The organism is Mesorhizobium sp. ES1-4, from assembly GCF_020164745.1.
In the GTDB taxonomy this organism is placed as follows: Bacteria; Pseudomonadota; Alphaproteobacteria; order Rhizobiales; family Rhizobiaceae; genus Mesorhizobium.
Genome location: NZ_JAIUGV010000008.1, coordinates 170,467 through 228,137, shown reverse-complemented (window position 1 = coordinate 228,137; position 57,671 = coordinate 170,467). Strand labels below are relative to the sequence as shown.

At 62.9% G+C, this 57,671-nt stretch carries 52 protein-coding genes, 1 pseudogene and 1 riboswitch (2 of these 54 only partly in view); of the genes and pseudogenes, 36 read left to right on the top strand and 17 right to left on the bottom strand.

Annotated elements, in window-relative coordinates; translation table 11 throughout:
* The 3 genes in view from LB556_RS17415 to LB556_RS17405 are tightly spaced (each overlapping or abutting the next) and all read left to right on the top strand, a layout consistent with a single transcriptional unit that may run on beyond the window.
* Positions 1-531 carry the 3' portion of an ABC transporter permease gene (locus tag LB556_RS17415; protein ID WP_224569089.1) on the top strand. The gene continues 423 nt to the left of window position 1, outside the view, so the window shows 531 of its 954 coding nt (coding positions 424-954); its start codon lies beyond the left edge, outside the window; its stop codon occupies positions 529-531.
* Positions 528-1,406, top strand: coding sequence for an ABC transporter permease (locus tag LB556_RS17410; RefSeq protein WP_224568962.1), 879 nt, complete (start codon positions 528-530; stop codon positions 1,404-1,406). The genes LB556_RS17415 and LB556_RS17410 overlap by 4 nt, the downstream gene beginning before the upstream one ends.
* A complete protein-coding gene (locus LB556_RS17405) occupies positions 1,399-3,447 on the top strand; it encodes an ABC transporter ATP-binding protein (protein WP_224568961.1) in 2,049 nt (682 codons plus the stop codon). Before LB556_RS17410 ends, LB556_RS17405 begins: the two co-directional genes overlap by 8 nt.
* Positions 3,448-3,460: 13 nt before the next feature.
* Here the strand turns inward: LB556_RS17405 and LB556_RS17400 are convergent, their stop codons facing one another.
* Positions 3,461-3,616 (bottom strand): hypothetical protein, encoded by a 156-nt coding sequence (locus LB556_RS17400; protein ID WP_224568960.1) that lies wholly within the window; start codon positions 3,614-3,616, stop codon positions 3,461-3,463.
* A gap of 250 nt (positions 3,617-3,866) precedes the next feature.
* On the opposite strand from LB556_RS17400, the gene LB556_RS17395 reads away from it, so the two are divergent.
* From LB556_RS17395 to LB556_RS17380, 4 genes are all read left to right on the top strand, one after another.
* Positions 3,867-4,022: a hypothetical protein gene (locus tag LB556_RS17395; protein ID WP_224568959.1), complete on the top strand. Its 156-nt coding sequence runs from the start codon at positions 3,867-3,869 to the stop codon at positions 4,020-4,022.
* A gap of 28 nt (positions 4,023-4,050) precedes the next feature.
* The gene (locus LB556_RS17390; RefSeq protein WP_224568958.1) at positions 4,051-5,025 is read left to right on the top strand and encodes an ABC transporter substrate-binding protein; all 975 of its coding nucleotides are present in this window, start codon (positions 4,051-4,053) and stop codon (positions 5,023-5,025) included.
* Between the two features lie 76 nt (positions 5,026-5,101).
* On the top strand, positions 5,102-6,175 hold the full coding sequence (locus LB556_RS17385) for a glycine betaine/L-proline ABC transporter ATP-binding protein (RefSeq protein ID WP_224568957.1): 1,074 nt from the start codon (positions 5,102-5,104) through the stop codon (positions 6,173-6,175).
* Positions 6,172-8,151 carry an ABC transporter permease gene (locus tag LB556_RS17380; RefSeq protein WP_224568956.1) on the top strand — a complete coding sequence of 660 codons (1,980 nt, stop codon included), beginning with the start codon at positions 6,172-6,174 and terminating at the stop codon, positions 8,149-8,151. The genes LB556_RS17385 and LB556_RS17380 overlap by 4 nt, the downstream gene beginning before the upstream one ends.
* Positions 8,152-8,161: 10 nt before the next feature.
* On the opposite strand, the gene LB556_RS17375 is transcribed toward LB556_RS17380, so the two are convergent.
* Positions 8,162-9,520, bottom strand: a complete 1,359-nt coding sequence (locus tag LB556_RS17375; protein WP_224568955.1) for an NAD(P)-binding domain-containing protein — start codon at positions 9,518-9,520, stop codon at positions 8,162-8,164.
* Between the two features lie 259 nt (positions 9,521-9,779).
* Between LB556_RS17375 and LB556_RS17370 the strand changes: the two genes are divergently transcribed.
* Positions 9,780-10,499, top strand: a complete 720-nt coding sequence (locus tag LB556_RS17370) for a helix-turn-helix domain-containing protein (protein ID WP_224568954.1) — start codon at positions 9,780-9,782, stop codon at positions 10,497-10,499.
* Positions 10,500-10,600: 101 nt separating this feature from the next.
* On the opposite strand, the gene LB556_RS17365 is transcribed toward LB556_RS17370, so the two are convergent.
* Genes LB556_RS17365 through LB556_RS17350 form a run of 4 tightly spaced genes read right to left on the bottom strand, consistent with a single transcriptional unit; the run spans position 10,601 to position 14,385 of the window.
* Positions 10,601-11,641: a heme-dependent oxidative N-demethylase family protein gene (locus LB556_RS17365; RefSeq protein ID WP_224568953.1), complete on the bottom strand. Its 1,041-nt coding sequence runs from the start codon at positions 11,639-11,641 to the stop codon at positions 10,601-10,603.
* A 9-nt stretch (positions 11,642-11,650) separates the two neighbouring features.
* Positions 11,651-12,616: a PDR/VanB family oxidoreductase gene (locus LB556_RS17360; protein WP_224568952.1), complete on the bottom strand. Its 966-nt coding sequence runs from the start codon at positions 12,614-12,616 to the stop codon at positions 11,651-11,653.
* Entirely contained in the window at positions 12,613-13,209 is a 597-nt protein-coding gene (locus LB556_RS17355; protein ID WP_224568951.1) for a dimethylamine monooxygenase subunit DmmA family protein, read from the bottom strand. The genes LB556_RS17360 and LB556_RS17355 overlap by 4 nt, the downstream gene beginning before the upstream one ends.
* A gap of 42 nt (positions 13,210-13,251) precedes the next feature.
* Positions 13,252-14,385, bottom strand: a complete 1,134-nt coding sequence (locus LB556_RS17350) for an aminomethyltransferase family protein (RefSeq protein ID WP_224568950.1) — start codon at positions 14,383-14,385, stop codon at positions 13,252-13,254.
* Positions 14,386-14,671: 286 nt separating this feature from the next.
* Between LB556_RS17350 and LB556_RS17345 the strand changes: the two genes are divergently transcribed.
* The 16 genes from LB556_RS17345 to LB556_RS17270 all read left to right on the top strand — a co-directional run bounded on the left by LB556_RS17345 (position 14,672) and on the right by LB556_RS17270 (position 32,285).
* A complete protein-coding gene (locus LB556_RS17345) occupies positions 14,672-14,959 on the top strand; it encodes a hypothetical protein (protein WP_224568949.1) in 288 nt (95 codons plus the stop codon).
* An 11-nt stretch (positions 14,960-14,970) separates the two neighbouring features.
* Positions 14,971-15,348: a hypothetical protein gene (locus LB556_RS17340; RefSeq protein ID WP_224568948.1), complete on the top strand. Its 378-nt coding sequence runs from the start codon at positions 14,971-14,973 to the stop codon at positions 15,346-15,348.
* 32 nt (positions 15,349-15,380) lie between these two features.
* On the top strand, positions 15,381-15,542 hold the full coding sequence (locus tag LB556_RS17335) for a hypothetical protein (RefSeq protein ID WP_224568947.1): 162 nt from the start codon (positions 15,381-15,383) through the stop codon (positions 15,540-15,542).
* 14 nt (positions 15,543-15,556) lie between these two features.
* Positions 15,557-16,951, top strand: coding sequence for an APC family permease (locus LB556_RS17330; protein ID WP_224568946.1), 1,395 nt, complete (start codon positions 15,557-15,559; stop codon positions 16,949-16,951).
* A 45-nt stretch (positions 16,952-16,996) separates the two neighbouring features.
* On the top strand, positions 16,997-17,686 hold the full coding sequence (locus LB556_RS17325) for a hypothetical protein (RefSeq protein ID WP_224568945.1): 690 nt from the start codon (positions 16,997-16,999) through the stop codon (positions 17,684-17,686).
* A complete protein-coding gene (locus LB556_RS17320) occupies positions 17,683-18,012 on the top strand; it encodes a hypothetical protein (protein ID WP_224568944.1) in 330 nt (109 codons plus the stop codon). Before LB556_RS17325 ends, LB556_RS17320 begins: the two co-directional genes overlap by 4 nt.
* Before the next feature lie 84 nt (positions 18,013-18,096).
* The gene (locus tag LB556_RS17315; protein ID WP_224568943.1) at positions 18,097-18,993 is read left to right on the top strand and encodes a class II glutamine amidotransferase; all 897 of its coding nucleotides are present in this window, start codon (positions 18,097-18,099) and stop codon (positions 18,991-18,993) included.
* Positions 18,994-18,997: 4 nt separating this feature from the next.
* Complete coding sequence (locus LB556_RS17310) at positions 18,998-19,726, top strand: GXGXG domain-containing protein (protein ID WP_224568942.1); 729 nt, start codon at positions 18,998-19,000, stop codon at positions 19,724-19,726.
* A gap of 6 nt (positions 19,727-19,732) precedes the next feature.
* Positions 19,733-21,061: an FMN-binding glutamate synthase family protein gene (locus LB556_RS17305; RefSeq protein WP_224568941.1), complete on the top strand. Its 1,329-nt coding sequence runs from the start codon at positions 19,733-19,735 to the stop codon at positions 21,059-21,061.
* A 39-nt stretch (positions 21,062-21,100) separates the two neighbouring features.
* Positions 21,101-22,408 carry a type III glutamate--ammonia ligase gene (gene glnT, locus LB556_RS17300; protein WP_224568940.1) on the top strand — a complete coding sequence of 436 codons (1,308 nt, stop codon included), beginning with the start codon at positions 21,101-21,103 and terminating at the stop codon, positions 22,406-22,408.
* Positions 22,409-22,443: 35 nt separating this feature from the next.
* Positions 22,444-23,697 (top strand): sarcosine oxidase subunit beta family protein, encoded by a 1,254-nt coding sequence (locus tag LB556_RS17295; RefSeq protein WP_224568939.1) that lies wholly within the window; start codon positions 22,444-22,446, stop codon positions 23,695-23,697.
* Positions 23,698-23,711: 14 nt separating this feature from the next.
* Positions 23,712-23,987, top strand: coding sequence for a sarcosine oxidase subunit delta (locus tag LB556_RS17290; RefSeq protein WP_224568938.1), 276 nt, complete (start codon positions 23,712-23,714; stop codon positions 23,985-23,987).
* A gap of 226 nt (positions 23,988-24,213) precedes the next feature.
* On the top strand, positions 24,214-27,195 hold the full coding sequence (locus LB556_RS17285) for a sarcosine oxidase subunit alpha (protein WP_224568937.1): 2,982 nt from the start codon (positions 24,214-24,216) through the stop codon (positions 27,193-27,195).
* On the top strand, positions 27,188-27,814 hold the full coding sequence (locus tag LB556_RS17280; protein WP_224568936.1) for a sarcosine oxidase subunit gamma: 627 nt from the start codon (positions 27,188-27,190) through the stop codon (positions 27,812-27,814). The genes LB556_RS17285 and LB556_RS17280 overlap by 8 nt, the downstream gene beginning before the upstream one ends.
* Before the next feature lie 138 nt (positions 27,815-27,952).
* Positions 27,953-30,322, top strand: a complete 2,370-nt coding sequence (locus tag LB556_RS17275) for a DUF1989 domain-containing protein (protein ID WP_224568935.1) — start codon at positions 27,953-27,955, stop codon at positions 30,320-30,322.
* 253 nt (positions 30,323-30,575) lie between these two features.
* Positions 30,576-32,285 carry an APC family permease gene (locus LB556_RS17270; protein ID WP_224568934.1) on the top strand — a complete coding sequence of 570 codons (1,710 nt, stop codon included), beginning with the start codon at positions 30,576-30,578 and terminating at the stop codon, positions 32,283-32,285.
* Between the two features lie 75 nt (positions 32,286-32,360).
* Here the strand turns inward: LB556_RS17270 and LB556_RS17265 are convergent, their stop codons facing one another.
* The 4 genes from LB556_RS17265 to LB556_RS17250 all read right to left on the bottom strand — a co-directional run bounded on the left by LB556_RS17265 (position 32,361) and on the right by LB556_RS17250 (position 39,374).
* A complete protein-coding gene (locus LB556_RS17265; protein ID WP_224568933.1) occupies positions 32,361-35,501 on the bottom strand; it encodes an efflux RND transporter permease subunit in 3,141 nt (1,046 codons plus the stop codon).
* 250 nt (positions 35,502-35,751) lie between these two features.
* Positions 35,752-36,888, bottom strand: a complete 1,137-nt coding sequence (locus LB556_RS17260) for an efflux RND transporter periplasmic adaptor subunit (protein ID WP_224568932.1) — start codon at positions 36,886-36,888, stop codon at positions 35,752-35,754.
* A 54-nt stretch (positions 36,889-36,942) separates the two neighbouring features.
* Entirely contained in the window at positions 36,943-37,548 is a 606-nt protein-coding gene (locus LB556_RS17255; RefSeq protein WP_224568931.1) for a TetR family transcriptional regulator, read from the bottom strand.
* Between the two features lie 185 nt (positions 37,549-37,733).
* On the bottom strand, positions 37,734-39,374 hold the full coding sequence (locus LB556_RS17250; RefSeq protein ID WP_224568930.1) for an acyl-CoA synthetase: 1,641 nt from the start codon (positions 39,372-39,374) through the stop codon (positions 37,734-37,736).
* A gap of 204 nt (positions 39,375-39,578) precedes the next feature.
* On the opposite strand from LB556_RS17250, the gene LB556_RS17245 reads away from it, so the two are divergent.
* Both LB556_RS17245 and LB556_RS17240 read left to right on the top strand, forming a co-directional pair.
* Positions 39,579-40,544 carry a sugar-binding transcriptional regulator gene (locus LB556_RS17245; protein WP_224568929.1) on the top strand — a complete coding sequence of 322 codons (966 nt, stop codon included), beginning with the start codon at positions 39,579-39,581 and terminating at the stop codon, positions 40,542-40,544.
* A gap of 82 nt (positions 40,545-40,626) precedes the next feature.
* Positions 40,627-42,681 carry a bifunctional aldolase/short-chain dehydrogenase gene (locus LB556_RS17240; protein ID WP_224568928.1) on the top strand — a complete coding sequence of 685 codons (2,055 nt, stop codon included), beginning with the start codon at positions 40,627-40,629 and terminating at the stop codon, positions 42,679-42,681.
* A gap of 67 nt (positions 42,682-42,748) precedes the next feature.
* Here LB556_RS17240 and LB556_RS17235 read toward each other — a convergent pair whose 3' ends face one another.
* The 3 genes from LB556_RS17235 to LB556_RS17225 all read right to left on the bottom strand — a co-directional run bounded on the left by LB556_RS17235 (position 42,749) and on the right by LB556_RS17225 (position 46,438).
* Positions 42,749-43,801 carry a substrate-binding domain-containing protein gene (locus tag LB556_RS17235; protein ID WP_224568927.1) on the bottom strand — a complete coding sequence of 351 codons (1,053 nt, stop codon included), beginning with the start codon at positions 43,799-43,801 and terminating at the stop codon, positions 42,749-42,751.
* Positions 43,802-43,849: 48 nt separating this feature from the next.
* On the bottom strand, positions 43,850-44,845 hold the full coding sequence (locus tag LB556_RS17230; protein WP_224568926.1) for an ABC transporter permease: 996 nt from the start codon (positions 44,843-44,845) through the stop codon (positions 43,850-43,852).
* A gap of 81 nt (positions 44,846-44,926) precedes the next feature.
* A complete protein-coding gene (locus LB556_RS17225; RefSeq protein ID WP_224569088.1) occupies positions 44,927-46,438 on the bottom strand; it encodes a sugar ABC transporter ATP-binding protein in 1,512 nt (503 codons plus the stop codon).
* 137 nt (positions 46,439-46,575) lie between these two features.
* Here LB556_RS17225 and mtnK point away from each other — a divergent pair, with 137 nt between their 5' ends.
* Both mtnK and mtnA read left to right on the top strand, forming a co-directional pair.
* Entirely contained in the window at positions 46,576-47,847 is a 1,272-nt protein-coding gene (gene mtnK / locus LB556_RS17220) for an S-methyl-5-thioribose kinase (RefSeq protein WP_224568925.1), read from the top strand.
* Positions 47,844-48,938, top strand: a complete 1,095-nt coding sequence (gene mtnA, locus LB556_RS17215) for an S-methyl-5-thioribose-1-phosphate isomerase (protein ID WP_224568924.1) — start codon at positions 47,844-47,846, stop codon at positions 48,936-48,938. The genes mtnK and mtnA overlap by 4 nt, the downstream gene beginning before the upstream one ends.
* Before the next feature lie 28 nt (positions 48,939-48,966).
* Here mtnA and LB556_RS17210 read toward each other — a convergent pair whose 3' ends face one another.
* Positions 48,967-49,506, bottom strand: a complete 540-nt coding sequence (locus LB556_RS17210; RefSeq protein WP_224568923.1) for an Lrp/AsnC family transcriptional regulator — start codon at positions 49,504-49,506, stop codon at positions 48,967-48,969.
* Positions 49,507-49,554: 48 nt separating this feature from the next.
* Between LB556_RS17210 and LB556_RS17205 the strand changes: the two genes are divergently transcribed.
* Positions 49,555-50,730: an MFS transporter gene (locus LB556_RS17205; RefSeq protein WP_224568922.1), complete on the top strand. Its 1,176-nt coding sequence runs from the start codon at positions 49,555-49,557 to the stop codon at positions 50,728-50,730.
* A riboswitch (FMN riboswitch) is annotated at positions 50,722-50,865 on the top strand. (Overlaps the previous gene by 9 nt.)
* Positions 50,866-50,941: 76 nt before the next feature.
* On the top strand, positions 50,942-51,415 hold the full coding sequence (locus LB556_RS17200) for a 6,7-dimethyl-8-ribityllumazine synthase (RefSeq protein WP_224568921.1): 474 nt from the start codon (positions 50,942-50,944) through the stop codon (positions 51,413-51,415).
* Positions 51,416-51,469: 54 nt separating this feature from the next.
* Here the strand turns inward: LB556_RS17200 and LB556_RS17195 are convergent, their stop codons facing one another.
* Entirely contained in the window at positions 51,470-52,471 is a 1,002-nt protein-coding gene (locus tag LB556_RS17195) for a hypothetical protein (protein ID WP_224568920.1), read from the bottom strand.
* A gap of 159 nt (positions 52,472-52,630) precedes the next feature.
* On the opposite strand from LB556_RS17195, the gene LB556_RS17190 reads away from it, so the two are divergent.
* Positions 52,631-53,317 carry a hypothetical protein gene (locus tag LB556_RS17190; RefSeq protein ID WP_224568919.1) on the top strand — a complete coding sequence of 229 codons (687 nt, stop codon included), beginning with the start codon at positions 52,631-52,633 and terminating at the stop codon, positions 53,315-53,317.
* On the opposite strand, the gene LB556_RS17185 is transcribed toward LB556_RS17190, so the two are convergent.
* Entirely contained in the window at positions 53,306-53,542 is a 237-nt protein-coding gene (locus LB556_RS17185; protein ID WP_224568918.1) for a DUF6471 domain-containing protein, read from the bottom strand. The two genes, LB556_RS17190 and LB556_RS17185, sit on opposite strands and share 12 nt — an antisense overlap.
* A 103-nt stretch (positions 53,543-53,645) precedes the next feature.
* Here LB556_RS17185 and LB556_RS17180 point away from each other — a divergent pair.
* From LB556_RS17180 to LB556_RS17170, 3 genes and pseudogenes are all read left to right on the top strand, one after another.
* Positions 53,646-54,609: pseudogene (locus LB556_RS17180) on the top strand (IS1595 family transposase).
* Between the two features lie 129 nt (positions 54,610-54,738).
* Complete coding sequence (locus LB556_RS17175; RefSeq protein ID WP_224569087.1) at positions 54,739-55,128, top strand: type II toxin-antitoxin system RelE/ParE family toxin; 390 nt, start codon at positions 54,739-54,741, stop codon at positions 55,126-55,128.
* Positions 55,109-55,459, top strand: coding sequence for a helix-turn-helix domain-containing protein (locus tag LB556_RS17170; protein ID WP_224568917.1), 351 nt, complete (start codon positions 55,109-55,111; stop codon positions 55,457-55,459). The genes LB556_RS17175 and LB556_RS17170 overlap by 20 nt, the downstream gene beginning before the upstream one ends.
* Here LB556_RS17170 and LB556_RS17165 read toward each other — a convergent pair.
* Positions 55,456-55,848, bottom strand: coding sequence for a hypothetical protein (locus tag LB556_RS17165; RefSeq protein ID WP_224568916.1), 393 nt, complete (start codon positions 55,846-55,848; stop codon positions 55,456-55,458). The two genes, LB556_RS17170 and LB556_RS17165, sit on opposite strands and share 4 nt — an antisense overlap.
* A gap of 337 nt (positions 55,849-56,185) precedes the next feature.
* Here LB556_RS17165 and fba point away from each other — a divergent pair, with 337 nt between their 5' ends.
* Complete coding sequence (gene fba / locus LB556_RS17160) at positions 56,186-57,250, top strand: class II fructose-bisphosphate aldolase (RefSeq protein ID WP_224568915.1); 1,065 nt, start codon at positions 56,186-56,188, stop codon at positions 57,248-57,250.
* A 273-nt stretch (positions 57,251-57,523) separates the two neighbouring features.
* A protein-coding gene (locus LB556_RS17155) for an MgtC/SapB family protein (protein ID WP_318011293.1) crosses the window boundary here: on the top strand, positions 57,524-57,671 show its start. The gene runs 845 nt beyond the window's last position; 148 of the gene's 993 nt are visible here — the first part of the coding sequence; it begins with the start codon at positions 57,524-57,526; the stop codon falls past the right edge of the window.

Sequence of the window (57,671 nt, the reverse complement as noted above, 5' to 3'; positions counted from 1 at the left end):
CTGCCCGAGTTCGTCACCGGCATCATCCTGATCCTGATCTTCGGCGTATGGCTGCGCTGGCTGCCGATCTCGGCGGCATGGCCCAAGGACGCCGGCTTCTTCACCCAGCTCTATTACCTGATACTGCCGGCACTGCCGCTGTTCCTGGTGCTGTTCGGCTACATCGCGCGCATGGCGCGCTCGGGCATGATCGAGGCGCTCGATTCCGATTACACGCGGACCGCCGTGCTGAAAGGGCTGCCTTGGCGCACGGTGATCTGGCGCCACGTACTGCGCAATGCGCTCTTGCCGACCATCACCGTCATTGCCACCCAGACCGGTTATCTCATCGGCGGCCTGGTCGTGATCGAGACGCTGTTCCGCTACCAGGGCATCGGCTCGCTGATCTTCACCGCCGCGCGCGGCAAGGATTTTCCGATGCTGGAATCCGGCATCCTCACCATCGGCATCGTCTATGCCGTGGCGACATTGATCGCGGATTTCCTCTATTCCGCGCTCAATCCGCGCATCCGCCTGGGGTCAGACCAATGAGCGTCGTCCAGACCACCTCTCCGCCACAGGACGATACGCGCCGGCGTGGCCCGCTGGCCGAAGTCTTTTTCTCCCTGATGCGCTCGCGAACGTTCCTTGTCGGCATCGCCATCGTGCTGTTCTGGGTAGTCTGCGCGCTGTTTGGCGAGCACTTCGTCCCCTACGATCCACTCGCCGACGACATCATCAACGCGCTGGCGCCACCTTCGCGTGATCACTGGTTCGGCACCGACCAGATCGGCCGCGACGTGTTCTCGCGCGTCATCGTCGGCTCGCGCGATATCCTGACGGTCGCCCCACTGGCGACCTTGCTGGCGACGGTCGCCGGGACCGCGCTCGGCCTGCTCACCGGCTATTTCCGAGGCATCGTCGACGACGTCGTCAGCCGCATCCTGGAAGCCTTCATGGCCATCCCGGTGGTCATCGTGGCATTGCTCGCCATCGTCGCGCTCGGCACCTCAAAGACCACAGTCATCATCGTCATCGGCCTGAGCTTCGCGCCGATCATCGCGCGCACCGTGCGCTCGGCGGTGCTGGCCGAGCGTGAACTCGATTACGTCGCGGCGGCACAGCTCAGGCATGAGAGCGCGCTCTACACGATGTTCGTCGAGATCCTGCCGAACATCATCCCGCCGATTCTGGTCGAGACCACGGTGCGGCTGGGCTACGCGATCTTCGCCGTGGCCACGCTCTCCTTCATGGGCTTTGGCATCCAGCCGCCGTCACCCGACTGGGGGCTCTCGATCTCCAGCAATTACGGCATGATCGGCGGTGGCTTCTGGTGGACCGTGCTGTTCGACGCGCTTGCCATCGCCTCGCTGGTGATTGGCGTCAACCTGGCCGCCGACGGTGTGCATGGGGCCTTCAATGACTGAGGACGCGAAAGCAAAAAACGCGCTTGAGATCAAGGACCTGTCGGTCGCCTACCGGGTCGCCGGCCGCAATCGCGCGGTGCTGCGCAACCTCAGCCTCACCATCGGCCAGGGTGAGGCATACGGCCTGGTCGGAGAATCCGGCTGCGGCAAGTCGACCGTGGCGCTCACCGTGGTTCGCTATCTCCCGCGCAACGGTTCGATAACGGGTGGCGCGATCTCGCTCGACGGCAAGGATGTGATGAAGCTCGACGCCGAGGCGCTCAGGCGTGCGCGCGCCGAAAGCGTCTCCATGGTCTATCAGGATCCGGGCAAGGCGCTGAACCCGTCGATCCGCATCGGTCGGCAATTGACCGAGATTTTCGAACTTGCCGGCGTTTCCGGACAGGCAGCCACCGATCGCGCCATCGCCATGCTGAACCGGGTGCGCATCTCCGATCCGCCAAGCGTCATGCAACGCTATCCGCACCAGCTCTCCGGCGGCATGCAGCAGCGCGTCGCGATCGCCATGGCACTGGCCAACGATCCCTCGATGCTGATCCTCGACGAGCCGACCACCGGGCTCGACGCGACGGTCGAGGCCGAGGTGCTCGACCTGATCGCGCAGCTCCGGCAGGAATTGTCGGCCTCGATCCTGTTCATCAGCCACAACCTCGCCGTCGTCTCCAACATGTGCGACCGGGTCGGCGTGCTCTATGCCGGCATGCTGGTCGAGGAAGGACCGACGGAGGTCGTCTTCAACGATCCGCGCCATCCCTATACGGTGGCGCTGCTGCGCTGCCTGCCGCGCGGCGGCCAGCGCAAGGACCAGGGCCGGCTCGACACTATACCGGGTTTCTTGCCCGGCATCGGCGCCATCGTCAAAGGCTGCGCCTTCGCCGACCGCTGCGCGCTCGCCGACGATCGCTGCCGCACCGAATTGCCGCCGCTTTATGATCTGGGCGACGAGCGAGGCAGGCGCCTGTCGCGTTGCTTCCATCACGACAAGGCGCAGGCCCTGCCGCGCGCGACGCCCGCCGACGTGGCGCCCGCGCCGAAGCCGGCAGCGGCACCGGTGCTGCGCGTCGCCGGGCTGAACAAGACCTATGCCAGCCATGGCCATGCCTTGCGCGCCGTCAAGGACGTGTCGCTCGATCTAAGGCCCGGTGAAACGCTCGGCCTGGTCGGCGAATCCGGCTCGGGCAAAACCACCTTCGCCAGGCTGCTGCTCGGGCTCGTGCCACCCGATGAGGGCGGCACCATCGAACTCGAGGGCAAGGCGCTGGCGCCGAAGCTGGAGAACCGCGGCGACGACCAGGTCAAGGCGATGCAGATCGTCTTCCAGAACCCGGACTCCGCACTGAACCGCTCGCATTCGATCCGCCACCTGATCGGTCGCGCGCTGAAGCGGCTGGCGGGCTTGAGGGGCGCCGCACTGGAGGCGCGCCTCAACGATCTCGTCCGCTCCGTGCGGCTGACCGATCGGCATCTGGCCGTCAAGCCGCGCCAGCTCTCGGGCGGATTGAAGCAGCGCGTCGCCATCGCACGCGCCTTCGCTGGCGATCCGCGCATCGTGGTCTGCGACGAGCCGACCTCCGCGCTCGACGTCTCCGTCCAGGCGGCGATCCTCAATCTGCTCGCCGACCTGCAGGCCAAGGAAGACGTCAGCTACATCTTCATCTCGCACGATCTCGGCGTGGTGCGTTACCTCTCGGACAAGATCGCCGTGCTCTATCTCGGCCGCATCATGGAACTCGGGCCATCGGAAGACGTCTTCTCCGGCCCGCATCACCCCTACACCGAAGCACTGCTGTCGGCCGTGCCAAAGCTCGACCAGACCGAGACGGCGCGCATTCGGCTCGACGGCGAAATCCCCAGCGCCACCAACCCACCCTCGGGCTGCGTCTTCCACACGCGCTGCCCGCGCAAGATCGGCCCCATCTGCGAGCAGCAGGAGCCGCCATTGGCCGAGGCGCAGCCAGGACACTCGATCCGCTGCCACATCCCCTATGCGGAACTGAGGCGATTGCAAAAACCGGCGGCGGTCGCAGCCGTGCCGGCGTAGCGGCCCGTATCCATCACGCCTGGCCGGCCATGCCGAAGGAATGGTCGCCTTCGGCAAACCCCCGATCACCGGTCCATTCCCTTGCCAGGGTCCGCAAGCCCGTCAATGCGACGTCGAGCGTGTCGGATGAGGCCGGATTGCTGGGATAGGCGAGATAAGAAACGGACATGCGAACCATGTCCCGCCGGCGTGGCCCAGCTTTGCCTGCGGCCTGAAATTAGGGGGCGAATGTAGCGTTAGTCGTTGCGCGGGATGAATGTTGGTATATATAATTTCATCCTATGAAAATGTCGCTGGCGAGATGGGGCTTGCCAGGGCCATAGCCGAGATCATGGGACCTTGATGGCTCGCACCTTGCAGGGCGCCGCAGGACTGGCAATTGATCGGTGGATGATCGCCATCGTGGCGGTTGCTCGGCCATGAGACTGGCCGCCTCGGCAGCGTGCGTCATCATCGAATTCGAGCATCAGCACGCCTGCGTCGGCCTTGCCCACGACATGGCGAAAACGGCCTTGCGCAACAGCCTGCCTTTCCAACACAATCAAGAAAAGCCGCAAGAAGGGAACGACCAGTAACCGTCACACCTTGAAGGAGAACCAAGCAATGCCATTTCGCAGTGTGATTTCGAAATTCTCGATGGGAGCTTTTGCACTTGCCGCGGCAAGTGTCCTGACGCCAACAGCGCAGGCAGCGGCACCGGAATCCAACGACCCGATCAAGATCGCGCTGTTCGACTGGACGAGCGTCAACCTGAACGCCAAGATCCTCGGCGGCATCCTGGAAAAGCTCGGCTACACCGTCGAATACCCGACCGCCGATTATCTCTCCAGCCTGACCACCGGCCTCACCAACGGCGACCTCGATGTCGGCCTGGAGTTCTGGGACACCACGGCCGGCGAAGCCATGAAGGCCTCCGACGCCACTGGCCAGACCGAAAGGCTCGGCAAGCTCGGCCCGAAAGCCAAGGAAGAATGGTGGTTTCCCGAATATATGAAGGAAAAGTGCCCGACCTTGCCGGACTGGCATGCCTTGCTTGACGCCACCTGCGCGGCATCGTTCTCGACCGCCGAGACGGCGCCGAAGGGGCGTTATCTCGGCGGACCGGTGACCTGGGAAGGGTTTGACGACGAACGCGTAGCGGCGCTTAAACTGCCCTTCACGGTCATCCATGCCGGCACCGACGCGGCGATGTTCGCCGAACTCGATTCAGCCTATCAGCGCAAGGCGCCGATCATGCTGTGGATCTACTCGCCGCATTGGGCGCCTGCGAAATACAAGGGCGAATGGGTGCAGTTCCCGGAATACACGCCTGAGTGCTACAACGACCCGAAATGGGGCGTGAACCCGGACGCCAAATACGACTGCGGCAAGCCGCATGGCGAGATCTGGAAATACTCCTGGAATGGCATGAAGGACAAATGGCCGATCGCCTACAAGGTGGCCAAGGCCTATACGATCGACACCGACGAATTGAACAAGATGAGCGGCGAGATCGACCTCGACGGCAAGACACCGGAGGATGTCGCCGCTGCCTGGATCGCCGCCCACGAAGCCGACTGGAAAGCCTGGGCGCAGTGATTGCTCCGACTGGAAAAGGGAGGCCCGGCTGGTGCCAGCCGGGTCTCACTTCCTAGTGTTCCAGAAGGACGACTGAATGACGGAAGCTATCGAACAGGCATCGCACGCGACGGGAAAGGATCCCCGCCCGATAAAACTTGCCTGCCGCAATGTCTGGAAACTGTTTGGGGCGGACGCCGCCAATTTCATCCGCGAGCGCGACGGCAAGGCCAGCACAGCCGACATAGCCGCCGCGGGTTTGGTCGGCGCGGTGCGCGCCGTCGACCTCGAAATCCTTGAGGGCGAGATCTTCATCATCATGGGACTTTCGGGCTCCGGCAAGTCGACGCTGGTGCGCTGCATGTCGCGGCTGGTCGAGCCGAGCCACGGCAAAGTAGAGTTCGAAGGCAAGGATCTGCTCAAGATTTCCGATGCCGCGCTGATCGAGCTCAGGCGGCACCGCATGGGCATGGTATTCCAGAATTTTGCCCTGCTGCCGCATCTCAACGTGCTCGACAACATCGCCTTCCCGCTCAGCATCCAGGGACAGGACCGCTCGACACGCGAGGCGCGCGCCCGGGAAGTCATCGAGCTCGTGAGCCTGGGCGGCCGCGAGCATTTCTATCCGCGCGAATTGTCGGGCGGCCAGCAGCAGCGTGTCGGCATCGCCCGCAGCCTCGCCACCAAGCCCGAGATCTGGTTTCTCGACGAACCGTTCTCCGCGCTCGATCCGCTGATCCGCCGCGAAATGCAGGACGAATTGATGCGGCTGCAGACCATGCTGCACAAGACCATCGTCTTCATCACCCATGATTTCGACGAGGCGATAAGGCTTGCCGACCGCATCGCCATCATGAAGGACGGCGAAGTCATACAGATCGGCACACCGGAGGAACTCGTGGTCAATCCGGCGACCGACTATGTCGCCGAGTTCACCCGCGACGTCGACCGCGCCAAGGTGATTTCGGCGCGCAGCCTGATGCGCGCTTGCGACAGCGCCGAGCATGGCGGCACGGTGGCGCCGGAGGCCAAGATATCGAGTTTTTCCGCCAGCATCGTTGCCGCCGGCAAACCATTCGCCGTGGTCAACGGCACCGGCAAGCCCATCGGCGAAGTGACACCGCAAGCGGTGATCGATCTGCTGGCCGGCATCGAGCGACCCGGCACATGACGGTGACGGCAAGTGCCAGCGAGGCGAGGCCACCGCTTCAGCGGTGGCTGGCGATCTGGGGGCTCGCGCTTGCCGCCGTGCTTGTCCTCTTCCTGTTGCAGGACAGTTTGTCCTGGGCCGTCAACTATCCCGCCGGCGCGATCGTCCCCGTCGCCGACTGGGTCAGCGCGCTGATGGGCTGGATCAAGTCGAACCTGTCGTGGCTGACCCGCTCGATCACGGCGGTGCTCGGCGTGCCGCTCGACTTCGCGCTCAATCTGCTTGCCAAGAATTTCAAGATCGGCCACGGCGCCGACGCTTTCGTGCTGCCGCGCTTGTCCTGGGTTGGCGTCTGCGCGGCCGCGTTCCTTGCAGGATATGCTGCCGGCGGCAGAAGACTTGGCATGCTGGTCGGCGGCTGCTTCCTCTACATAGCGCTGTTCGGCCAATGGACCAGCGCCATGCTGACCCTGGCGCTGATCTCCATCGCGGTGCCGTTTTGCATTCTCACCGGCCTGTTTCTCGGCATCTGGGCCTGGCGCAAGCCGTGGGCGGAGAGGCTCATCGTCTCGCCAGCGCTCGATCTGATGCAGACGATCCCGACCTTCGCCTATCTCATCCCGATGCTGCTCCTGTTCGGCAACAGCCCGGTCTCGGCGATGATCGCCACCGCCATCTTCGCCACGCCGCCGATGGTGCGGGCAACGATGCTCGGCCTGTCGCGCGTCCCTTCCGAGATCGACGATTTCAGTGAAATGGCCGGCTGCACGGCGCGGCAGAAACTGTGGCGCGTGCTGCTGCCGTCGGCGCGACCGACGCTGATGGTGGGCGTCAACCAGGTGATCATGCTGGCGCTGAACATGGTGATCATCGCCTCGATGATCGGCGCGGGCGGGCTGGGCTACGATGTGCTGCTCGCCCTGCGCGCGCTGAAGGTCGGCGAAGCGATGGAAGCCGGCCTCGCCATCGTCGCGCTCGCCATCGCGCTCGACCGGCTGAGCCAGGCCATCGCCCACAAGCAGGCAAAGGGCAACGTCCACCGGTCCACGAGCCCAGGCCTCTGGCGGCGCTACCCCAATCTGACGCTGGCCATTGCGATCCTTGCCGTCACCACGCTGCTCGGCCTGTTCGTGCCGTCTTTCGCGGCCGTGCCGAAGGCGATCACCTTCACCACCGCGCCACTGTGGAAGGCGGCCGTGAACTGGGTGACCATCAACTTCTTCGACATCATCGAAGCATTTCGCGTGGCGCTGATCCTCAATGTACTCAATCCGCTGCGCGCCTTCTGCGAAGGGTTTCCGTGGCTGGGCGCGGTGTTCCTGCTCGGCCTTGCCGGCTACCAATTGTCCGGTTTGCGGCTGGCGGCACTTGTCGCGGCACTCACAGCCTTCTGCGCCATCACAGGCCTTTGGGAAAAGACCATGGCGACGGTCTATCTCTGCGGCATCTCGGCCTTCATCGCTTGCCTGATCGGCATTCCGATCGGGCTGATGGCAGCGCGCAGCGACCGTTTCGAGAAGATCGTCACGCCCGTCATCGACACGCTGCAGGTGCTGCCGTCCTTCTGCTTCATCATTCCGGTGGTGATGCTGTTCCGTGTCGGCGACGTCACCGCGATGATCGCCACTGTTGCCTTCGCCGTGGTGCCGGCCATCCGCTACACCAATCACGGCGTCCGGCAGGTGCCGCCGGCGCTGATCGAGGCGGCAAAGGTTTCGGGCTGCACGCCGCGCCAGACCTTCTTTCGGGTGCAACTGCCGCTGGCGCTGCCGGAGATCATGCTCGGCGTCAACCAGACCATCCTGATGGCGCTGGCGATGATCATCATCTGCGCCATGGTCGGCACGCGTGATCTCGGCCAGGAAGTGTTCATCGCACTGTCCAAGGCCGATTCCGGCCGCGGCATCGTCGCCGGCCTTGCCATCGCTTTCATCGGCATCGTCGCCGACCGGCTGTTCAACGCCTGGACGGCGAAGGCGCGGGCAAGGCTGGGGTAATGGCCGGGCCCTACTCCGCCGCTACGCCCTTCACTTCGAGATAGCTCTCCATGGAATCGTCCAGCGCCTGCAGCCACGGTGTGTGGTGCAGCGGTGCCATCGTGCCGGTCATCAGCGAGCGATAGGCGTGGTCGCGGAAGCTCATGATGTCTTCCATCTTGTGGTGCTCCCACTCCATGAAGGTCTTGTTGACCGCCTCGACATCGAAGCCGGGATAGTCGGTCTGGTCCATCAATTCCTTGGTGTAGTCGCCCTGGAACCAGATCATCTGCTCGGCGTCCTCAAGCGTTTCCTCGCGCGCCCGCCATTTGGCGCCGTGCGCTGCCATTGCCTCCGCCGAAGGCAGCGTGATGCGGCCCATGATGACGTCGCGCGCGAACCAGGCCTGCGCGTCGAACATGTTGAAGGTGTAGAACTGGTCCTGCATGCCGATATAGGAAAGCTTCGGGTTCTTCTCCCAGACGACGCCCTCGTAGAGCGAGTCCGGCCACATGCGGTTGGCGGTCTTGAGCTTGAGGTCGTCGGTGAGGAAGGGGAACGAATGGAGGTAGCCGGTGCACAGGATGATGGCGTCGACGTCCTTGGTCGTGCCGTCCTTGAAATGCGCGGTCTTGCCGACGACCTTCTGCAGCAGCGGCACTTCCTTCCAATTCTCGGGCCATTTGAAGCCCATCGGCTTGGAGCGGTAGCTGGAGGTGATCGATTTGGCGCCGTATTTGTAGCATTGCGAACCGATGTCCTCAGCCGAATAGGAGCGGCCGATGATCAGGATGTCCTTGCCCTTGAACTCCATGGCGTCGCGGAAATCGTGGCTGTGCAGGATGCGGCCATTGAAGGTCGAGAAGCCCTCGAAATAGGGCACGTTGGGTACAGAGAAGTGCCCGGAGGCGACGACGACATTGTCGAATTCTTCGGAGTACGTCACGTCATTGGTGCGGTCATGCGCGGTGACCGTGAACTTCTTCGTCTCGTCGGAGAAAGTGACCATGCGCACCGGGCTGTTGAAGCGCACCCATTTGCGCAAACCCGACTTCTCGACGCGGCCCTTGATATAATCCCACAGCACGGCGCGTGGCGGGTAGGAGCCGATCGGCCGGCCGAAATGCTCCTCGAATGTATAGTCGGCGAATTCCAGGCACTCCTTGGGGCCGTTCGACCAGAGGTAACGGTACATCGAGCCGTGCACGGGATCGCCATGTTCGTCGAGGCCGGTGCGCCAGGTGTAGTTCCACAGGCCGCCCCAGTCCGATTGTTTCTCGAAGCAGACGATTTCGGGAATCTCGGCGCCCTTGTCGGCGGCCGACTTGAAGGCCCTGAGTTGTGCGAGACCGGACGGTCCGGCGCCGATGACGGCGACGCGAGTTTTCATTTCAAGGGCCTCCTTTTTTTGATTTCCCCAGCGAAACAAATTTCACTGACAGGACAGTAATTGGCCCTTTCGTACTGTCAACAGACATCTGCGGGAACGGCATTCGTGCGCGGGGATTCCTTGCGAAAAACCGACGAGGCTTGCAGTCAAAGGACCGGCGCATGCACCATAAGATGGCTTGCCGCAGCGGTTGCGCTGTTGTATCGGCACCGAACATGTTCACCGTAGGTGAAATAAATCCTGGGACTCCGGAGGCGAGATGGCGAAGACAAGTTCCGATTCCAAGGCCGGTCCCGCCAGCGCCAAACCAAAGCCGCTGCCAAGGGTCTCGGCCGATGGAAAGACCATCCGGGCGCCGCTGACGCAGAACCCGCACGCCATTCGCGATACCCGCGAAAAAGTGCTGGAGGTCGCGATCGGCCGCGAGGTAAGGGCGTTCCGCAAGAAACTCGGCATCACCGTCGCCGATCTCGCGGTGGCCACGGACATTTCGCTGGGCATGCTGTCGAAGATCGAGAACGGCATCACCTCACCGTCGCTGACCACCTTGCAGGCACTGTCGCGAGCGCTCGGCGTTCCCGTCACCGCTTTCTTCCGCCGCTTCGAGGAAGAGCGCAGCGCCGTCTTCGTCAAGGCGGGCCAGGGCCTCGACGTCGAGCGCCGCGGCACGCGCGCCGGCCACCAGTATAACCTGCTTGGCCATATCGGTTCCAACACCAGCGGTGTCGTCGTCGAGCCTTATCTGATCACGCTGACCGAGGATTCCGACGTGTTTCCAACTTTCCAGCACGAGGGCATGGAGTTCCTCTACATGCTCGAGGGCGAGGTCGTTTACCGGCACGGCAGCAACCTCTATCCGATGAAGCCCGGCGACAGCCTGTTCTTCGACGCCGACGCGCCGCACGGGCCCGAACAACTGACGAAACTGCCGATGCGCTATTTGTCGATTATCTGCTATCCGCAGAACAGCGCGGGTTAGAGCTCCCCTCACCCGGGGGAGAGGACACTGTCGGCGCCAGTGCCAACCTCTTCTCCCCGGCGGGGAGAAGGTGGCCGCGTATCGGCCGGATGAGGGGTCTTTTAGTCCGGCCCAAATCCCGGCGATGTCGGGCTGCCGTCATCCAGTTTCGAGAGCCATTCGAGCAGCGTCGGACGGTAGCGCGTCAAGCCTTTGTAGGTGGCCAGTTCCTCGGGCAGATCACGAATCACCCGGTGCAGGCGCCGTGCCCATTTCGGCTGCGTCACCAGTTCGTCCATCTTGATTAGGTAGCAGCGGATCGGGAAGACGATGCCGTTGGAACGCGGCAGCCGCCAGAAGCTCTGCAATTCGACGCGCAGATGCACCTTGTCGCCGACATTCTCGGGCGTCACCGTCGCCCGGTCCGGACCCCATTTGTGGTAGTTTTCGGGGCTGGTGTCGAGGCGCGGGTTGATGGTCATGGTCCAGTTGAGGCGGCGCGCCGGCTTGCCCTGCTGGATGTTGGTGAGGAACTTCAAAGCCCTGACGAAAATGCCCTTCTCATGCGCCAGCGGCACCGGCGCATGCCACTCGAAAAAATTCATGCCGATGTCGAAATCGAGCGACCAGTCGGCCTGGGTGGTGACCATGCCGGCATCCATCCACAGATTGCCGTCGCGCTGGTCGAGGATGCAGAAATCGCCCTGGCTCTGGCGGGTGATGTATTCCATCGGCCCGTAGGGCAGTGTCGAGGTGTCGCCGAAAGTGAAAGTATCGTCGATGCCAAGCGGGCGGTTGATCCAGCGCCAGCGGTCGCCGTCGCGCGTCAGCGTGAAATGTTCGGGATAGCCCAGCGCCTGCTGCTCCATCAAGAGCTCGAGCAGGTCCCAGCCGGCGAGCGTCATGTGCCGCAGCGACTGGCAGCGCAGCGGATCTTCGGCCAGCACCAGGGCTCGGTCCTGCATCTCGGCGACATAGTGCTCGTCCACGTCGATCAGGTTTTCGAGCACGCTGCCCTTCGGGCCGACGACATGCGGCTCGATGTTGACGGCGTACATGTAGCTGTCTTCGTGGAACGGGAACGGAAACCTCCTGATGTGCTCCGGGCTGTTCCTGAAGGTGAAGTCGTCGCGAAACGTTTCCTTGCGAAAGGTGATGCCCAAGCTCGCCTCCTATCTTTCCAAGACCAACGATTTGCCCTCGAAGCGCGACACGCACGGCATGATCTTCTTGCCCGAACGGTGCTCTTCCTCGCTCAGCCAATGGTCGTTATGGATGAACTTGCCGTCACACGAGATGACGTTGGTCTCGCACTGGCCGCAGACGCCGCCACGGCAAAGATAGGGCGGATCGACGCCGGCGGCCTCGATGGCTTCCAGCAGGCTCTGCTGCTCGCCGACGCGGATGGTCTTGCCACTGACGGCAAGCGTCACGTCGAATGGCAGACCGGGCTGGGGCGCCGCGAAATGCTCGTAGTGCACAGTCTCCGGCGGCCAACCGAGCGCGGCGGCGCGGTCGCGCACCCAATTGATCATGCCGCCGGGACCGCAGACATAGAGATGCGTGCCGAGCGGCTGTGTCGACAGCAGACGGTCGAGATCGATACGCTCGTCCCGGTCGTCATGGTAGAGCCGGACGCGGCGGCCGTAGCGTTCGCTCAGCACATCGGCATAGGTGCCGAGCGAAGCGGTGCGGCAGGTATAATGCAGTTCGAAATTGCCGCCCTCGCCCGCCAATTGAGCGGTCTGCGCCATGAACGGCGTGATGCCGATGCCGCCGGCCAGCATCAGGTGCTTTTTGGCGCGCAGGTCGAGCGAGAACAGATTGACGGGATAGCTCACCACCATCTCAAGCCCCGGCCGGACCTGGTTGTGCATGAACAGCGAGCCGCCACGCCCGGCATCGTCGCGGCGCACCGAGATGGTGTATTCGCGCGTGTCGAGCGGCGAGCCCATCAGCGAATAGGGATTGAGCCTGGTGCGCTCGCCGTTGCGCATCTCGACCACGACATGGGCGCCGCCGGAAAAGGTCGGCAACAATCCGCCGTCGCGCCGGCGGAAATGGAAACGGGTGACCAGGTCGTTGACCGGGACGACGTCGCTGACGACGACGTCGAGCCTGGTGGTGCCGGTACTCATTGGAAGATCTCCTCCGTCGGAGGGATTTCGCTGCGGTCTTCGGCATTGATGCAGACGCCCTGGAACGCGGCGAGGCGCCGGGAATAGTGATCGCGCACCAGGAGAAGCAGGCCACAATGCGAACAGGTCGCCGGCTGCGTCGTCACGTTTTCAGTGATGCCCTTGCAGTGCACGCACTGCATGCGCCGTGCCAGCGAGCCGCGATGCTCGGTCTGCATGGAGGTGTGGTCGATGCCGGCTTCGAGCGCCACCTGCATGGCCTGGCCGATCAGCCCCTCGGTGCCGGCGAGATAGAGGCGCAGACCCATATGAGCGTTGGTCAGCGTCTGCTTCAGACGTGGCAGCAGGCTGGCGAAGGATGGCGGCAGATGAAGCTGCGCCGGCTTCAATGCTTCGAGAGCGGCAACATATTTGCCGTCAGGGCCGGCAATGAAGACGATTTCGGCCCCGTCGAAAAACCCGACCGGAGCCCTGGCGGCCATATCCGTTATCGCGAGCGCGCCTTCCGCATCCGCCACGAAAAGATGATGCTTGCCGGGCTGCGGAGACAATTTTCCGTAAATGGGCCGGCTGATGATGGTCTTGGCTGCCATTCTCTACTTCGTGCCTCGAAACCCCTCGCTGTCGACTATGCCTCAGCCTTTCGCCGTGCGCTTGGTCTTCTTGGGATCGTCGAACGGCAAGGGCTGCGCCGTCGCCTTGATCGATCCGCTCTTGTTTCGTATTTCGAGCCTGGTGTCCTTGACCGCGCAGTCGACGTCGAGCCGGGCGATGCCCATCGATTTCTCGACCAGCGGCGAATACATGGCGCAGGTTACCACGCCGACTTTTTTACCGTCGCGATAGACCGGCGCGCCTTCATCGGCGGGCTCCTTGCCGTCGAGCAGGACGCCGTAGATCTTGAAGCGCTCCTTGCCTTTCAGGCGATAGTGCTCCTCGGCGCCCCGGAAACCTGTCTTGCCGGGGCTGACGGTGAAGTCGAGGCCAAGTTCCCACAGCGTGTCGCCGGGGCCTTCATTGTCAAACGGATATTTCTGCGAATTGTCGTAGGGGTAGAACAAGAGATAGCTCTCGACGCGCAGCATGTCGAGCGTGGTGAAGCGGCAGGGGATGATGCCGGCGCCCTTGCCCTCGTCGAGGATCCTGTCCCAGATCGTGCCTGCGTCCTGACCGCGGCAGAAGATCTCGTAGCCGCGCTCGCCGGTGTAGCCGGTGCGCGAGATCATGACAGGGAAGCCGAACAGCTGCGTCTGCATATGGTGGAAGTAGTTGAGGTCGCGGATGCCGGGCACATGCTTGGCGAGATAGTCCACCGCCGTCGGCCCCTGCAGCGACAAATCGTGCAGATTGTCGTCGAAGCGCAGGGACACGTCCCGGCCCATCGCGGCCCGCTGCAGTTCCTCATGGCCGGTGCCCGAACCGTGCACCACCATCCAGGAATTCGGTCCCGTGCGGTAGAGGATGCAATCGTCGGTGAATTTTCCCGCCTCGTTCAGCATGCAGGCATAGGCCGACTTGCCGGGATAGATCTTTTCGACGTCACGCGTTGTGGCAAGGTCGATGAGATGCGAGGCGTGCGGCCCTGATATGTGGACTTTCTTCAGACCCGACACGTCCATCAGCCCGGCCTTGGTGCGAATGGCGATGTATTCCTCGTCGGCATCCTTGTCGTAGGTCCAGGCGGTACCCATACCGCTCCAGTCTTCGAGTCTCGACCCCAGGGCGCGGTGGCGGTCCGCCAGGGTTGAAAATCTCCAGGATGCCGTCATCCGCTCGTCCTCCGTTCGAAAATCCTGCTGTTCCCTGCTCCTTTGCCTGGGGCCGGAGCTTGGATGGAATATTGACCGCAAACGCGGGAAGCCTGCAATCCCCTCGAAGCAAATAATTTCATTGTCAGGCAAAATTGTTCACTCGAAGCGAGCGGTTAACACGACGTAAATTGGTCTTGACAAGTCCGATATTCGAGCGGAATTTATGAAAAAAATTTCACTCTCTTGAAAGAGAGCGGCGAGCGGTGGATTCGGAACCGGACGCCGGCAAAGAAGGGGAACACCGATGTCAGACCTGCAGCAGCGCATCGAGGCGCTGTACCGCTCCGACTTGCGCGGATCCGCGCTCCTGATCTTGTGCCTGTGGGCAACGATCCTCTTCGTCCTGTTCATGACATGGCCCTACATCCCGCACAGCGGCATCAAAGCCGTGGTGGCGATTGCCGCTGCCGCGGTGCTCATCTTCAACACGGCAGCCATCCTGGCGATGGTCAAGCACTACAAGGAAGACAAGGAGTTCATCTACGGGCTCGATATCAAGAACGCCGACGCGTCCCGCAACCGCAAGTCCTGAGGGGAGAAACAATGTCCCGCTACACGCCGCCGGAGCAGAGCAAGGCCGGGCAAGTCTTCGACATCGCCGTCGTCGTGGTCGCCATCTTCGTGGCGCTGTGGCTACCGCTGAAACTTGGCTTTGCAGGTGCCGCAAAATCCATCGACACGCTCGATGCCAAAACCTGGGAAGCGCTCGGGCAGAATCCGACCATGGCGTCCATCTGGGAAAAGCTCGGCTACACGCCTGAGACCGCGCACGACGTCATCCAGAACCGGTTCCACTACGTCATCGACTGGCCGACGCTGATCATCATGGCGGCCGTGCTGATTGGTTATTTCGTGTTCCTGTTCCGGGCATCCGACCGCGAATATCGCGACGTCATCAACGAAAAGTTCGACGACAAATAAAGTTTCGAAGACAAGCAATCCGGGGACGCACCATGTGGATGGCACTCTCTTACGCATGCTGGGGCATTTCGATCCTGCTCGCCCTGTGGATGCTCTACGACTGGTTCAAGGTCGATACGACCTACTCCGAGGACGTTCTGACCTCGTCGCGCGAAGGCGAGCTTGAAGCCGTTTCCGAAAAACACCGCATTTGAGTGGGGATTGAACAATGACGACCGCACTTGAACCGGCAATTCACGGAGACAGGGTATCACTTCTAAGGGTGCTCGGCCCCGCCCATGTCTGGGCGCTCGGCGTCGGCATCGTTCTGGTCGGCGAGTTCACCGGTTGGAACTTCTCCGCCGACAAGGGTGGCACGCTGGCAGCCCTTATCGTGTGCTGGGTCGTTGGCCTGCTCTACACATCCGTCGCCATGATCGATTCCGAGGTGACGTCCACCGTTGCCGCGGCGGGCGGGCAATATGCCCAGGCCAAGCACATTGTGGGGCCGTTGATGGCCTTCAACGTCGCGCTGTTCCTGGTCTTTGCCTACACGATGCTCGAAGTGTCCGACGCCATCCTGCTCGGCGACACCATCGTCGCCAAAGCGGGAGTCGACGGGCTCACCCACAATTCCTTCATCGCCGCCACCATCGTGGTGCTGGCGTGGCTCAACTATCGCGGCGTGCTGATGACGCTCAACGTCAACTTCGTCATCACGGCGATCGCCTATGTCTCGATCGTCATCCTGTTCTTCTCGGTCAGCCCGTGGACGCAAGGCGCGGTGCTCAAGCTCAACGAACTGGTGACGCCAGGCAATGCGCTGCCCTATGGCTGGATCGGCGTGATCGCCGCGTTCCAGTTCGGTATCTGGTACTATCTCGGCATCGAAGGGACCACGCAGGCCGCCGAGGAAGTGCGCTCGCCGGCGCGCTCGCTGCCCTATGGCACGATGGCCGGCATGATCACGCTGCTCATCGCCGCCGCCATGACCTGGTATGTCTGCGCCTCGCTGATGCCCTGGGAATATCTCGGCATCACGCCCTATCCGCTTTGGGACGCGGGCAAGCTGACCGGCAGCCCACTGCTCGAAAACCTGCTCTTCATCGCCACGTTGCTGGCCGCCATCGCCTCCGCAAACGGCTGTATCAACGATGCCGCACGCGCCTGGTTCTCGCTTGGCCGCGACCGCTACCTGCCGAGCTGGTTTTCGGCGGTGCACCCGAAATACCGCACGCCCTATCGCTCGATCCTGTTCCTGCTGCCGATCGCGCTGGCCTTCGCCTTCATCGCCGATCTCAACCAGGCGATCACCTTCTCGATCCTGTCGGGCGTGCTGCAATACACCTTCATGAGCATCAACATCATGATGTTCCGCAAGAAGTGGCCGCTGGGCACAATCCGCCGCGGCTACACGCACCCTTTCCATCCACTGCCGGCTATCGTGTTGTTCTGCTTGTGCGTGGTCACCTTCATTGCCATCTTCCTCGGCTTCGGCTCGCAGCTGATCGCCATGACCGTCTTCTACTTCCTGATCTCGCTGTGGTTCCATTTCTACCGCTACAGATACGTACGCCGCGGCGACCAGTTCACCATGCCGTGGCCGAAACCGCAGGGCTATTGATAGGAGAAGGCCCATCCGGATGCCGGGCGGGCCGGGCATGACCAAATGTCCGAGGTGACATCAGCACTGCTTGGCGGGGCAATTGTCCTGGCCCTCGCCCTCCACTTTGCGTGGCTGGCACGCCGCGGCCGCGGCAGGGCCTCGGCAGCGCTCGCCGCCGACGAAGCGGGCATTCGCGCGGTTGTCGCGGACGCGGACAATGTGTCGGACGGCACCGCCGGGGTTGTTACCTGGGAAGGCTCCTGGAACGGCCAGCGCGTGCAGGTGCGTACCATCGTCGACACGCTGGCAACGCGGAAACTGCCGGCGCGCTGGCTTGGTATTTCGATTACCGAGAAAGTCGCGGTGCCTGCCATTTTCGATATGATGATGCGGCCGGGATCACCGACGACATTCTCCAATTTCGACCATCTCCAGCATACGCTGCCGAAGGCGCCCGGCTTCCCCGTCGAGGCGGTGCTGCGGACCGACCGCCGGGGCACCCGTTTCCCGCAAGGCATCATCGCCGGTCATCTCGAGGCCTTTTCGGATGGCCGAGCCAAGGAACTGCTGATCACACCAAACGGAGTGCGCATCGTGTGGCTGCTGGCCGAGGCCGAGCGGGCACGCTACGGTGTCTTCCGGCAAGCCGCATTCGGCGACGCGCAGATTGATCCGGCGGTGATTCAGCGGCTGCTCGTCTCTCTCTCGGAGCTGCGCGACGCCATCAACCGCAGCGAACGGCAGGTCGCATGAACAATTCAAACACTTCGCCGGCCCCTGTGAGCCCTTATGTCGTATTGGGCGCGGCAATCGTGCTGCCGGCGAGCGGCCATGTGATTCTGGGCGTACCGGTGCGCGGACTGCAGTTTCTTTTCTTCATGGTGATCCTTGCGTGGGTCACCGCCAAGATCGCGCCGCCCCACGCCAGCTTCGTCGGCCGCCACGCCGGCGGCTTCCTGATCTACGCACTGTCGATCCTCGATGCCTACAAGCTCGCCCGCATCCGCAGCGCCAAATGGGTTCACAATGTTAGGCGGGACGGCGATGACGTGGCGGGCGACATCGAGCCACATAGGTAACCAGAGGAAAATTTCTTTCATACCATTGAATTCAAGGATTTCATTCGGTACATCATCTCTAGTCACAAACGTCGGGAGGCTGACATGTGCGGAATCGTTGGACTTTTCCTGAAGGACAAGGCGCTGGAGCCGAAGCTCGGCGCGATGCTGTCGGAGATGCTGGTATCACTCAGCGATCGCGGCCCCGACAGTGCCGGCATCGCCATCTATGGCGCGGCCGCCGGCAACGAGGCCAAGATCACCATCCAGTCGCCGAAGCCAGAACGCGATTTCCGCGGCCTGGACACGGAACTTGCCAAGGCCCTCGGAGCGCCAGTAAGCATTGCGGTGAAATCGACACATGCGGTGATCAGGACCACGCCCGACAAGCTCGACGCGGCGCGTGAAGCCCTTCAGTCGCTCAGGCCCGACATCCGCATCATGGGCGCCGGCGAAGCGGTTGAGATCTACAAGGAAGTCGGCCTGCCGGAAGCCGTCGTCGATCGCTTCGACGTGCGCAAGATGACCGGCACGCATGGCATCGGCCACACCCGCATGGCGACGGAATCGGCGGTAACGACGATGGGCGCGCATCCTTTCTCGACCGGCGCCGACCAGTGCCTGGTGCACAATGGTTCGCTGTCCAACCACAACAATGTCCGCCGCGAACTGATCCGCGAGGGCATGAAATTCGAGACCGAGAACGACACCGAGGTGGCGGCCGCCTATCTCTCCTCGCAGATGGCGCATGGCAAGAACCTCGGCGAAGCGCTGGAAGGCACGCTCTCCGACCTCGACGGCTTCTTTACCTTCGTCGTCGGCACCAAGAACGGTTTTGGCGTGGTGCGTGATCCGATCGCCTGCAAGCCCGCCGTAATGGCCGAGACCGACCAGTATGTCGCCTTCGGCTCGGAATATCGCGCGCTGACCAAACTGCCCGGCATAGACAATGCAAGGGTCTGGGAACCGGAGCCCGCAACCGTCTATTTCTGGGAGCATTGAGTTCATGCCGGCAACCAAACTTTCGAAGGCGGCGCAAGACAACGCCTCCCGGGTCTTCGATCTCGATGTGTCGTCGCTGCGCGAGCTTAACCAGGCGCTTCACAATCTGACCCCCGGTTCGAACGAGACGGCGTGGGAAGTGCTCAACCCGAAAGGCAACCATTCGGTCGCCGTCGGTGTCGACCAGCCCGTCAGCATCGATGTGCGCGGCAGTGTCGGCTACTACTGCGGCGGGATGAATTCAGGCGGCGCCATCACCGTCCATGGCTCCGCCGGCCCGGGCGTCGGCGAGAACATGATGTCGGGCTCGATAACGGTGAAAGGGGACGCCAGCCAGTATGCAGGCGCCACCGGCAAGGGCGGGTTGCTGGTCATCGAGGGCAATGCCTCCTCGCGCTGCGGTATCTCGATGAAAGGCATCGACATCGTCGTGCATGGAAATATCGGCCACATGTCGGCTTTCATGGCGCAATCAGGCAACCTCGTGGTGCTGGGCGATGCCGGCGACGCGCTGGGCGATTCCATCTACGAGGCACGGCTCTTCGTGCGCGGCGAGGTCGGCAGCCTGGGCGCCGACTGCATCGCGAAGGAGATGCGGCCCGAGCACCTGGAATTGCTGCAAGGCCTGCTCGACCGCGCCGGCGTGACCGGCGTGAAGCCGTCGGAGTTCAAGCGCTACGGCTCGGCGCGCACGCTCTACAATTTCAATATCGACAACGCCGATGCGTATTGAGGCAGCATGACCTATCGCAACCCGCCGACGACGCCGCGCAAATCCGCGACCTTCGACGACTACACGCTCTCCGAAATCCGCCGCGCCGCGGCGACCGGCATCTACGACATCAGAGGTGCCGGCGCCAAACGCAAGCTGCCGCATTTCGATGACCTTTTGTTCCTTGGCGCCTCGATCTCGCGCTATCCGCTGGAAGGCTATCGCGAGCGCTGCGACACCTCCGTGGTGCTGGGGTCACGCCATGCCAAGAAGCCGATCGAACTGAAGATCCCGATCACGATCGCCGGCATGAGCTTCGGCTCGCTGTCCGGACCCGCCAAGGAAGCGCTCGGGCGCGGCGCGACGCTTTCGGGCACCTCGACCACGACGGGCGATGGCGGCATGACGGAGGAAGAGCGCGGCCATTCCAAGCAGCTGGTCTATCAGTACCTGCCGTCGCGCTACGGCATGAACCTGCGCGACCTGCGCCGCGCCGATGCCATCGAAGTGGTCGTCGGCCAGGGCGCCAAGCCCGGCGGCGGCGGCATGCTGCTCGGCCAGAAGATATCCGACCGGGTCGCCGAAATGCGCACGCTGCCGAAAGGCATCGACCAGCGCTCCGCCTCGCGCCACCCCGACTGGACCGGTCCGGACGATCTCGAGATCAAGATCCTTGAACTGCGCGAAATCACCGACTGGGAAAAGCCGATCTACGTCAAGGTCGGAGGCGCCCGCCCCTATTACGACACCGCTTTGGCCGTTAAGGCCGGCGCCGACGTCGTCGTCGTCGACGGCATGCAGGGCGGCACGGCGGCGACGCAGGAAGTGTTCATCGAGAATGTTGGCCAGCCGACGCTCGCCTGTATCCGTCCGGCCGTGCAGGCGCTGCAGGACCTCGGCATGCACCGCAAGGTGCAGCTGATCATCTCGGGCGGCATCCGCAACGGCGCCGACGTCGCCAAGGCGCTGGCGCTGGGCGTCGACGCGGTGTCGATCGGCACGGCGGCGCTCGTGGCGCTCGGCGACAACGATCCCCGCTGGGAGGCGGAGTACAACGAACTCGGCACCACGTCAGGCGCCTATGACGACTGGCACGAGGGCAAGGACCCCGCCGGCATCACCACGCAGGACCCGGAACTGATGAAGCGGGTCGACCCGGTGGCCGCCGGCCGGCGGCTGGCAAACTACCTCAAGGTGATGACGCTGGAGGCCCAGACCATTGCGCGTGCGTGCGGCAAGAACAGCCTGCACAATCTCGAACCCGAGGACCTGGTCGCGCTGACGATCGAGGCAGCCGCCATGGCCGGCGTCCCGCTGGCGGGCACCAACTGGATACCGGGAAAGAACGGTTTCTGACAAAGATTACCCAGACCACATAAGCGAGGAAACTACATAATGGGGAACGATCTCGCCGCATTCGCCAAGGAGAACGGCGTCAAATACTTCATGATTTCATACACCGACCTGTTCAGCGGGCAGCGTGCCAAGCTGGTGCCGGCGCAGGCGATCGCCGACATGCAGAAGGACGGTGCCGGCTTTGCCGGCTTCGCCACCTGGCTCGATCTCACGCCGGCGCATCCCGACATGCTGGCAGTGCCGGATCCGGACTCGGTGATCCAGCTGCCTTGGAAGCCTGAAGTCGCCTGGGTCGCCGCCAACTGCATCATGGACGACAAGGAGGTCGACCAGGCGCCGCGCAACACGCTGAAGCGGCTGATCGCCGAGGCAGCCGCCGACGGCATGCATGTCAAGACCGGCGTCGAAGCCGAGTTCTTCCTGATCTCGCCGGACGGCAAAACCATCTCGGACGAATACGATACGGCATCGAAGCCTTGCTACGACCAGCAGGCGGTGATGCGCCGCTACGATGTCATCGCCGAGATCTGCGACCACATGCTGGCGCTCGGCTGGGGCGCCTACCAGAACGACCACGAGGACGCCAACGGCCAGTTCGAGATGAACTGGGCCTTCGACGACGCACTGCCGACCGCCGACAAGCACTCCTTCTTCAAGTTCATGGTCAAGTCGATCGCGGAGAAGCATGGGCTGCGCGCCACCTTCATGCCGAAGCCCTTCCAAGGCCTGACCGGCAATGGCTGCCATGCCCATATCTCGGTCTGGGACAAATCTGGCAAGACCAATGTCTTTGCCGACAATTCGATGGAGCTCGGCCTTTCCGCCAAGGGCAAGAACTTCCTCGGCGGCATCATGAAACATGCTTCGGCGCTCGCCGCGATCACCAACCCGACGGTCAATTCCTATAAGCGCATCAACGCGCCGCGCACCATCTCGGGCGCGACCTGGGCGCCGAACACGGTGACCTGGACCGGCAACAACCGCACCCACATGGTGCGTGTGCCTGGCCCCGGCCGCTTCGAATTGCGCCTGCCTGACGGTGCCGCCAATCCCTATCTCTTGCAGGCGGTCATCATCGCGGCCGGCCTCGACGGCATCCGCTCGAAAGCCGATCCGGGCAGGCGCTACGACATCGACATGTACCAGAACGGCCACACGGTGAAGGGAGCACCGAAACTGCCGCTCAACCTGCTCGACGCGCTACGCGAGTTCGACAAGGACAAATCGCTCAAGGCGGCGCTGGGTGAGGAATTCTCGTCGGCATATCTAAAGCTGAAGCACCAGGAATGGAATTCCTATGCTTCGCACTTCACGCAATGGGAGCGCGACCACACGCTGGACATCTAACCGTCCAGCGGTGCGAGCGGCCTCGGAATGACCTGATGAAATACTCGATCTTCTCGCTCGCCCGGGCCGCCCTTTCCGGCCACAAGACCTGGCAGCGCACCTGGCGCGACGCCACGCCGAAGGATCGCTACGACGTGGTGATCATCGGCGGTGGCGGCCATGGGCTCGCCACCGCCTGGTTCCTGGCCAGCGAGTTCGGCATCAAAAATGTCGCCGTGCTCGAAAAAGGCTGGATCGGCTCCGGCAATGCCGGCCGCAACACCACCATCATCCGCTCCAATTACGGCCTGCCCGGCAATACCGGCTTCTACGAATTGTCCATGAAGCTGTGGGAGCGCATGGAGCAGGATCTCAACTACAACGCGATGGTCAGCCAGCGCGGCGTGATCAACCTCTACCATTCCGACGCCCAGCGCGACGCCTATGCGCGGCGCGGCAACACCATGCGCATCAACGGCATCGATGCCGAACTGCTCGACCTGGCGGCGGTCAAGAAGATGATCCCGTTCCTGAACTTCGACAATGCGCGCTTTCCCGTGCAGGGCGGGCTGTTGCAACGGCGGGGCGGCACGGCGCGGCACGACGCCGTGGTCTGGGGCTACGCCCATGCCGCCAGCGAACTTGGCGTCGACATCATCCAGAATTGCGAAGTCACCGGCTTTGTCCGCGACGCCAACGGCAAGGTGACCGGCGTCGAGACTTCGCGCGGCAGGATCGGCGCCGGCAAGGTCGGCATGGCGGTGGCCGGTTCTTCCTCGCGCGTCGCGGCGATGGCCGGCCTGCGGCTGCCGATCGAAAGCCATGTGCTGCAGGCCTTCGTCTCGGAGGCGATCAAGCCGCTCATTCCCGGCGTCATGACGTTCGGCGCCGGCCATTTCTATGTCAGCCAGTCCGACAAGGGTGGGCTGGTCTTCGGCGGCGACATCGACGGCTATAATTCCTACGCCCAGCGCGGCAACATGCCTGTCATGGAAGATGTCTGCGAGGGCGGCATGGCGCTGATGCCGATGATCGGCCGCGTGCGCCTGCTGCGCCAGTGGGGCGGCATCATGGACATGTCGATGGACGGCTCGCCGATCATCGACAAGACACCGATCGACGGGCTCTACCTCAACGCCGGCTGGTGCTATGGCGGCTTCAAGGCGACGCCGGGTTCGGGCTTTGTCTTTGCCCATCTGCTTGCCCGCGACGAAGCGCACAAGGAAGCGGCACGGTTCCGCCTCGACCGGTTCCGGACTGGTGCCGTCATCGACGAAAAGGGCCAGGGCGCCCAACCGAACCTGCACTGAAGGCCGCTGGAAACATGCGCATCACCTGTCCTTTCTGCGGCGAACGCGAACTCGGCGAGTTCACCTATCTCGGCGACGCCAAGCCGGTGCGGCCGGCACCTGGAGCATCGCAAGATGAGGTCTACGATTACGTCTATCTGCGCGACAACGTTGCCGGCGCGATGGAGGAGAACTGGTACCACGGCGGCGGCTGCCGGGCGTGGCTGAGGGTCACCCGCAACACGCTGACGCATGAGATTTCTTCGGTTGAGCCGGCGGCGGGCGCTGGGGCGAGGCAGGTTGTGAAATGAGATTTCCTGTCAACCTCGGCCCTGCCCCTCACCTGCCTGCCGGCATCCTCTCCCCGTATAGGAACGGGGAGAGGAGCGCTGCCATCGCCGGTTTCGCCAATCGCCAACGTTGGAAGAAGGGGGCTAGCGCCGCAGCCAGCCTCCTTCTCCCCGTCGCTGTACGGGGAGAAGTGCCCGGCGGGGCAATGAGGGGCAGCGCCGACCTTCCGATTGTGAGGCGTGCATCGTGACTTCCTCTCAATCCAATCGTCTGGACACCGGCGGCCTCATCGACCGTTCCCAGCCGCTGAATTTCCGTTTCGACGGCAAGACTTTCTCTGGCTTCCAGGGCGATACGCTCGCCTCGGCTTTGGTCGCCAATGGGGTCAAGCTGGTCGGACGCTCGTTCAAATACCACCGCCCGCGGGGCATCCTGACGGCGGGGTCGGAAGAGCCCAACGCGCTGGTCGAGTTGCGCACCGGTGCACGGCGCGAGCCGAACACCAAGGCGACCACGGCGGAGCTCTATGAAGGGCTTGACGCCGCCAGCCAGAACCGCTGGCCATCGCTCGCCTTCGACGTCATGTCGGTCAACCAACTGTTCGCACCGATCTTCGTCGCCGGCTTCTACTACAAGACCTTCATGTGGCCGGCGAAGTTCTGGGAAGCGATCTACGAACCGGCGATCCGCCGCGCCGCCGGCCTCGGCCGCGCCGCGGGCGTTGCCGATCCCGACCACTACGACAAGGCCTGGGCGCATTGCGACGTTCTGATCGCCGGCTCCGGCCCGAGCGGTCTGGCAGCGGCGGTTGCCGCCGGTCGCACGGGTGCGCGCGTTATCCTGTGCGAAGAGGATTTTGCCCTCGGTGGGCGTCTGCTCTCGGATGGCGGCACGATTGATGGAATGCCGGCCGCCGATTGGCTTTCACGGACCCAGGCCGAACTCGCGGCTATGCCGGACGTGCGCATCATGACGCGCACCACGCTGTTCGGCGTCTATGATGGCGGCACCTATGGCGCGGTCGAGCGCATCAACGACCACCTGCCCTCGCCGCCGGAGCACCAGGTGCGCCAGCGACTGTGGCGGATCGTGGCCAAGCGCTGCGTCGTCGCGGCAGGTGCGCTCGAACGGCCAATCGTCTTTGCCGGCAACGACACGCCGGGCGTGATGATGGCTTCCGCCATGCGGACCTACATCGCGCGCTATGCGGCGGCACCAGCCAGGCGCGTCGCGCTGTTCACCAACAACGAGGATGGCTGGCGCACCGTCGGGGCAGCGCTCGGCGCCGGATTGCAGGTCGCGGCTGTCATCGACGCGCGCGCGGAGATCTCGGCTGAGCACCGCTCGCTCGCCAGCAAAGGCGGCTTTCCCGTTCTGCATGGCTCCGTCAGCGGCATCGATGGCGGCAAGAATGGCGTGCGCAAGATTTCCGTCTCGCTTACCGGCGGCGCGCGTGCCGAAGTGGAAGCCGATGGCCTAGCCGTTTCCGGTGGCTGGAACCCGGCGGTCGGGCTCACCTCCTATCACCGCGGCAGGCCGAAATGGCGCGACGACATCGCCGCCTTCGTGCCGGACGGCGCGCCGCCCGGAATGGTTGCCGCCGGTGCGGCCAACGGTGCGTTCGGGCTTGGCGCCTGCCTGCGCGAAGGATTTGCGGCGGGCGCGGCGGCGGCACGTGATGCCGGACATGGCAGTGGCTCAGGCGCCACGCCGGTGGCCGATGACGAAGCCTTTTCGCTCGCACCCTTGTGGCATGTTGCCGGCAAAGGCAAGGCCTTCGTGGACCAGCAACATGACGTCACCGCATCCGATATCGAATTGGCGCAGCGCGAAGGTTTTGAATCGGTCGAGCACCTGAAGCGCTACACCACGCTCGGCATGGCGACCGACCAGGGAAAAACCTCGAACGTCGCCGGCCTCGCCATCATGGCGGCGGTCAATGGCAAGTCCATTCCCGAGACCGGCACGACAATCTACCGGCCGCCCTATGTGCCGGTCGCCATCGGCGCCTTCGCCGGCCATCATCGCGACGAGAATTTTCACGCGACGAGGCTGACGCCCTCGCATCACTGGGCCGCCGAACAGGGTGCCATCTTCGTCGACACCGGCCTGTGGAAACGCGCGCAATGGTATCCGCGCACTGGCGAGAAGGACTGGCTGGAATCCGTCACCCGCGAAGTCAAGGCGGTGCGCGGCGGCGTCGGCTTCTGCGATGTCTCGACGCTCGGCAAGATCGACGTGCATGGCGCGGACGCCGGCGCCTTCCTCGACCGCGTCTACATCAACACCTTCTCCAATCTCGCGGTGGGAAAAGCGCGCTACGGGCTGATGCTGCGCGAGGACGGCATCGTCTATGACGACGGCACGACCTCGCGGCTGGCAGAGGACCATTATTTCCTGACCACCACCACGGCCAAGGCCGGACTGGTGATGCAGCATCTCGAGTTCTGCCGGCAGGTGTTGTTTCCCGAGCTTGATGTCCAGCTGACCTCGGTCTCCGATCAGTGGGCGCAATTTTCGATCGCCGGACCCAGGACCCGCGACCTGTTGAAAGAAATCGTCGATCCTTCGGAAGACCTTTCAAACGAAGGTTTCCCGTTCATGGGCGCGCGCGAAGTGGCGTTGCGCGGCGGCATCAGGGCGCGGCTGTTCCGCATTTCCTTCTCCGGCGAGATGGCGTTCGAGATTTCCGTGCCCGCGCGCTACGGCGAGGCGATGGCCCGCAATCTGATGATCGCCGGCAAGCCCTTCGGCGTGACGCCTTACGGCACCGAGGCGCTTGGCGTGATGCGCATCGAAAAGGGCCATGTCGCCGGACCGGAACTCTCCGGCACGACGACCGCGGCCGATCTCGGCCTCGGCAAGATGATGTCGACCAAGAAGGACTTCATCGGCCGCGTCATGGCCGGCCGCGAGGCGCTGGTCGCAGCGGACCGGCAGGTGGTTGTCGGCATCAAGCCGATCGACAAGGCGCGTCGCCTGCGTTCCGGGGCGCACATCATTCCGAAGGGCGAGACACCCGGCCCTGATAACGACCAGGGCTACGTCACATCGGTCTGCTTCTCACCGACCTCGGACCAATGGATCGGGCTTGCCCTCGTCGAGCGCGGCCGCGAGCGTATCGGCGAGATCGTGCATGCGCACGATCCGCTGCGCGGTGAAGACTATGACGTCGAGATTTGCAATCCCGTCTTCTACGACCCGGATGGAGGGCGCCAGCGTGGCTGAGTTTTCCTGGGAAGCCCGCAGCCCGCTCGAGCGGGCGCTCGTTTCGGAACCGTATGGCGTGCAAGGCGAAGCCGGCGTGGCGCTGACCGAGATCCGCAATTTCGACCTCGTCCAGGTGATGGCACGACGCGGCAAGGCGTCCGAAATGGCGACAGCCGCCAAGGGCCATTTCGGTGTCGCCGCTCCAGAAACGCCCAAGGCTGTGCGGACGGCGGATGCCACACTGATCTGGTCGGGACCGGACCAGTTCTTCGTCCTGTCGAAGGGCGGCAGACAATCGGTGAAGTCGCTGGTCCCAATCTTCGCGGCCTCGGCTTCGCTGTCGGATCAGTCACATGCGCGGGTGCTGATCAGCATTTCCGGCGACAAGGCGCGCGCGCTCCTCGCCAAGCTGTCGTCGATCGATCTGTATCCGGCGGCGTTCCCCGTCGGAGCGGTGGCAGCCACCTCGATGGACCACACCAGCGTCACGCTGTGGCGCGGCAATGATGCGCCGGGCGGACGGGCTGTGTTCAACGTTCTGGTGTTCGCGACCTTCGCCGAAAGCCTGTGGCAGACGATGCTGGACTCGGGTGCCGAGTATGGAATCGAAATCGGGCATTCGGAGGAATTGGCGTAGCGCTGCGCTCTTCCTTCTCCCCCTGTGGGAGAAGGAAGAAGCGCGCAGCCCGCCTTGCCAAACTCCGCTCCGCTGCTATTCTCCCTGCTAAAATAATTTCACGCACAGGCAAACTTGTTTCTCGAATGCAAGGCTGAGATGAGCCAGTCGCCCTACCCCGCCGTCATAGCCGGCCCGCCCAGGCCAAGCGTGATCCTGCGACCCGGCCAGATCGCGCTGCCGGCCGGCGTGGAGCGTTACACCGTCCAGGGCAACGGTGCGGTGCTGATCGACGTCGAGGCCGGCGATACGATCACGGTTCGCAATGTCGAGGGTGGCCAAGCCTGCGAATTGCTGGCCTGGGACAAGTCGGGGGTCACCGACAGCGGCATTTTCGGCGAAAAATCCAACGGCAATGCCGCCGGCATCAAGGCGCTGCTCGCCGAGGGCGACGACAGTCTCGGCGCATTGCGCCGCGGCCTCGAGCGCCTGCAGGTGCAGCTTGATCAGGCCAAGGCCGTGCGCGTCTTCGGTGGCGCAACCCCCGCCGGTACCGAACAGGCTTTCGCGATAGCGCGCGATGGCTCGATGGTCATTGCGGCACCCGGCGGGCCGATGCTGGTCGACGGCCACGACACGGCCACGCCGCTCAACGTCATCGTGCGGCGCAACACGATCCGCCTGAAAACAAAATCACGGCTTGCCGATCCACTGGCCGATCCGGTGCTCGACCTGCGCGTCCATTCGGCGACCGCGGAGTCCTATTTCGTCAAGGCGGGCGACTATCTGCAGATCATCGACGTCGATGGCCGCCAGTGCACCGACTTCCAATGTTTCTCGGCGCGCAAGCTGGACAAGAGCCTCGACCATCCGCTCGACGTCACGACGACGCGCACGCTGATGGGCGCCAGTTACCCGATGCCTGGCCTGCATTCGAAATATTATGACCAAGACATGGAGCCGTTGGTCGAGGTGGTGCAGGACACCTGCGGCCGGCACGACGCCTTCGCGCTCGCCTGCGCGGCGAAATATTATGACGACATCGGCTATCCCGGCCACACCAACTGCTCGGAGAATTTCAACCGTGCGCTGGACGGCAAGGGCGTCAATCCCCGCGCCGGCTGGATGGCAATCAACTTCTTCTTCAACACGGCGATCGACGCGCATGGCGTGATGGTGTCCGACGAGCCGTGGTCGCGAGCCGGCGACTATGTTCTGCTCAGGGCGCTGACCGACATCGTATGTGTCTCCTCCGCCTGCCCCGACGATACGACGCCGGCCAATGGCTGGGACCTGACCGACATCCACGTGCGGACCTATTCCGGCCAGCACAAATTCTCGCGAGCGATCGCCAGACGCATGACGCCCGATTCGGAACCGAAAATGACCCGCGAGACAGCTTTTCATTCGAGCTTTGCCAAGCACACACGCGACTTCGTCGAGTACAGGGGCTACTGGCTCGCCAACTCCTTCGCCAAGGAAGGCGCCATCGCCGAATACTGGGCCTGCCGGCAGGACGCGGTGATCATGGACCTGTCGCCGCTGCGCAAATTCGAGGTCACCGGCCCGGATGCCGAAGCGCTGCTGCAATACACGCTGACCCGCGACGTCAAGAAACTCGGCGTCGGCCAGGTCGTCTACTCCGCCATGTGCTACGAGCATGGCGGCATGATCGACGACGGCACGCTGCTGCGGCTCGGCAAGGACAATTTCCGCTGGGTCGGCGGCGACGACTTGTCGGGCGAATGGCTGCGCGAGACCGCCAAGAAACTGGACCTCAACGTGCTGGTGCGCTCGTCCACCGACCAGATGCACAATATCGCCGTGCAGGGGCCAAAGAGCCGCGACATCCTGAAAGACGTGATCTGGACTTCGCCCTTGCAGCCGTCGATCCAGGAACTCGACTGGTTCCGCTTCGCCGTCGCCCGCATCGGCGGCGGCAACGGCATCCCGATCGTCGTCTCACGCACCGGCTACACGGGCGAACTGGGCTACGAGATCTGGTGCCATCCGCGCGACGCGGAAAAGGTGTTCGATGCCATCTGGGAAGCGGGCCGGCCGCACGGACTGAAGCCGATGGGCCTGCAGGCGCTGGACATGGTGCGCATCGAGGCCGGACTGATCTTCGCCGGCTACGAATTTTCCGACCAGACCGATCCGTTCGAAGCCGGTATCGGCTTCACCGTGCCGCTGAAGACCAAGACGGACGATTTCATCGGCCGCGAGGCGCTGATCCGGCGCAAGGACCACCCGCAGACGAAACTGGTCGGCCTCGATATAGACAGCAATGTCGCCGTCGGCCATGGCGACTGCGTCCATGTCGGCCGCGCCCAGATCGGCGTTGTGACCTCGGGCATGCGCTCACCGGTGCTGAACAAGAACATCGCGTTGGCGCGGCTCGACGTCACACACGCGGCCATTGGCACGGAGGTCGAGATCGGCAAGCTCGACAGCCATGCCAAGCGGCTACCGGCGCGGGTCGTCGCCTTTGCCCACTACGATCCGCAAAAGACCAAACCACGTTCCTGAGCGCTGCGCTCTGACACTGGATTTGGCTTGCCGGTGATGCCCGCAAGCCGCATTGCGGGCTGCGCTCGCAAGCGTGATGTGCACGACGTGACAAATCGCTTGACGTGAAAGCGCGCCGGATCAATCTTCACTCTTAAGAAAAAAATACGACTGAGTGGAAACACCGCGGCCGGACCGATCATTGCCGGGGAACAAGCTTCGCGTAGCCGAGGCGTCGCTGGCGGGGAACATCGAAAAAGGGGAACTCATAGACATGAGCACGATAAGTACGGTCCTGGACCAGCCTGCCGAAAGCAAGTTGCTCAGGCATATCGACTGGCGAGGCGCCTTCTGGGTGGCGAGCGGCGTTCCGGCGCTGGTCCTGTTCTCGATCGGCGGCATTGCCGGCACGACAGGAAAGCTGGCCTTCCTGATCTGGACGGTGTCCATGATCATGGGATTCCTGCAATCCTTTACCTATGCCGAGATCGCCGGCCTGTTCCCGAACAAGTCCGGCGGCGCCTCGATCTACGGCGCCACGGCCTGGCTGCGCTATTCCAAGTTCATCGCGCCGCTTTCCGTCTGGTGCAACTGGTTCGCCTGGTCGCCAGTGCTGTCGCTCGGCTGCTCGATCGCCGCCGCCTATATCCTCAACGCATCGTCGCCGGTGCCATTGTTTGGCGAAACGTCGCCTGAGGTGGTGGCCTACATCGCCGCGCATGCCGGAACGGCTCCCGCCGACGCCATAGCCGCTGTGACGGCCGCCGCGACACCGGCGATCCGGAACTGGACGCTGTGGAGCCACACGCTGGGACCGGTGTCGTTCACGCTCAACGCCACCTTCTTCATCGGCGCGGTGCTGATGCTGATCATCTTCTCGATCCAGCATCGCGGCATCCTGGGCACCGCCAGCGTGCAGAAATATATCGGCCTGCTGGTCATCATCCCTATGCTGATCGTCGGCGTGGTGCCGATCTTCACCGGTCAGATCGACTGGGCAAACTTCTCGCCGCTGGTGCCGCTCGCCGCCGCCTACGCACCCGAGCCCGGCTCCTGGAACATCGCCGGCTGGACCTTGGCGCTCGGCGGCATGTTCATCGCCGCGTGGTCGACCTATGGTTTTGAGACCGCCGTCTGCTACACGTCGGAGTTCAAGAATCCCGGGACCGATACATTCAAGGCGATCTTCTATTCCGGCCTGCTTTGCATGCTTTTGTTCATCCTGGTGCCCTTCACCTTCCAGGGCGTGCTGGGCCTGAACGGCATGCTGGCAACACCGATCGTCGACGGATCCGGCGTGGCCGATGCTCTGGCCGGCATGGTCGGCGGCGGCAGACTGATCCACAGCCTCCTGGTGATGCTCATGATCCTCGCCCTGGTACTGTGCATCATGACGGCGATGGCCGGCTCCTCGCGCACGCTCTACCAGGGCTCGGTCGACGGTTGGTTGCCGCGCTATCTCAGCCACGTCAACGAGCATGGCGCGCCGACGCGGGCCATGTGGACCGATCTCTGCTTCAACCTGGTCGTGCTGGCCATCGCTTCGGCCGACGCGACGAGCTTCTTCTTCATCCTCGCCGTATCGAACTGCGGCTACATCGTCTTCAATTTCCTCAACCTCAATGCCGGCTGGATCCACCGCATCGACAACGGCCATATCGCACGGCCGTGGAAAGCGCCGAGCTGGCTCCTGGGGATCGGAGCGATCTTCGCCTATGTGAATGCGATCTTCATGGGCGCGGGCGCCAAGGTGTGGAACCCGATGGCGCTGTGGGCCGGACTGATCACCGCCGCGCTGATCATTCCCGTGTTCTGCTTCCGCCACTACATCCAGGACAAGGGCAAATTCCCTGACCATATGCTGGCCGACCTCGGCATGGCGGGAGCCGACCTCTCCGTCAAAAAGGCGGGCATGCTGCCCTATCTGACGCTGGTCGCCGGCGTCGCGGTCATGCTCATCGCCAATTGGGTGTTCGTCATCTGATGGCCTGACCGCCAAGCGGCCCAAGCTATCGCATCAAGGAGATCCGGCCGGTCGTAAATCGACCGGCCGGCTTTTTCATTCTGCCGCCAACGCCAGTTGCGGACGTTCGATGCCTTCGACCACCTCCGGCGCCTGCTCGTCGGTCTTCGCCTTCTTCGGCTCGCGGCCGAAGAAGAGAGCATAGCCCGCCGGCAGCACCAGGATGGTCAGCACGGTGGCAACCAGGATGCCGCCCATCATGGCGTAGGCGAGCGGGCCCCAGAACACGGCGCGCGAGATGGGGATCAGTGCCAGCACGGCCGTCATCGCCGTCAACACGATCGGTCTGAAGCGGCGCACGGCCGAGCCGATGATCGCTTCGGAACGGTCCATGCCCCTGGCAATGTCCTGATCGATCTGGTCGACCAGGATGATCGAGTTGCGCATGATGATGCCGAGCAGCGCGATGACGCCGAGGATGGCAACGAACCCGAAAGGCGCACCGCTGATCAGCAAAGCGGCGGCAGCGCCGATGATACCGAGCGGACCGGTGGCCAGCACCAGCATCGCCTTGCCGAAATTCTGCAGCTGGATCATCAGCAGCACCACGATGATCGCCAGCATGATCGGTGCCTTGGCGGCAATCGAAGCCTGGCTTTCGGCCGAATCCTCGGCTCCGCCCTGGATCTCGATCTTGTAACCGGGCGCCAGGCCGTCGCGCAGACCCTGCATGTCCTTGTACATCTTGGTGACGACGTCGTTGGACTGCACGCCATCGGGGAGTGTGGCGCGCACGCTGATCGTCGGTAGGCGATCGCGACGCCACTCGATGCCTTGCTCCAGCACCGGCACCACCTTGGCCACCTGCGACAGCGGCACGAAGCCACCGAAATCGGTCGGGATATAGACCGAGTCGACCGAGGACAGCAGGCTGCGGCTGGCATCCGGCTCGCGGGCGACGATGGACACCGTCTCCTCGCCGTCGCGGAAATCGTCGAGCGGCGCGCCGGACATCGTCGCCTGCAGCATCTGGCGGATGCGCTGCGAGGTGACGCCGAGCGCACGGGCACGATCCTGGTCGATGACCAGTTTCATCGCCGGCACGGGTTCGAGCCAATCGTCATGGACCGCGCCAAGCAGCGGATTCTCGCGGAACTTCGCCTTCACCTGGTCGGCGATGCGGCGTACCTCCTGGCGATCCGGTCCCATGACGCGCATCTGCACGGGCCAGCCGGTCGGCGGCCCGAGGAACAGGCGGTCGACCTTGGCACGGATCGACGGGAAGTCCTGCGCCAAAACCGTGCGCAGCTTGACGATCAGCCGCTCGCGCGCCGGCTCGTCATTGGCCATCACAAGCATCTGGGCGAAGTTCGGGTTGCGCAGTTGCTGGTCGAGCGGCAGGAAGAAGCGCGGGGCGCCCTCGCCGATATAGGTGGCGATGAACCGCTTGTCCTTGTCGTCCATCATCTTGGCTTCCAGGGCTTTGGCCTGCGCCTCGACCTCCTTGATGCTGGTGCCTTCCGGCAGCCAGAGGTCGACGAGGATTTCGGGCCGAGAAGATTGCGGGAAGAAATTCTGCGGGATGAACTGGAACGCCCACAGGCTGGTGCCGAAGGTCACCAGAGTCATCGCCAGCACGATGATTCGGTGGCGCACGGCCCAGCCGACGGTCGAGCGAAGCCGGCGGTAGAAGCGCGTGTCGAAGGCGTCGTGATGGCTGCCGGCGTGCTTGCGCTGCTTCAGGATCATGTGGCCCAGCCACGGCGTGAAATAGACCGCCACGAACCACGACACGATCAGTGCGATGCCGACGACATAGAACAGGGTGCGCACATATTCGCCGGCCGTCGAAGCGGCGAAGCCGACCGGTATGAAGCCGGCGGTGGTGATCAGCGTGCCGGTCAGCATCGGGAAGGCGGTCGAGGAATAGGCGAAGCTCGCCGCCTCGATCTTGACCAGCCCCTCCTCCAGCTTGCGCTCCATCATCTCGACGACGATCATGGCGTCGTCGACGAGGAGGCCGAGCGCTATGATCAGCGCGCCCAGCGAAATGCGCTGCAGGTCGATGCCGAGTTCGTACATGATGGCGAAGGTGGCGGCGAGCACCAGCGGTATGGCGATGGCGATCACCAGGCCCGAGCGCCAGCCGATCGACAGGAACGAGACGACGAGCACGATCAGCAGCGCTTCGCCGAGCGCATGCATGAATTCGCTGACGGCATCCCTGACGACTGCAGGCTGGTCGGAAATCTGATCGACCGAGACGCCATAAGGCAGCGTCTCCTCGAAGCGCTTGTAGGTCGCCTCGACATCCGTGCCGACATCGGTGACCTTGAAGCCCTTGGCCATGACGACGCCAAGCTGCACGCTGTCGTGGCCATTAAAGCGGTATTTGCGCTGGAAGGGATCTTCCAGCCCCGAAGTGACGGTGGCGATGTCGCCCAGCCTGGTGACCTGGCCGCCGGCGCGCAGGCGCAGTTCGCGGATGTCGGCGGCCTTGGCTACGTCGCCTTCGACGGAGATGCGCACCGAATTGAGGCCGGTGTCGACGGAGCCGGCCGGATCGACATTGTTCTGGCCCTTGATCGCGTTCTGCAGGTCGGTCAGCGTCAGGCCGCGCTCGGCCAGCGCCTTGGACGAGACGTCGATATAGAGTTTTTCCGGCTGGTCGCCGATGATGACGGCTTTTTCGACGCCCGGCGTCGTCAACAGCATATCACGCGCCTGGATGGCGAACTTCTTCAGCTCCGGATAGGAAAAACCATCGCCGCTGATCGAATGCAGCGTGATGAAGGTGTCGCCGAATTCGTCGTTGAAATAGGGGCCGAGCAGGCCTCGCGGCAGGTCGCCCGATATGTCGCCGACCTTCTTGCGCACCTGATAGAAGGCGTCCTTGACTTCTTCGGCATTGGTGTCGCCCTTGATCTGGACGGTGATGATGGCGCTGCCGGCGCGGGTGAAGGAACGCACGAAGTCGAGATGCGGCGTCTCCTGCAGCTTGCGCTCGATCTTGTTGACGACCTGATCCTCCATCTCCTGGATCGAGGAGCCCGGCCAGACCGCCTGCACGACCATGACGCGGAAGGTGAAGTCGGGGTCCTCCTTCTGGCCCATGCGCATCAGGCCGAGCGCACCGGCGATGATGATCAGCCCGAACAGGAACCGTGCGATCGAAGGATGGCCAATTGCCCAACGCGAGAGATTGAAGGGCCGCTTTTCTTCAGTGGAGGTCGTCATCGGTGCTGGTCCACTTTGCTTGTTTGCCGGTGCACTGGCGCTTCGAGGAAGGTGCCTTCAAGAAGCGCCAGCGCGAAATCTGCGTTCGATACTGGCTTCCGGGCGGCGTCGCTCTTCGAGAGGAGAGACACTCATCGCGGTGGGACGCGAGGATCGATGCGGGGGTACATCGGCCTTGACGTCTCGACCTTCGGGCGTGCGCCGCCCGGAAACCTGCGGCCGCGGGAACGCGCGGCCGACCTGTCTGCCGTCAGCGCAACTGGCTGGCGCCCTCGGCCGAGGCCGACTGTTGTGCGACGCCGCCGGCGAGTTTTACCTTGAGGTTCTCGGTCATGAACTGCGTCCCGGCAGCGACCACGACGTCGCCCGGTTTCAGTCCCTCCGCGACACGCACGCCATCGGCGGCGAACTCGGCGACCTTGACCGGACGGGCGTGCACGGTGTCGGCCCCGCGATCGACGGTCCAGACGATCGACTGGCTGTCCTTCTCGGCGAGCGCACTGAGCGGGATGGACACGAGCTGCTTCTCGGTTGCCGCCGACGCCTCGATATTGGCGGTCATGCCGAGCAGCACGCGCGGATCGTTGGGCAGGCTGACGCGGACGGCAAAGGTGCGCGACTGAGGATCGGCGCTGCCGGCGACCTCGCGAACCTTGCCGTCGAGCTTCAGCCCGTTGTCTGACCAGAAGCCCGCCTTGACGTCCTTGCCCGGCTTGAACTGCGCGATCTCCATTTCCGGCACCGCGATCAGCACTTCCTTTTCGCCATCGACCGCGACAGTGACCACCGGCGTGCCCGAGCCGACCACCTGGCCGACATCGGCGTTGACCGCGGTGACGATGCCTTCCCTGTCGGCCTTGAGGTCGGTATAGCCGACCTGGTTCCTAGCCTGGGCAAGCGTAGAGCGGGCGGAGTCGCGCGTGGCGACGGCCTGGTCATAGGTCAGCGTCGCCTGCTCGAGCTGCGATTTCGGCGCGAAATTCTTGGCAAAGAGCTGTTGGGTACGCTTGCGGGCGAGCTCGACCGTCTCGACCTGCCGCTCGGCGGCGTCGAGGGCCGCTTGCGCACTCTTGACCGACAGGTCGTAGTCGGAGGGATCGATGCGAGCCAGCACATCGCCTGGCGCCACGTGCTGGCCGATGTCGACGAGACGCTCGGTGATCTTGCCATTGACCCGGAAACCCAGCGTGCTCTCGGTACGGGCACGCACCGATCCGGAATAGGACAGCGTGCGGGTGTCATGCGCCTGGGCAATCTCGACGACCTTGACCGGGCGGATGATGTCCTTCACCTCGGCTTTTTCCTGAGAGCAGCCGGCAAGCCCCAGCGATGCGACGATCAGGCCGGCAGCTGGCAGCTTGCGAAGGATGGAACTGGACAAAAACATCTTGGTACTCCCGACTGGAGACGGACTGTCGACGTCGGCACCGGCTGGCGGCGCCTATTTCAAGGCTCTGATGGCGTAATCGATGAGTTCGTCGGGCATCGCCCGATTGGTCTTGGCGAGGCACTGCGCCACCATCTGCGGATGGCAAAGGATAACGGTGGCGGCACCGAAACAGCGCGATGCGGTCACCGGGTCCTGTTTCCTGAACTCGCCGGCCTCGATGCCCTCGCGGACCACCTCGGCGAAGAGATCGTGGATGCTGTCGACATGCTTGTCGATGACACCCCAGTCGCGCTCAAGAGCGACGATGACCATCTCGTGGACCTTCTGGTCGTCGAGCATGACCTCCATCGTCATCTTGTACTGCGCATGCACGTAGCGCCGAAGCCGCTCCTCGGCGCTGATCGGCAGGTGCATGATATCGTAGGCCATCTTGTAGCTGGCGCCGAGCATCCGGCCACAAACAGCCTGGTGGATTTCGACCTTGGAGGCAAAGAAACGATAGATGTTGGCCGGCGACATGCCGAGTTCCCGGGCAATGTCGGCGACGTTGGTCTTGCCGTAGCCATAGTGCCGGAACAGGCGCTCCGCGCAATCGAGAATGCGCGTCACATTTTCCTGTCGGGCGGCGTCGGCGACGATGTTGGCGGCTTCTGACATAGCTCTCTGTCAAATAACGAGTGACGAACTTCAATTTTCGTCAGTCGTAAATCGAAACGAGCGGGATGTCAACGCGAATTCGGCGTACGCGTACGATAGGTGACAGATGGTGACATCCCAACAGACGGAACCAGGCAGTCCAAGGATGCGGGGCCGCGAAAAATTGCGCTGAACCGGGAGAGGTTTCAGCCGACCTTGGCCATTTCCCGCAGCCGGAATTTCTGGATCTTCCCCGTCGAGGTCTTCGGTATCTCGGCGAAGATCACCGCTTTCGGTACCTTGAAGCGGGCAAGCAGGCCGCGGCAGTGCTCGATGATCTCGGCCTCCGTCGCAGTCTTGCCGGGCTTCAGTTCGACATAGGCAACAGGCACCTCGCCCCATTTGTCGTCGTGACGCGCCACGACGCCGCAGGAGGCGACGGCCATATGCTTGTAGAGCGCGTCCTCGACCTCGATCGAGGAAATGTTCTCGCCACCGGAGATGATGATGTCCTTGGAACGGTCCTTGAGTTGGATGTAGCCGTCGGGGTGCATCACACCGAGATCGCCGGAATGGAACCAGCCGCCGGCGAACGCCTCGTCGCTCGCCTTGCGGTTCTTCAGGTAGCCCTTCATGACGATGTTGCCACGGAACATGACCTCGCCGATGGTCTCGCCGTCGGCGGGTGTTTCGGCCATCGTCTCGGGATCCATCACCGTCAAGCCTTCGAGCGCGGCATAGCGCACGCCCTGCCGTGCCTTCTTCCCCGCCTTCGCCCCTTTGTCGAGCGCGTCCCAGCCACTATGCCATTCGTTGACGACAGCCGGGCCGTAGGTTTCGGTCAATCCGTAGAGATGGGTGACGGCGAAGCCGGCGTCGGCCATTCCCGAGAGCACCGCCTCCGGCGGCGGGGCGGCCGCCGTGTTGAAGGTGACCGTCTGCGCAAACGCGCGCTTGTCCTCGTCCCTGGCGTTGATCAGCACCGACATGACGACCGGCGCGCCGCACAGATGGGTGACCCCGTGATCGGCGATGGCGTCGTAGATCGGCTTCGGCCGCACCCAGCGCAGGCAGACATGCGTGCCGGCCTGGATGGCGAGCGTCCAGGGAAAGCACCAGCCGTTGCAGTGGAACATCGGCAAGGTCCAGAGATAAACCGCATGTTTGGCCATCCCGGCATGGATGGTGTTGGTGTAGGCCATCAGCGCCGCGCCCCGGTGGTGATAGACGACGCCCTTTGGATTGCCAGTGGTGCCCGACGTGTAGTTGAGGGAGATCGCGTCCCATTCGTCGTCCGGCATCGACCATGCGAAATCCTCGTCACCGCCGGCGACCAACGCCTCATAGTCCAACTTGCCGATCCGATCGCCTTTCGGATAGGGCGCATCAGTGGCGTAATCGGGATCGTCATAGTCGATGACCAGCGGCTTTACCTTGGCCAGACCGAGCGCCTCGCGCACCGCTCCGGAAAACTCGCGATCGACGATCAGCACTTTGGTCTCGGCATGATCGAGTTGGAAGGCGATCACCGCGGCGTCGAGGCGCGTGTTGAGCGAGTGCAGCACCGCCTTGGTCATAGGCACACCAAAATGGGCCTCGAGCATCGGCGGCGTGTTCGACAGCATGACCGTCACCGTATCGCCCTTGCGGATGCCGTGCTTGTGCAGCGCCGAGGCGAGCTTCAGCGAACGGCGCCAGAAATCGCGGTAGCTGATGCGCTGGCCGCCATGGATGATGGCGATGTGGTCGGGATAGGTTCGCGCCGCGCGCTCCAGATAGGTGAGCGGCGTCAGCGGCTGATGGTTGGCGGCGTTCCTGTCGAGATCCTGTTCGTAGGGATTGGCCATCCCGTCCTCCCCAAAGTCTTTTCGAACTTTCTAACCTTAGGTTCGTCGTCACGCCATCCCCCCCTGAACGGCTGAAAATGCCATGCTGCGCCGATTTGCTGGAACGATGATCTCGATTGAGTCGCGCGGGAAGACGATACCTTCTTGCCCATTCAAATTTGACTTTTGTCGAGAGCCGTGACTAATGTCAGCGAAGGAGGCGGCATGGCGATCCGACCGGCAGAACAGCTCATCCACAAGGCGGCCTGGCTTTATTATGCCCATGGGCTTCGCCAGGACGAAGTGGCCAATCAACTCAACATTTCGCGCGCTTCCGTCGCCATGTATCTGCGCAAGGCGCGCGAGACAGGCATCGTCAACATCTCGACCTCGACGCAACTCTTCACCGACGACGTCATGGCGCGCAGGCTGGAGGACGCGCTCAAGCTCGACGCCGTCTGGATCGCGCCGGAAAATGCCTATCTCGCCGACCCCTCGACCGATATCGCGGTGCTGGCGGCAAGCGTCTTCCTGGAACTCGTCAGGAAAGGCGACCGCATCGGCGTCGCCTGGGGCCGCACCGTCTATACCATCGCCGACATCATGTCCTATGCCGACCTGCAGGACGTGACCGTGGTGCAGCTCTGCGGCAATCTCGGCGCGCCCTATTCCTACCGGCCCGACCAGTGCACGATGGAAATCGCGCGCCGGCTCAATGCCAAGGGCCTCAACTTCTACGCGCCTTTGGTGCTGTCGACCGAGGAACTGGCGCAAGGCCTGCGCGCCGAGCCGGTGATCCGCGACCAGCTTGCCGGCATCAGCGACTGCGATCTTGCGCTCTACTCCATCGGCGCGGTCGATGCCGACAGCCATCTGGTGAAGTGCGGCGCGCTGACCGCGGCCGAGATGGCGGCACTGCGCAGGGAAGGCGCGGCCGGGGTCATCGCCGGGCAGATCATCGATGCCGATGGCGCGTTGCTCGACTGCAGCTACAACCGCCGGGTGATCTCCGCCGGGCTTGCTTCGCTGCGCGCCATCGAGAAGCGGCTGATGGTCGTGCAGGAGGACAGCAAATTCGAGCCGCTGCTCGCGGCGGTCGCCGGAGGCCTTTGCACGCATCTGGTGGTCGGCGCGCACATGGCGCAGCGGCTGCTCGATCACGCCGGAGCGCCTGCGGAAAAGGCATCCTGAGGACCAACCTTTGCCGACGCATGGTCATCAAGGCGTCGCGGCATTCCTGTTTCACCACTCAAAGCAATTGGACGAAGCGAACATGAAGAATTTGTGGAACGACGACGCGGCCGAAAAACTCGTTGCCGACTATTCGAAAAAGGGCGTCAGCCGCGACCTGGCCTTGCGTGTCTACACGACGCGGCTTCTGGGAGGCGTGCCACAACTGGTCCTGCATGGCGGCGGCAACACCTCCTGCAAGACCAAGGCAACCGACCTCGTCGGCGACGAGTGGGACGTGCTGTGCGTCAAGGGCAGCGGCTGGGACATGGCGGTCATCGAGCCGCAGGGCCTGCCGGCGGTCAAGATGGGCGCCTTGCTCAAGGCGCGCACGCTAAACAAACTCTCCGACGAGGACATGGTGGCGCTGCAGCGGGCGAACCTGATCGATCCCGCCTCGCCCAACCCCTCGGTGGAAACACTGCTGCACGCCTTCCTGCCGCATAAATTCGTCGACCACACCCATTCGACCGCAATCCTGGCCATTGTCGACCAGCAAGACAGCAAGCCCCTGGTGAAGACGGTGTTCGGGGAGAAGATGGGCTACGTGCCCTACATCATGCCGGGCTTCGACCTTGCGAAGGCGGCTGCCGATGTCTTCGACGCCGACCCTGATGTCGAAGGCCTGATCCTCGACAAGCACGGCATCTTCACCTTCGGCGACGACGCCAAACAGGCCTACGACCGGATGATCCACTACGTGAACGTCGCCGAGGAGTATGTCGCCAAGCATACCAGGCCGCAGGCGGGAAAGGCGGCGCTGCCGGCACGGCTCGCGACGCCCGGCTCCATCGCGCCGATGTTGCGTGGCGCTGTCGCGGTGGCTCGCGGCGAAGGCCGCTTCGACCGCATGATCAGCGATTTCCGCACCTCGGACGCGATCGTCGATTTCATCAACTCATCCAAGATCGCCGACTATGCCGGGCGCGGCGTGTCGACGCCGGATCTGTCGATCCGCATCAAGACCGGACCCATGGCCGTGCCGGCGCCCGATGCCGAAAAGATCAGCGACTACAAGGCGGTGATCAAGAGCCATATCGACGCCTTCGCCAAGGACTATCGCGCCTATTTCGAGACAAACGACGCGCTCGACGACGTCAAGCGGACCATGCTCGACCCGATGCCGCGGCTCACGCTGGTGCCGGGGCTCGGCATGTTCGGCCATGGCCGAACGTTGAAGGACGCAAGGATCGCTTCAGACGTCGGCGAGATGTGGATCGAGGCGGTGCGCGGCGCCGAGGCGGTCGGGCATTTCCACCCCCTCTCCAAGGCCGACCTGTTCCCGCTCGAATACTGGTCGCTGGAACAGGCCAAGCTTGCTTCCAACAAGCCGAAGCCGCTGACCGGGCAGGTGGTGCTGATCACCGGCGGAGCCGGTGCGATCGGTGCGGCGACAGCCAAGCTGTTCGCCGACAATGGCGCCCATGCCGTCGTCGTCGATCTCGATGGCGAAAAGGCCGCTGACGCCGCCACGAAGGCCGGCAACAATTCGGTCGGTGTGGCCGCCGACATCACCGACCCGCACCAGGTGCGTGCCGCCTTCGACAAGGCGGTTGCCGTGTTCGGCGGTGTCGACATACTGGTGTCCAATGCGGGCGCTGCCTGGGAAGGCCGCGTCGGCGAACTCGACGATGCGCTGCTGCGCAAGAGTTTCGAGCTCAATTTCTTCGCCCACCAGTCGGTGGCGCAGAACGCCGTGCGCATCATGCTCGAACAGGGCACGGGCGGGGCGCTTTTGTTCAACACCTCCAAGCAGGCGGTCAATCCAGGCCCGAAGTTCGGCGCCTATGGAGTGCCTAAGGCGGCGACGCTGTTCCTGTCCAGGCAGTATGCGCTCGACTACGGCGCTTACGGCATCCGTTCCAACGCCGTCAATGCCGACCGCATCCGGTCCGGCCTTTTGACCGACGCCATGATCGCCAGCCGTTCCGGCGCGCGCGGCGTGTCGGAGAAGGAATACATGTCCGGCAACCTGCTCGGGCAGGAAGTAACGGCGCAGGACGTGGCGCAGGCCTTCCTGCATCATGCGCTGGCCGAACGGACCACCGCCGACGTGACGACCGTCGACGGCGGCAACATCGCGGCGGCGCTGCGGTAAGCACCTCCAATTGACAATAAAAAGGGCGGCTCACGGGCCGCCCTTTTCCTTTGTGTGTTGACGAGCCTTACTTCGCGTTGGGGTTCGGCATCCAGGCCGGCATGGCGACATCGGCATGGGCGAACTGCGGCAGCTTGGCCGACAGGTCTTCCATGTTCTTGATATCCTTGTCGATCAGCTCTTTCTGGGTGATCAGGGTCGGCGGCACGATGACGTTGTGGCCGGGGTCTTCGCCGGCGAGCAGTTGCGCCAGGGCGCGTACCGAGACCTGGCCGACGACGGCCGGATTGGTCGCCGCGGTCGCCGCCCAGGCGCTGTCGGGCTCGCGCATCGCCGCGATGTCGGACGTCGAGATGTCAGCCGAATAGATCTTGATCTTCTTGTTGAGGCCCGCTTCGTCGACGGCGATCTTCACGCCCTTGGCGAATTCGTCATAGGGGGCGAACATCACGTTGATGTCGGGGTGCGCCGACAGCACCGAGCGCGCCTGGTTGGCGACCGAGTTGGCGATCGGATTGTCGAGCGTGCCGAACATGGCGACTTCCTTGATGCCGGCATATTTCTTCTTCACATCGACCCAGGTCTCGTTGCGGCGGTCGAGCGGCGCGATGCCGGCGACATAGACATAGCCGGCGTTCCAGCTTTCGCCATTGTCCTTGACTGCCTGTTCGAGCGCCAGCCGCGCCAGGTCCTTGTCCGACTGTTCGATCTGCGGGATCTTGGGGTTTTCGACATTGACGTCGAATGCCACCACCTTGATGCCGGCGTCGACGGCACGCTGGGCGGCGTCCTTCATCGATTCCGTCAGGCCGTGCTGGATGATGATGCCCTGCACGCCGAGCGCGATCGCCTGGTCGACCATGTCGGACTGGAGCGCGGCGTCCTGGCGGCTGTCGAGCACGCGCAGATCGATGCCGAGCGCCTTGGACTGCGCCTCGACGCCCGACAGATAGGCCTGGAAGAAGTCGCCGGTCGAGAGATAGCGCACCAGCGCGATCTTCACGCCGGGCTTGTCGAATGGCGCAGGCTTGTCAGCGGCAAAAGCCGGGACCTGCATCAGCATGGTTGCGCCGGCCAGTCCGAGCGCCACTTTCCCCAAAAGTCTTCTTGTGATGTTCACCTTGTTTTCCTCCACTTGTGTTGAACCCAAAATCCTATCCGGCCAAATCTAGCTCCTGCCCTTACCCGAAAGGGCAAAGGTAAAGACAAGGGCGACGACCAGAACCACGCCCTTGACGAAATCCTGCGTGTAGTAAGGCGCGTTCATCATCGTCAGGCCCTGCAGCAAGATGCCGACGAACAGCGCGCCGACGGCCGTGCCGAAGGCGTTCGGCTTGGCGGCGCCGAGCACCGCGTAACCGATCAGCGCCGCGGCAACCGCATCGAGCAGCAGATTATTACCTGACGCGATGTCGCCGCGTCCAAGCCGGGCGGCGAGCAAAATGCCGCCGATCGAGGCAAAAACTCCTGAAATGATGTAGGCCCAGATCTTGTATGCCTTGACAGGCGCGCCGGCGAGTTCGGCGGCGCGTTCGTTGGAACCGACCGCATACATCATGCGGCCGAAGCGCGTGTATTCGAGGAAGAACCAGATCAGCAGCGCCAGCACCAGAAGCATGACGACCGACACCGGAATGAGGTTCGGGATGAAGAAATCGAAGCGGTGGCGGCCGAGCGCCAGGAAGGCATCGGAGAATTTGCCGTTGGCGACGGAGCCGTCGGGCATGGTCATGCCGGTGGCGATCGAGCGGCCCTCGGTGGGGATGCGCTGCAGGCCGACGAGCAGGAACATCATGCCGAGCGTCGCCAGCAGGTCGGGCACGCGCATGTAAACGATCAGCCAGCCATTGATCAGGCCGACAATGGCGCCGATCGACAGGCAGACAACGACCGCCACGAACGCGTTCTGCTCCAGCACCACCATGACATAGGCGGCCGCCATCATGGCCGAGGTGGCGACCGAGCCGATCGACAGGTCGAAGCCGCCGACCACCAGGGTGGCGGTGACGCCAAGCGCCAGCACGCCGGTGATGGCGACCGACTGGAAGATGAAGACGGCACTTTGCGGCGAGACGAACCCGTCGGCGGAGATCGCGAAATAGGCTACCAATCCGAACAACAGCACGATGAACCCATAGCGGATGGCATGGTCGCGCAGCGTCATTCAGGCCACCCCAGCGACGCTGCCGTTTTTACCCAACTCCAACCCATGGTCTCTCCATTCCACTTCTATCGACCGCCACGCTCAGGCAGCGCTGTGCAGAGGTCCGCCGGCGACCTCGGCCAGAAGGCGATCGAGGTCGATATCGGCATTGCGGTGTTCGCCGACGATTGTGTGCTCCGACATCACCAGGATGCGATCGGCCGTCTCCAGCGCTTCGTCGAGTTCGGTGACGAACAGGAGCGTGGCCCGGCCATTGGCGCTTGCCCTCAGCTTGGCGGCGATGTCGCGCCGGGCCGAAATGTCGACGCCCTGGAACGGCTCGTCGAGGATGAACAGCGCGGCATTCTGTGCCATCCAGCGGGCGACCATCACCTTCTGCTGATTGCCACCCGACAGCGCCGACATCTCGTCCTTCTCGGAGCGGCAGACAATGCCCAGTTGCTCGATCTGCCTGCGCGCGGTGGCGCGTTCGAGGCGGCGATTGAGGACGCTCAGACTGGACATCCGCCTGAGGAAAGGCAGGCTGACATTGCGCTCGATGTTGAAGCCGCCGACGATGCCGCTGGTGGCGCGATCCTTGGCAACGAGGAACACACCGGCGGCGATCGCGTCGCCGGCCGAGCGCGGCGCGTAAAGCTTGCCATTCATCGCCATGGTGCCGGCGAGTGGTCGGCGCACGCCGAACAGCGTCTCGGCAAGAGCGGTCTTGCCGACGCCGACAAGGCCGGTGATGGCGACCACCTCTCCGTCACCAAGCGTCAGCGAAATCGGCTTGGCCCCCTGCCCGATGCGAAGGCCTTCAATGGTCATGACCGCCCTGGCGGAACTCCTGGCAACGATCCGGTCGAGATGGATCTTGCGGCCGAGCATGGCGTTGACCGCGCCTTCATAATCGAGCGGCTTGGTGTCGAAGGCGCCCGAAACGACACCGTCGCGCATCGAGACGATGCGGTCGGCGAGCCGCCTGATATCCGACATGCGGTGCGAGATATAGAGGATCGCCACGCCTTGCTCGCGCAGCCTGTCGACCAATGCGAACAGCCTGTCGGCTTCGGCGCTAGAGAGCGAGGAGGTCGGCTCATCGAGGATCAGCACTTTCGGCTGATGGGCGAGCGCTCGGGCAATCGCCACCATCTGGCGATCGGCGAGCGAAAGGTCGCTGACGCGCGCCTTCAAGTCGATGGCCAATCCCATGCGGTCGGCGACCGCCTTGGCCTCGCGGCGCACGCGGGCGGGATTGAACAGGGTCGGCGCGCCCCTGCCGGTCAGCCTGTCGAGCGTGAGATTGGTGGCCACGTCAAGGTCGGCGATGACGCCGTCATTGATGTTCTGGTGCACGGTGACGACGCCGGCGCGGATCGCTTCCGCGGGTGTGCCCGGCGTAAATTCCCGTCCGGCAAGCGTCATGGTGCCGCCGCCGCGCTCGTAGACGCCGCTGACGATCTTGACGAGGGTGGATTTGCCGGCGCCATTGGCGCCCATCAGCACGGTCACTTCACCGGCATGGAGGTCCAGCGCGATGCCGCCAAGCACCTCGTTGCGGCCAAAGGATTTCCTCAGTCCCTCCACGCGGAACACGGCATTGCCGATCATGCGTTCCTCCCTGACCGTGACGCTATGGTCAATGTCGGCAATTGTCAACACGATTGACAATTGCCAGACAGCTTCCTAGCTTGGCCCCGCCGCCAAGGCTCCCTTATGATCGGAGCACACAGGCGGGAGGAACAAGGATGACTGGGAAATTGCCTTTCGAAGCATTGTCGGTGGAGACGCTCGCGACACGTCTCGGCACGAACGAAGCGCTGTGCGCGAAGATCGGCAAGGACGCTGCACAATGGAAGGTTCGCGAAGTCGGCGACGGCAATCTGAACCTCGTATTCATCGTGGAGGGCGCCGGAGGTGCCGCCGTGGTCAAGCAGGCCCTGCCCTATGTCCGCCTGGTCGGCGACAGCTGGCCGCTGCCGCTAAAGCGCTCCTTCTTCGAGTATCACGCGCTGACCCGGCAAGAGGCGCGTGCGCCCGGCTCGGTGCCGGCGATCTACCACTTCGACGAGGTCCAGGCGCTGATCATCATGGAATATCTGTCACCGCACATCATCCTGCGGCGAGCGCTGATCGATGGCCGGCAGTTACCGAACATCGCCAGGGATATCGGTCTGTTCATGGCCCGCACGCTGTTCCGCGGTTCCGACCTGTCGATGGTCACCAAGGAGCGCAAGGCGGACCTGGCGCTGTTCGCCGACAACGTCGAGCTCTGCGACATCACCGAAAACCTGGTGTTTTCCGACCCCTATTTCGACGCAAGGATGAACCGCCACACCAGTCCGCAGCTCGATGCTTTGGTTGCCGAACTGCAGGCCGACCGCGACCTCAAGGTGGAGGCGCAGCGGCTGAAGCATATCTTCGCCGCCAATGCCGAGACGCTTCTGCATGGCGACCTGCACTCCGGCTCGATCATGGTCACCGACCAGGAAACGCGGATCATCGATCCGGAGTTCGCTTTCTACGGTCCGATGGCATTCGACATCGGCATGCTGCTCGCCAATTTCTGGATGTCGTTCTTCTCGCAACGCGGGCATGAGCAGCAGGGCAAGCGCGACGCCATGCGCGCCTATCTGCTCGATGTCGTCGTCGAGACATGGGCGGTGTTCCGCGCCGAGTTCTCGCGTCTGTGGCGCACGGAACGCACCGGCATGCTCTATCAAAAAAGCCTGTTCGAGGATCAGGGCGACAGGCTGGGCGCAGAGCAGGCGCTCGATAATGTGCTGCACCAGATCTGGGACGATATGCTCGGCTTTGCCGGCATCGAGGTGCACCGGCGCATCCTCGGTCTCGCCCACAATGCCGATTTCGAGACCATTGCCGATGAAGATCTGCGCGCCAGTTGTGAGGCGAAGGCGCTGAAATTCGGCCGTCACATCGCCGTCAACCGGCGCCAGATCCACAGCATCGACGAGGTCAACCACCTGGCCGCGCTGATCGAACGGGAGAACAGCATTTGAACGTCGGCGACCGCCACTATCGGACCATCTGGCTGAACGACGACGGTCGCTCGGTCGAAATCATCGACCAGCGCTGGCTGCCGCATGAATTCCGCATCGAAAGCATCGGCACGGTCGCCGGCATCGCCACCGCGATCCGCGACATGTGGGTGCGCGGCGCACCGTTGATCGGCGTCACCGCGGCCTATGGCGTCGCCATGCAGATGACGGATGATGCCTCCGACGAGGCGCTCGACACCGTGTGGGAAACGCTGCACGAGACGCGCCCGACGGCGATCAACCTGCGCTGGGCGCTGGACGAAATGCGGCGCTTCCTGCGGCCGTTGCCGACAGAACAGCGGGCCGCGGCCGCCTATCGGCGCGCCGGTGAAATCGCCGACGAGGATGTGGGGCTGAACCGCGCCATTGGCGAGAACGGCCTTGAAATCATCAAGGCGATCGCGGCGCGCAAACAGCCGGGCGAGCGGGTCAACATCCTCACCCACTGCAATGCCGGCTGGTTGGCCACGGTTGACTACGGCACAGCCACTTCACCTATCTATCTCGCAGTCGAAGCCGGCATTCCGGTCCATGTCTATGTCGATGAAACACGCCCGCGCAACCAAGGCGCCCAACTGACCGCCTGGGAGATGGCCGGCCACGGCGTGCCGCACACGCTGATCGTCGACAATGCGGGCGGCCATCTGATGCAGCGTGGCGCGGTCGACATGGTCATCGTCGGCACCGACCGCACGACCGCCGATGGCGATGTCTGCAACAAGATCGGCACCTACCTGAAGGCACTCGCCGCCGCCGACAATGACGTGCCGTTCTATGTCGCGCTGCCTTCTCCCACCATCGACTGGACGGTGGGCGACGGGCTTGCCGAAATCCCGATCGAGGAGCGCTCGGGCGACGAGGTGTCGCTGGTCTGGGGCAAGACCGCCAAGGGCGAGATTGCCCAGGTGCGCGTGTCGCCCGAAGCGACACCGGCAAGGAACCCAGCCTTCGACGTGACGCCGGCGCGGCTGGTGACCGGGTTGATCACCGAGCGTGGCATCGCCAAGGCATCGCGCGAGGGGCTGAGGGCGATGTTCCCCGAGCGGGGATAGCGCCAACACGATCGGGCAGGCCCGTCTTTTAATACAGAGGCTCGGCCAGATGCTTCGGCGTCGGCCACGTCTCGGTGATGCCGGGCTGTACCGGTCGTTCGAGATAGGTCGATAGGACCACGTAGCTGCGCGTGGAGGTGACGCCGGGCGTTTCGTAAAGGCGCGAAAGCAGTCCTTCGAGCGCTCTGGTGTCCTCGGTACGCACCTTGAGCAAAACGCATGTATCCCCGGCGACTGTGTGGATCTCCTCGACCTCGGGATACTCCGAAATCGCCATCAGTTCCGGGGTCTTGCCCCAGCCACGGGTGTCGATGTGGACGAAGGCGAGCAGCGGCTTTCTCACCGCTTTGGGATCGATGATGGCGGACGTGTTGCGGATGGCGCCGCTGCGCCGAAGCCGCTTGACGCGCTCGTGGGCAGCCGGAGGCGAAAGGCCGACGCGATCGCCGAGTTCGGCATAGCTGACGGTCGCATCGTCGACCAGAACGCCTAATATTCTTCGGTCGGTCGCATCGACGTCCCGAGCCGTCAGCCTGTTCCGCGGAATGCCATCTGTTTCTTCATCCATAGCGATATTCCCGATTGTCGCGGAATTTAATACGGCCATGATGATGAAATGTCGAACAACGATCAAGCTGCAACCTTGGGCTCGGACATCAGGCCGTCCATCCCGGCCCTCGCCTATCTGCTGACCGGCTGCATCGCCGTGATCGGCTCGAATTCGCTGGTGCTGGGGCCGATCGCTCCGGCAGTGGCCGTATCCTTCTCGACCAGCGTTCCCATGGTGATGATAGCGGCGGCGGCCTTCGGCCTCGGCACGTCGGCGAGCGCCCTGTTCCTGGCACGCCATATCGACCGGGTCGGCGCACGCCGGATGCTGCAGGCGGCCTTGCTGCTGCTGGCATTGGCCTTGGTCGCCAGCGCGGCCGCGCCGACGGTGAGCGCGCTGGTTGCCGCACAGCTTGTCGCCGGCATCGCCGCCGGCGTCGCCATGCCTGCAATCTATGCCAGTGCCGCGGCCATCGCTCCGCCCGGCCGCGAAAGCGGTACGATCGGCGTGGTGCTGACCGGGTGGACGCTCAGCATGGTGGCCGGCGTTTCCCTGTCGGCGGTGCTTGCCGATCTCGTGCATTGGCGCGCCGTCTTCGCCGCCGTCGCGGTGCTGGCGGCGATGGCGCTCGGCGGCCTCACCACATCGTCACTCCCGGATGTCAGGAAGGCCGGACCGGCACCCGCGCCGCTGGCCGCGCTCAACACTCCCGGCATCGTGCCGCTTCTGGTTGCCTGCGGCGCCTTCATGACCGCCTTCTACGGTGTCTATGGCTATCTCGGCGATCACCTTCATAGCGGACTTGGGCAGCCGGTCAGCGCCAACGGTCTGGCGGCGCTCGCCTATGGCGCGGGTTTCGGCACGGCGGCGCTCTTCGACGGCATCATCGATCGCTTGGGGGCCCGGCGCGTCATGCCTTTCGCCTATCTTCTGGTCGCCATGGTCTATTTGGCGATCGGCGCGACCAGCGACAGCTATGGCCTGACGCTCGCCACGGTTGCCGCCTGGGGGCTTGCCAATCATTTCGGGCTGAACGTGCTGGTGACACGGCTGTCGGCGCTCGATCCATCACGGCGGGGCACGATCATGGGCCTGAACAGCGCGGTGACCTATCTCGCGGTGTTCGTCGGCACCACCGGATTCGGGCCGCTCTATTCCGGCTTCGGCTTTGCCGCATGCGCGATGGTCGCGGCGGTGCTCATGCTGGTTGCCGCCTCGGCCGCGGCGTGGCGCACCCGTTAGCAGGGCGGGGTGAAAGTCCCCACCGGCGGTAAGGTTTCGGCCCAGCCCGCGAGCGCCTTCCAGCAAATGGAAGGGTCAGCAGATCCGGTGTGATTCCGGAGCCGACGGTTAGAGTCCGGATGAAAGAGAACGAGCGAAAGACGGACCGCCCCGGCGGGCCGGATTTTGTATCGTGCGTCCTGATTCTGGTTCGAAACGGAAGGATGGACCCATGAATCAGCATTCCCACAAAGACTATGAAACGACCCGCGTCGCCGTCGTCAGGGCGCGCTGGCACGCAGATATCGTCGACCGGTGCGTGCAGTCCTTCGAGGCGGAGCTTGCCGCGCTCGGCGACGGACGCTTTGCCGTCGAAATCTTCGACGTGCCCGGCGCCTACGAGATTCCGCTGCACGCCAAGACGCTCGCCGCGACCGGCCGCTACGCCGCGATCCTTGGCGCGGCGTTCGTCGTCGATGGCGGCATCTACCGCCATGAGTTCGTCGCCAGCGCCGTCATCGACGGCATGATGAACGTGCAGCTTTCGACCGGCGTGCCGGTGCTTTCGGCGGTGCTGACGCCGCACAATTTCCATGACAGCGCCGAGCATCATCGCTTCTTCTTCGAGCACTTCACCGCCAAGGGGAAGGAAGCGGCCAACGCCTGCGTGCAGATCCTTGCCGCGCGCGAGGAGATAGCGGCCTGAAGCACCGACGCGGTCTTATGTAGCAAACGCACCAAAGGTGGCGCGATGAGAGCGCTACTCGGTACCGCTCTCTTTGTCTGGCTCGCCCTTTTTGATAACTCGGCGGCCATTGCCCACTGTTCGCCGGTACTCATGAATCCAGCTTGCGGTGAAATTGGTCATCACTGCAACGGGATGGCGTGGCAGTTTAGGCTGATCGAGGCTGGGGGACCACTTTGGGACATTGGGGATAAACAATCTAACTGCCGTGTCCGTGTCGACTCGCCCGCGCTGCCGGTCAAAGACCGTCGTATATTCAAGGATCAATTCGACCATGGCGAAATTCTTCCCCGGCGCACCTTTGCCAGTCTGGTCAACGACATCGTCGGGATGAACTGCGAAGGACAGCAGTTCATCGGCACCAGCGGGCCACAAATCAGTCAACGGAAAAGAACTGACCTTGAGCGGTTTAAGGGGTGGCTCAACATCTATCAGCTCTGTGCAGGGCCGATAAACCGCCTGCAAGTCGTACGCCGGGCTTTGGCCAGAATTCCGCACCTGGATTATAATTTTGGGCAGAGCCTTCGCGTTGTTTTCGAACCAAGCCTTGGTAACGGAGATATAGGCGCGGGCTTGAGCCTCGCCTATTTCGCGCGCGATCCGGGTGGCATTTTTAGCTTCCACCACTGCATCGCCAGCATGGTCGGAACCCGTCTTGGTATGGTCCGATGCTCTTTTAGCGAAAACAGCGGCGGCGATGGCCGCCCCCATAGTGATCAGGCCGACACCGAACCCACCGATGCCAATCCACATTTGCCAGTAGGACCATTGAGCCGACTCGGTAGCAGCGTCCGCCGCCTTCCATTGGGCGCAAAGATCACTGCCGCGTTGGTCCTCGCCCTTGGCGCATGGTGCCTGATAGCCATTGGCATCTTCCGGATGATCGACCGGAGGCGCGGCCTTCTCTGTTTTCTGTGCGGCTGGGGAGTTCTGGGGCTGAGCGCTTGGCTTTGGTGGGTCGGCAGCGGCGAGTTGTGGAGCTAGCGCCATGAACAGCGCGAAAAGCAAGACCCGCATTGCAATCCCCCCAGAATGCACAAGCATTCATCTTGCGGGAGAAGTGACGACTCCACAACCGGAAGGATTCCTGATTACTTGCCGCCTATGGGGTGGGCTGAACGACACTGGCGGAAAATCATCGGCGGGTTTTTTCTCCTTTGGGAGGCAGCTCGCCGCTTGGTTAGCTTGGGCGGCGACGTCGACTTCCTCGTTTCGCTTGCCCATGGAATCGGCTGGGTCGGCTTCATGATAGCCTGGCTGTTAAACCCTCCGATATGGTTTGGGTTCGCGGTCATATTTGCCGGCCTAGGTCTTATCTATTGGGACAATAAGCGGCAGACGGTTAGAGCATTATCCGCCGAGCAACCCATCGCGCTAGAAGCGCCTACTGAGCCGAAAAAGCTTGCGGCCGAAAGCGCGTCCAATCCCCCGATTGGTTTTCTTGATCTGCCGCTTGTTAGGGAAGCAAATCTTGGTGCCTACATAAATTCAAGCCGGCTCGTGAATAGCGCAGCCAAACAGATTGCAGAGATGACTGGCAACACGTTGCGGGAGGAAGTAGGCCATTATGGGCTCTTTGAGCATGTGGCGGCGCTAGGTATCACAAACTCCCGCGATCTGGAGGAATCGCTTAAAAGAGAGTTTGGGATTGTTGTCCAGTTGCCCCACTTTATGATGTCGATGACAAAGGTTCGGCGATCAATTGTGATCTCGTTTCTTCTGGACGTATTGGAGTACCGGCGGTTTACCCTAGAGGAACATTCTGCTTTCCGTCAAAAATTGAAGGCATCCTCAACTAGCCTTGGATTTATACAAACCATGAGAGACGCGATTAGAGACATTGAGACGAATCTAAAGGCGTAGTTCTCTCGCTTGGATAGCCTCTAGGCACTGGAGGAGGAACGCGGCGGTAAACCCGCCCCGACTTATCTTGTTGTTGAGATTCCGCTCCGTCTCATGAATGTCCATAGACGCCAGCTTTTCGGCGAGCTGGGCATAAGTGACACCCTTCCGCTTCAACTCCGACTTCAAAAGGTTCTTGGCCTTCGTCTCGTATTCGACGGTCTGCGGGTCGTCCTTGCGCGCCATATCCTCGCCTCAAACAATATCATCACATTCGATGATATAGGTCCTTGTATTTGGCGATACAAGTCCGCATATACGGTGAGCAATATCACCGGATATGATGACAATAGCCCAACACTTCCTCCTTTCCGCCGAAAGCCGCACCCTCTCTCTCAAAGAGATTTACAAGGGTGGCGAGGAAAAGGCTTACGATACCTTCAAGCGCCTTCGCTAGGCTTCGACGCAAGGCGAGCCTGTTTGCCCGAAATGTGGATGCCTGGATCACTACGACATTCCGACCCGTCGCAAGTTCAAGTGCGCCGCTTGCGGTGCGCAGTTTTCCGTTACGTCCGGTTCCATCTTCGCTTCCCGCAAGCTGTCGTTCACTGACTTGCTGGCGGCGATCTGCCTGTTCGTCAACGGCTCCAAGGGCATGTCGTCGGTCCAGTTCTCCCGCGATCTGACGTTCAGTACAAGACCGCCTTTGTGCTGGCGCACAAGCTGCGCGAAGCCCTGTCGGCTGAAACCAAGAACGAAATGTTGGAAGGCGAGGTCGAGATTGATGGCGCCTACTTCGGTGGCGTGGTGCGCCCTGAGAACCGCGTAGAGGACCGCAAAGACCGCCGCATGAAAGAGAACCAGTCAGACCGCCGCCGCGTTGTCATCGCCCTGCGCGAACGCGCTGGCCGCACCCTGACTTTCATTCGTCATCGTGAAGCGGAAGGCGTCGAAATCGCCCGCGCTCGCATGCTGGCCGGCTCCAAGCTGTTCGCGGACGAAGCCAACCATTGGGACGCGCTGGAGGCCGATTACGCTTCGACCCGCATCAACCACTCGGAAAGGTACAGCGACGGCCACGGCAAGCATACGAACATGGTGGAAAGCTATTTCAGCCGCTTGCGCCGCATGGTCGTCGGCCAGCACCACCACGTCTCGCACAATACCTCTACCAGTACGCCAACCATGCCGCTTGGCTTGAAGATCATCGCCGCCGGTCGAATGGCGGCAACGCCTTTGCCATCCTAGGCGGCGCGCTTAACCATCCGGTGAGCCGCGCTTGGGCTGGCTACTGGCAACGGGGGAACGCTTGACCGATTATGCCAAAACTGGCATAGTGTTGCCGCTGAGTGTAGCGTGCACGTCGGGAAACCGACCCAAATAGGCAGGGAGATTGACCATGGACAAACATATGGCAGTGATCAAACAGGAGCGCCTTGAACGTGAAGGAAGCAATTTTCTTGGGATCTACCCTCGTTGAGCTTCGTGCTTTTCCCAAAGAGGTCAGAGACGAAATAGGGTTTTCGATAGAGACTGCGCAGATCGGAGGCAAGGCCATCAACGTCGTGCCTCTCGTAGGATTCAAAGGCGCAGGCGTCTTGGAGGTCATCTCCGATTTCGACACAAACACGTATCGCGCTGTATATACCGTCCGATTCCATGAAACCGTCTATGTGCTTCATGCGTTTCAGAAAAAATCCGTCAAGGGCATCGCGACGCCGCGCCGTGAGATGGACCTCGTAAGGTCTCGCCTCAAGGAGGCACAGAAGCATTATGAACAAGAGCGAAAGCAAAAAGTTTCGGAGCAAAAAAATGTCAGAACGAAAGGGTGAGACCGTCACCTTCACCAGAAGTTCTGGAAACATCTACGCTGATCTGGGCATTCAGCACGATGTGAAGGATGAGCTAAAAATTGCTATCGCGCGTGAGATTTGCGCGCTCATTGAAGAAAAGGGTTTGACGCAAAAGGAAGTCGCGGCAATCCTTGGAACGGATCAGGCGAAAGTCTCCAATATCACAAGGGGCCGTCTTTCTGTTTTTAGCGTAGACCGGCTGGTCAATTATCTGACTGCGCTTGGCCAAAATATCGACATCCGCTTTAGCAAAAGCCAGCAAGAGCATGGCCGTGTCATCGTACACGCGCCAATGGCGGCGGTGGGTTAGAGACCCGCCGTTTTCCGCCGTCGCCGCCCCTTCGCCGTTTTGATGTTGTTCATAAGCAGCTTGACCAAGGCGGCATCCCATCCCCTCGCCAGCACGATCCGCGTAGCCGTTTCCCGGTTCGTCGCGCTGCCTTCCGCTTCATGCTTCAAAATCAGCCGGTAAAGCTCACCCTTGCGGAACCGGCTTGGTGTGCGCCGTAGCGGCACGATGTCGGACGGATCGCCCTTGTAGCCTAGAATCATCAGCACCGCGTCTACGTGCTGTAGCTGTTCAGCCAGGTCCGCACCCTTGAACCGGATCAGGCCGGATATCTCGGAACGCTTGGCGACAAGGGTGTTGATGGCGTGCTGGTATCGGGTCGAGCGGACTGTGGGCGCTACTCTTGGCATACCCGGATTTTATGGGAACCCACCCTTTAGGGCGCGTGCGAAGTTGGTGCGTTTGCTACATAAGACCGCACCGACGCCACCCGATCAACCCCGGTGAACCGGCCGCGTCACCCATCGACGTGCGGCGTTCCCTTGCGGCCAGGCTTGGCAGGCAGAAATAGGGACGGCATTGCCGAAATTCCGTTGGCTCCGGTCGCGACGTTGTAACAAGAATTGCTGCCCGGACAGGCGCTGACGGTTGCGGTTGCGCCGAAATCCAGCCAGAAGCTTTGGTGGGCTGGACGATGCGCGGACAGTTCGCAACCACAGGCTCGAAACAGATACGGGAGAGTAATCGTTGGCTCGCATCACACTGAGACAATTGCTCGATCACGCCGCCGAATACGGCTATGGCGTGCCGGCCTTCAACATGAACAACATGGAACAAGGCCTCGCCATCATGGAGGCAGCGGAAGAGACCAAATCGCCCGTGATCCTGCAGGCGAGTCGCGGCGCGCGCGCCTATGCCAATGACGTGGTGCTGGCCAAGCTGATCGACGCGCTGGTCGAGATCCACCCCGATATCCCGGTCTGCATGCATCTCGACCATGGCAACAACGAAGCCACCTGCGTCACTGCGATCCAGCATGGCTTCACCTCGGTGATGATGGACGGCTCGCTCAAGGAGGACGGCAAGTCGCCGGCCGACTACGCCTATAACTCCGGTATCACACGGCGCGTCGTCGACATGGCGCATTGGGGCGGCGTGTCGGTGGAAGGCGAGATCGGCGTGCTGGGATCGCTCGAGAGCGGCGGCGGCGAACAGGAAGACGGCCATGGCGTCGAAGGCGCGATCAGCCACGACCAGTTGCTCACGGATCCCGTACAGGCCGAACAGTTCGTGCGCGATACCCATGTCGATGCGCTGGCGGTGGCCATGGGCACCAGCCACGGCGCCTATAAATTCTCGCGCAAGCCGGATGGCGCGGTGCTGGCGATGAACGTCATCGAGGAAATCCACCGTCGCCTGCCCAACATGCATCTGGTCATGCACGGCTCGTCCTCCGTGCCAGAGGATTTGCAGGAGATCATCAACAAATATGGCGGCCAGATGAAGCCGACCTGGGGCGTGCCGGTGGAAGAGATCCAGCGCGGCATCAAGCATGGCGTGCGCAAGATCAACATCGACACCGACAACCGCATGGCGCTGACAGGCGCGATCCGCAAGGTGCTGACCGAAAGCCCCAGCGAGTTCGATCCGCGCAAATATCTGGCGCCGGCCATGGCGGCGATGAGGAAGCTCTGCAAGGAGCGCTTCGAACAGTTCGGCACCGCCGGCAATGCACCGAAGATCAAGCCGCTGCCGGTCTCGGAAATGGCCAAGCGCTACAAGTCCGGCAGCCTCGATCCGAAATTCGGCTGAGTACGCCGGATCAAAATCTGGCGGCGACAAGCGGGCAGGAACAGCATAGGCCTTGCCCGCTTCTATCTGCCGGTATCGATGAAGGGCACCTAGCGGCCGACGGATTCGCCGGCGCCGGGTCGGTGCCGACACCGGCCTTGTCGAACATGCGCCTGTTGCAGGTGATGTTGTTGTGTTCGCGGGAGATCGTTCCAGGGATAGTTTGGGTTGGCCTTGGAGGGTTCTTGATCGCTGCGTTGAGGCCGGCGATAGCGACCTTCCAGAACGGCCTTGATGGCACGAACCTTGATTCTGCCGCGGGCAACCGGCAGCCACGCAGCGCGTGCCGGCATGCTGCTTTCGTCGACCCGCGGGAGGCTGTTCCCGAACCCTGCCATCTCCACCCCTACAAGATTTTTATCAGTTAGCCACGCAACGTTTC

Coding starts and splice junctions, on each gene's coding strand:
- LB556_RS17205 (WP_224568922.1), top strand. CDS start 49,555: ATGTCGAACAACGATCAAGCTGCAACCTTGGGCTCGGACATCAGGCCG.
- LB556_RS17170 (WP_224568917.1), top strand. CDS start 55,109: ATGTCAGAACGAAAGGGTGAGACCGTCACCTTCACCAGAAGTTCTGGA.
- LB556_RS17200 (WP_224568921.1), top strand. CDS start 50,942: ATGAATCAGCATTCCCACAAAGACTATGAAACGACCCGCGTCGCCGTC.
- LB556_RS17165 (WP_224568916.1), bottom strand. CDS start 55,848: ATGCCAAGAGTAGCGCCCACAGTCCGCTCGACCCGATACCAGCACGCC.
- LB556_RS17290 (WP_224568938.1), top strand. CDS start 23,712: ATGCGCATCACCTGTCCTTTCTGCGGCGAACGCGAACTCGGCGAGTTC.
- LB556_RS17345 (WP_224568949.1), top strand. CDS start 14,672: ATGTCAGACCTGCAGCAGCGCATCGAGGCGCTGTACCGCTCCGACTTG.
- LB556_RS17370 (WP_224568954.1), top strand. CDS start 9,780: ATGGCGAAGACAAGTTCCGATTCCAAGGCCGGTCCCGCCAGCGCCAAA.
- glnT (WP_224568940.1), top strand. CDS start 21,101: ATGGGGAACGATCTCGCCGCATTCGCCAAGGAGAACGGCGTCAAATAC.
- LB556_RS17400 (WP_224568960.1), bottom strand. CDS start 3,616: ATGTCCGTTTCTTATCTCGCCTATCCCAGCAATCCGGCCTCATCCGAC.
- LB556_RS17325 (WP_224568945.1), top strand. CDS start 16,997: ATGTCCGAGGTGACATCAGCACTGCTTGGCGGGGCAATTGTCCTGGCC.
- LB556_RS17315 (WP_224568943.1), top strand. CDS start 18,097: ATGTGCGGAATCGTTGGACTTTTCCTGAAGGACAAGGCGCTGGAGCCG.
- LB556_RS17410 (WP_224568962.1), top strand. CDS start 528: ATGAGCGTCGTCCAGACCACCTCTCCGCCACAGGACGATACGCGCCGG.
- LB556_RS17260 (WP_224568932.1), bottom strand. CDS start 36,888: ATGTTTTTGTCCAGTTCCATCCTTCGCAAGCTGCCAGCTGCCGGCCTG.
- LB556_RS17250 (WP_224568930.1), bottom strand. CDS start 39,374: ATGGCCAATCCCTACGAACAGGATCTCGACAGGAACGCCGCCAACCAT.
- mtnK (WP_224568925.1), top strand. CDS start 46,576: ATGACTGGGAAATTGCCTTTCGAAGCATTGTCGGTGGAGACGCTCGCG.
- LB556_RS17245 (WP_224568929.1), top strand. CDS start 39,579: ATGGCGATCCGACCGGCAGAACAGCTCATCCACAAGGCGGCCTGGCTT.
- LB556_RS17295 (WP_224568939.1), top strand. CDS start 22,444: ATGAAATACTCGATCTTCTCGCTCGCCCGGGCCGCCCTTTCCGGCCAC.
- LB556_RS17195 (WP_224568920.1), bottom strand. CDS start 52,471: ATGCGGGTCTTGCTTTTCGCGCTGTTCATGGCGCTAGCTCCACAACTC.
- LB556_RS17230 (WP_224568926.1), bottom strand. CDS start 44,845: ATGACGCTGCGCGACCATGCCATCCGCTATGGGTTCATCGTGCTGTTG.
- LB556_RS17395 (WP_224568959.1), top strand. CDS start 3,867: ATGAGACTGGCCGCCTCGGCAGCGTGCGTCATCATCGAATTCGAGCAT.
- LB556_RS17225 (WP_224569088.1), bottom strand. CDS start 46,438: ATGATCGGCAATGCCGTGTTCCGCGTGGAGGGACTGAGGAAATCCTTT.
- LB556_RS17270 (WP_224568934.1), top strand. CDS start 30,576: ATGAGCACGATAAGTACGGTCCTGGACCAGCCTGCCGAAAGCAAGTTG.
- LB556_RS17360 (WP_224568952.1), bottom strand. CDS start 12,616: ATGAGTACCGGCACCACCAGGCTCGACGTCGTCGTCAGCGACGTCGTC.
- LB556_RS17385 (WP_224568957.1), top strand. CDS start 5,102: ATGACGGAAGCTATCGAACAGGCATCGCACGCGACGGGAAAGGATCCC.
- LB556_RS17240 (WP_224568928.1), top strand. CDS start 40,627: ATGAAGAATTTGTGGAACGACGACGCGGCCGAAAAACTCGTTGCCGAC.
- LB556_RS17340 (WP_224568948.1), top strand. CDS start 14,971: ATGTCCCGCTACACGCCGCCGGAGCAGAGCAAGGCCGGGCAAGTCTTC.
- LB556_RS17335 (WP_224568947.1), top strand. CDS start 15,381: ATGTGGATGGCACTCTCTTACGCATGCTGGGGCATTTCGATCCTGCTC.
- LB556_RS17255 (WP_224568931.1), bottom strand. CDS start 37,548: ATGTCAGAAGCCGCCAACATCGTCGCCGACGCCGCCCGACAGGAAAAT.
- LB556_RS17390 (WP_224568958.1), top strand. CDS start 4,051: ATGCCATTTCGCAGTGTGATTTCGAAATTCTCGATGGGAGCTTTTGCA.
- LB556_RS17380 (WP_224568956.1), top strand. CDS start 6,172: ATGACGGTGACGGCAAGTGCCAGCGAGGCGAGGCCACCGCTTCAGCGG.
- LB556_RS17350 (WP_224568950.1), bottom strand. CDS start 14,385: ATGACGGCATCCTGGAGATTTTCAACCCTGGCGGACCGCCACCGCGCC.
- LB556_RS17265 (WP_224568933.1), bottom strand. CDS start 35,501: ATGACGACCTCCACTGAAGAAAAGCGGCCCTTCAATCTCTCGCGTTGG.
- LB556_RS17330 (WP_224568946.1), top strand. CDS start 15,557: ATGACGACCGCACTTGAACCGGCAATTCACGGAGACAGGGTATCACTT.
- LB556_RS17185 (WP_224568918.1), bottom strand. CDS start 53,542: ATGGCGCGCAAGGACGACCCGCAGACCGTCGAATACGAGACGAAGGCC.
- LB556_RS17310 (WP_224568942.1), top strand. CDS start 18,998: ATGCCGGCAACCAAACTTTCGAAGGCGGCGCAAGACAACGCCTCCCGG.
- LB556_RS17320 (WP_224568944.1), top strand. CDS start 17,683: ATGAACAATTCAAACACTTCGCCGGCCCCTGTGAGCCCTTATGTCGTA.
- LB556_RS17305 (WP_224568941.1), top strand. CDS start 19,733: ATGACCTATCGCAACCCGCCGACGACGCCGCGCAAATCCGCGACCTTC.
- LB556_RS17275 (WP_224568935.1), top strand. CDS start 27,953: ATGAGCCAGTCGCCCTACCCCGCCGTCATAGCCGGCCCGCCCAGGCCA.
- LB556_RS17375 (WP_224568955.1), bottom strand. CDS start 9,520: ATGAAAACTCGCGTCGCCGTCATCGGCGCCGGACCGTCCGGTCTCGCA.
- LB556_RS17405 (WP_224568961.1), top strand. CDS start 1,399: ATGACTGAGGACGCGAAAGCAAAAAACGCGCTTGAGATCAAGGACCTG.
- LB556_RS17355 (WP_224568951.1), bottom strand. CDS start 13,209: ATGGCAGCCAAGACCATCATCAGCCGGCCCATTTACGGAAAATTGTCT.
- LB556_RS17210 (WP_224568923.1), bottom strand. CDS start 49,506: ATGGATGAAGAAACAGATGGCATTCCGCGGAACAGGCTGACGGCTCGG.